The following is a 57,671-nucleotide window of genomic DNA, read 5'->3' on the forward strand; positions in this document are numbered from 1 at the left end:
CCCGCGCCCCGCCCATCGCCACGTAAACACGCACCTCTGATTGCACACGGTTGAGAAGACAGCTCCAGGCTGCCGGCCGTGGTGTTTACGACTGTTCGATGGAAATTGTCATGTCCAGGTTTACTGCTGTCCCCTGCGCGGAATCTGCCCGCGCGCACTTTGCCCTGAATGAATCGCGGATTCGTTGCAGGCACGCTATTGCCGTCCTTTGCGGCCTGCTGCTGACACCGCTGGCGCTGGCTGATGATCACGCGAGCCATGAAAGTGAATTGAGCCCGACGGTGATCACTGCCATCGCCCCAAGCTCGCCACTGACGATCGTCACCAACCCCAAGGATCCGCGCCAACCGGTGCCGGCCAGTGACGGCGGCGATTACCTGAAGACCATTCCCGGCTTCGCTCTGGTGCGCAATGGCGGCACCAACGGCGATCCGGTGCTGCGCGGCATGTTTGGTTCGCGGCTGAATATCCTCACCAACGGCAGCATGATGCTCGGCGCTTGCCCCGGCCGGATGGACGCGCCGACTTCGTATATTTCACCGGAAACCTACGACAAACTCACGGTGATCAAAGGCCCGCAAACCGTCCTGTGGGGTCCGGGCGCATCGGCCGGTACGGTGCTGTTCGACCGTGAGCCGGAGAACTTCGGCGAACTCGGCACTCGCGTCAACGCCAGCATCCTGGCTGGCTCGCATGGGCGTTTCGACAAGGTTGTCGACGCGGCTGCCGGCGGTCCGTTGGGCTACGTGCGCGTCATCGGCAACACCGCGCATTCCGACGATTACCGCGATGGCAACAACGACATCGTCGCCTCGCGTTACGACAAGTGGAACGGCGATGTCGCACTGGGCTGGACGCCGGATGCCGACACCTTGATCGAACTCACCGCCGGCAAGGGCGACGGCGAGGCGCGGTATGCCGGGCGCGGCATGGACGGTTCGCAATTCCTGCGCGAAAGCCTTGGCCTGCGCCTGGAAAAATCCAACATCAGCGAGGTGCTGGAAAAACTCGAGGCGCAGGTCTACTACAACTACGCCGACCATGTGATGGATAATTACACCCTGCGCACCCCGTCCGGCACCGGGATGATGGCAGGGCCCATGGCGTCCAACGTCGACCGCCGTACCCTCGGTGCACGGATCAAAGCAACCTGGCGCTGGGCTGATGTTCAGCTGATCACCGGCCTCGACGCACAGACCAACGAGCACCGTCAGCGCAGTGCAATGGGCGTCGATACCTACAAGCAGCTGCCGTACAGCAAGGACGCCGATTTCCACAACTACGGCGTGTTCAGCGAAATGACCTGGTACGCCGCCGAGCGTGATCGCTTGATCACTGGCGCCCGTGTCGACCGTGCTTCGGCCAAGGATTATCGGCAGACCACCGGCTCGGGGATGATGTCCCGCCCCAACCCGACCGCCGACGACACCCGCGCCGACACCCTGCCCAGCGGCTTCATCCGTTACGAGCATGACCTCGCCGACAGCCCGACCACGCTCTATGCAGGCCTCGGCCACGCGCAACGCTTCCCGGATTACTGGGAGTTGTTTTCACCCAAGTCCGGCCCGGCAGGATCGGTCAATGCGTTCGACTCGATCAAACCGGAAAAGACCACGCAGTTCGACTTCGGCGTGAACTACAGGAGCGCCGACCTCGAAGCCTGGGCCTCGGGTTACATCGGTGTGGTACGCGATTACATCCTGTTCGACTACACGCCGGGAATGATGGGCATGAGCACCTCGCGCGCCGAAAACATCGACGCGCGGATCATGGGTGGCGAACTCGGTGCTGCCTACAACCTCACCGACAACTGGAAAGCCGATGCGACCCTGGCCTATGCCTGGGGCAAGAACAGCAGCGACGGCTCGGCCCTGCCGCAGATGCCGCCGCTGGATGCGCGCTTCGGCCTGACCTACAGCGAGGCCAAGTGGAGCGCCGGCGCACTCTGGCGAGTGGTCGCCGCGCAGCACCGCATCGACGCGAACAAGGGCAACGTGGTCGGCAAGGATTACGCCCAGAGCTCGGGCTTCGGCGTGTTCTCGCTCAACGGCGCGTACCGCATCAACCAGCACTGGAAGGTCAGCAGCGGCGTCGACAACCTGTTCGGCAAAGCCTACGCCGAGCACCTGAACCTGGCTGGCAACGCCGGGTTCGGTTACCCGGCCAATGACCCACAGGCAATTAATGAACCAGGGCGCACGCTCTGGACCAAAGTGGATATGAGTTTCTGACACCAACACCTACCCATGTGGGAGCGAGCCTGCTCGCGAAGAGGCCGGCGCATTCAACAGTGATGTCGTCTGGCATGACGCCTTCGCGAGCAGGCTCGCTCCCACAGGTAAACAGACAACGAAAAGAACCAAGCCAAGCGGAGCACTCGTGATGCAAAAGCCTCAACCCAATTTCTACAACCTGGCCTGGCGCTGGCATTTCTATGCCGGGCTGTTCGTCGCGCCGTTCATGGTGATGCTGGCCCTGACCGGGATCATTTATCTGTTCAAACCGCAGCTCGATTTGCTGATGTACAGCAGCCTGCTCGAAGTACCGGTCGGGCACCACACGGTGCCGGCCGATGACCTGCTGCAACGGGTGAAAGCTGCCTATCCGCAAGGCCAGGTCACTCAGTACCTGCCGCCGGTGAATGCCGAACGCAGCGCGCAATTCGTGGTGAAAAACGCTGGTCACGAACTCAACGTATTCGTCGATCCGTACCACGGTGACATCCTCGGCGAGCAGGATGCCAAGCAGAATCTGCAAGCCATCGCCCGTGCGATCCACGGCGAATTGATGATCGGCACGGTCGGCGATCGGCTGATCGAAATGGCCGCTGGCTGGGGCGTGGTGCTGGTGGTCTCGGGGCTGTTCCTGTGGTGGCCGCGCGGTCAGGCGGCGGGCATTCTATGGCCGCGTTTGAACAGCCGCGGTCGAGTGTTGTGGCGCGATCTGCATGCCGTCACCGGTTTCTGGGGCGCGACATTGCTGTTGGTGATGTTGCTCAGCGGCATGACCTGGACCGGTTTCTGGGGCAAGCAATACGCGCAGGTGTGGAACGTGTTTCCAGCCGCAATGTGGGACAACGTGCCGACCTCCGACATCGAGGCACGCAGCCTCAACAGCGCGACCCGCCAGACCGTGCCGTGGGCGATGGAAAACACACCGATGCCGATGTCCGGCGACCACGCCGAACACATGAATCACGGCAATGCCCATGCCGGCCCCGCTGCACCCGAAGTCAGCCTGCAGGATGTGCAGAACATCGCCAGTGAGCGCAAGGTGGAGCCCGGCTACAGCATCACCCTGCCGACTACCGCCACCGGCGTGTTCACCATTGCCGTATTCGCCGATGACCCGCGCAACGACGCCACCCTGCATATCGATCAGTACACCGGCAAGGTTCTCGCCGATGTGCGTTTCGAGCACTACGGCACCGTTGCTCGCGCCACGGAAATCGGCGTGATGCTCCACGAAGGCAAGATGTTCGGCACCTTCAACCAGATCGTCGTGCTGCTGATCTGCCTGATGATTCTGCTCAGCGCCGTAAGCGGCGTGGTGATCTGGTGGAAGCGTCGGCCTGAAGGCAAGTTCGGTGTGCCGCCGCTGCGCCATGACCTGCCGACATGGAAAACCGGCGTGGCGATCATGCTGGTGCTGGCGGTGGTTTTTCCGCTGGTGGGGGCTTCGCTGCTGTTCGTGTGGTTGCTTGATCGGTTCGTCTTGCCACGAGTCGCCCGGCGCACCGTCGATCTACCGCGCTGATAGTGTGGCGCGGGCTCAGTGGCCCGCGCTCGACTCGGCATTCGAATTACAACTCATCTCTGATCCGCACGGCACCTTCGGCCGCCGGCTGTTGCCGACGGGTTCGCCAACCACTGCCCAGGTGCCCGGTATGGCGCCAATACGCGCCTGCCACCAACACCTGAAATTCGCCCAATTGCAGGAGTCGGGAGACAAATTGCCCAGGCGTGAGGCGGCTGACCCATTGCCCGTTTTCATAAACGACCGAACGGGTCAGCAGCAGATCCCGTTCGGCGTCTGAGTACACTGGCGTGTATTTGAGCAACTCATGGCCGGGCGTGGAGTAGTAATACCCACGAATATCGAAACCTTGGTTTTTCAACTCGTGGGTGTGTGCATACACCAGCGCGGGTTCGGCGAAATTACTGCGGATCTGTTCGTTGTCAGCGACCAGCAAGGTATTGCCCGACAGGCTGAATTGATGACTGGCCACGACGGCATAACCGTCAGGGAAGCGCGGTGCCGGTCGGCGCCAGTCGGTCGCAGGGTCCTCGGCAGTACGGAAAAGACGCAGACGAAGATTCTCCTCGTTGGCGAACCACGCAACAGGCTCCAGCGGGACAAAGCGCTGGCCGGAGTCTTCCCCGAGAACCGCGCCCTCATAGCCGGTCCGAGCGAGTATTTCATTGTCGGTCCGTTGCTGGGCATAGCGGGCAGCATCGTCGGGATGCTGGAAGATCGGTCCCAGCGCCGGAACCGGATGATTTTGCCAATGGCGCTCACGAGATATCTCGGCAAGGCCCGGTTGCCAGCCCTCCTCGACCCGACCACGGCGAGACCAGCAGGCGCTGGTTTCAATGACATGCAGGTCACCGGCTCGCGCCATCCGATTTACGTATTCGACAAGGCTGAAAGTGCCCTTGCTGTTGTTGCGTTCATCATTCGCCGCCTGCTCCATTGACACAAAAGCGTTGGGGCGCAAGTCCACTTGCCCGAACCGGTCGAAGAATGTGCCGGGCTCGAACGCGTGCAGTTGCAGCCTCAGCAGCGCTCCGTCGGCGCAGGAGAAGTAGATCGGCTTGTAACCCTGTGGAGTACTGGCCCGTCGACACGCCTGCTGGACTTCGCTGGGCATGATCAGCACGTGCCGGATATCCGTGGATCGTGCGCCAAGCGGCGGCAGGACGGCGCGCAGATAAATCGAATCCAGCAGAAAGCCTGATGGCAGTCGCCCGTGCTCGAAAATCCGGTCCAGCGCCAGCGCCGACCGTTGTGCAGTCAGCGGCAGACTGGCAAGAAACACCCCGCCGGCCGAGCGCAGGATGACACCGAAAGTCTGCATATCGCGGCTCACCGCCAGCTCATGGACATATCGAGCGGCCGCATCTGCCTGAAGAAATAACGGGCCGCACACCGCCGCAGTAGCGGCTTTGCTGTAATCCGTCACGTTCTGCAAATCGGCGGAGAACGGCACCCAGCGCGATACTTGCCGGGGCAGGCCCCACAGGTCACTGCCGGTGACGACCTGCAAATAACCTGTTCTGGCGAGCGAGTCGATCCAGTCGATCGGTTTCAATTCACCGCTGTAAAGGCGCTGCTTGATGGTCTCGCCATCCAGTGATGCGGGCAGGCTATTGCTTGCCGTCAGGGCAATCGACAGATCGGCGCGCAGACGCTCCCACAACCCAGGCTGATAGCGAATCGTCGCACCGTCCGGCGCAAACAGGTATTCATCCCAGACCACAGGCTTGCGCGTGAATGCCGAGTACAAGGTATCGACCGACAGCATGTTCAAGTAGATCTGTTTGTCGATGGCCGAAAACGCTACCGACAGCTCCCTCGGGACTCTGGAGCGGTAACGCGCAACGATCCGGCAATTTTCTGGAAACAGTCCGGCAGCGCGAGTCTCGTCGGCGATGATCTCGCTACTGTCGAAATTTTCGCGTGTCACTTCAATCGGCAAGGTAGCGACGTAGAGGCCGTCGGAGCGTTTCAGAATGACACCGCCATAGAGCTTGTCGGTGCTCTGCGGCAACAGCGATCGGGCATGCACCGCCGCATCGTCGGCACTGTGAAAAACCGGCCCCAGGGCGCGTCGCTGCAGATTTGCGTAAGGCTGCCAGGTTTTCTTGACCAAACCCGGCCGGTCCCAGCACAGACTCGTACGCAGCACGTCAAGTTGACCACTGTCGACCACGGTGTGCACGAAGTCGGATGGCAACAGCCTTTGCGCAGCGAGATCGTCCTTGAGCGTTTGCAGCGTCGTCTGCGAGCTGTCGTCGTAGAACAACTTGCTGGAGCTGTTGAACACATACCTGAGCAGAGCACCATCACCAGTGGCGATATACAAAGTTCTGTGCCGGCCAGTGGCGACGACCGGGCGCCGCTCGGAGAGATACATGGCAACGGTCAGCGTCTCTGGCGTGACGAAGTAATGCGCGAGCCAGTCCTGGGGATGGCGCAAGGTTTCCCCGATTCTCTGGTGCATGTAATACACGGCATGCAGGTCGAAGCCATCCGGGTACTGATACCAGGGAGCCGTCTTGCTGGAACTGAACACCGACTCCTGACGAAACAGATTGGTGCCGCTATCGCTGACGGGTATCAGCTCGCTGGCGATGTATTCCTCCCGCCCCACGTGCTTGAGAATGAAGCCGAACCAGGTTTTCTTCTCGTCGTGCAAATGCACGTCAGTACTGGATTGACTAAGTGCTGCCTCGTCCGCCGAGGAAAACACCGCACCAAAGAAAATCCTCGCAGGACGCTTCCACGGCATTGTTGTAGCGCCAGGCGCAGGCACTTGCGTTGGCGGATATGGCTGCAAAGAAAGATCTGGCAATGACGGTTTCGGTAACGTCGGCAGCGGCGGCTCAGACTCGCCTGGTTCAGCCACTGACGCTATTGGCAGGCTCCAGTCAGCGCCGATTTGCCCGCGATAGCCCCACAGTGCGTGATCGATCAGGTTGAACAAGACGCCGGCCTGCGCCTGTTCACGCACAAAGGCCTGTGGCCGTTCAGTGCCGTTGCGCAGCGCACTGACAAGCTCGCCCGGGTGCTTGCCAGTGCCGAGGCGTCTGGCCAGCTCCCTGGCGACGATGGTGGTGTAGGGCTGGAACCTGATCAGGCTGTCGCCGGCACCAGAGCAATACAGAGCGATCCCGTCGACCAGGGTCTGCCGCAGCTCGTCAACGTTGAGCATCTGCACATCCAGCAGAGCCTCGGCACGGGTCCAGCGCAGATACCGGATATGCACCGGGTCAAGTTGCGAAAGCGCAACGTGAGCGACATAACGCGCATGCATGGTGTGGTCGTCTGGAAACACCGGCCGACCGTGATTGTCCAGAGGATAAAGCCGCCCCTGGCTGAGCGTATCGATATCCCCGGGCAAGGGTTCGGTCACCACGAAACGCTTGTCGCTACGCTGAAAAACATACCCCGCGTACTGCTGATCACGGCGAATGCCCACGAGCTCATGGGCATGGCGAACCGCATCATCGGCCGCCAGAAAAGCCCGGCTCAATCGCGGCCAGGGGAAATTGGCGAAGGGCTGCCATTGCAGATCCACCGGACCCAGATGCGCCCACAACGCACTGCCGCGCACGACCTCCAGGGTCCCGGCCAGTACCAGCATCGAAACAAATGCGCGGGTATCCAGTGTGCCGGCCAACAGCCTTGCCTGCACACCATTGTCACTGACCGTGCCGTCCGACTGCGTAACGCTCAGTGCCGCTTCGATCGAATCGCCGCTGAAGCGGTACTTCAACATCGCATGATCCTGCGCCCGCATGTACAGCGACAACGCACGCCCCGCTTGCGCCAGATGTTGGCTGCGGGCATTCGCTTCGATAGCCCAGGCGATCTCCCGGGGCGTGAAGAAGTTCTCGTAGAGCCACGGCTGGCCAGGTGGAAACTGTGCCGGGTCGGGTCGTGAGGCAAAGTAAAAGCCCTCCAGCAAATAACCCCTGGGCAGCTGCAATTGCCCTTGGGCATCAACCGGAAATATTCGCTCAGGATCCCAAGCGGCGAGCCCGGCCGGCCGCGCATGGGTGGCGACATACTCCTCGCCAGTCAACTTCTTCAACAGCAGACCCGCTGCGTGCGCGCCTCTGGATTTCAACGCGGCCAGCACGGCGCGTTCGGCATTGACGCAGACACGGGTCATCAGCGGCAGTTCGGTGACCACACCCTTTGAAAACGACGCGCCGGCCTTCCAGTCCGCAGGTACGCGCCCCACCGAGTAGCCCCAGTCGGCATTCGAAACAATGACTTTGAGTTCACCCACGGTCGCCAGTTTGTTGATCACCGCCATCACGTCATAGGCCCCCGCCGGATGGCCGGACGGCCCGCCGGACTGTTGCCAGAGAAAGTAGTCGCGCTCCTCGGGCGAGCCGCTCGAGACGTATTTGAGCAAGCTGCCATCCGGGCCTGAAAGGTAAGCGCTGCGGAAAAAATCCCGCGCCGACACATCGCCAATGAAATCGCCGCCTGAATAGAAACTCATGAACAGCCGGAGCAGTGTTTCATCCTGACGCCGATTGCCATTGCGGAACTCGGCATGGATCGGCGGATGGCTGTGAACGCTGGCGACGCACCGGTAGCCCAGCGGATGAAGCATGCCGCCAAGGACATCGGTCTGCACAATTGTGCCGAAGTCAAAACCCGTGGCCTGCCCGGCGATGGGTGAAGTGGCGAGCAATTTCCCGTCCGGACGCAGCAGGATCACGCTGCCGTACTCTTTGTCCGGGTTCAGTGGAATCCGCGTGTGCACCCAATAGGCGGCGTCCTCTTCAGTCAGAAAGGCCGGGCTCAGTGGCGGCAGCTTGAACGTTGCTGAAGAACTTGCGGAACGACCGGATCGGCCTGAGACATGACTCATAAAAACCTGCGCTGAGAATCGGGATGAGCGCGTGAGTGTGGGCCGTCGGTTTTCACCTGCTGTGGTACATGTTTATCGTTTCTGTATCCGCATCTGCGCGACAGCTGCGCCCCAATCTGGCGCAACTGGACGCACCACCGCCCGACTACCGTCCCCTCCTGGTGCACGCCCACAGCGCGCAAGCGCTCTGGCACGACATTTTCTTGCCTGAACGCGACCGGGCACAGCCTTTGCAAAACACACCTTCAGTCGTCCGCATCTGCCAACCAGAAAAAATCGAATGTTCATGGAGATCGCACAATGAAGCGTCGCAGTTTGATCAAGGCTTTCACACTCACGGCATCCATTGCCGCGATGGGCATGACCTGGACTGTCCAGGCCGCCGAGACCATCAAGGTCGGTATTCTGCATTCGTTGTCCGGGACCATGGCGATCTCCGAAACGTCGCTCAAGGACATGGCGCTGATGACCATCGACGAGATCAACGCCAAGGGCGGCGTGAACGGCAAGATGCTCGAGCCGGTGGTGGTCGATCCCGCTTCCAACTGGCCGTTGTTCGCCGAAAAGGGCCGACAGCTGCTGACCCAGGACAAGGTCGCGGTGGTGTTCGGCTGCTGGACCTCGGTATCGCGTAAATCGGTATTGCCGGTGTTCGAAGAGCTCAATGGCCTGCTGTTCTACCCGGTGCAATACGAAGGCGAAGAGATGTCGCCGAACGTCTTCTACACCGGCGCCGCGCCGAACCAGCAAGCGATCCCCGCCGTTGAATACCTGATGAGCGAAGAAGGCGGCAGCGCCAAGCGCTACTTCCTGCTCGGCACCGACTACGTCTACCCGCGCACCACCAACAAGATCCTGCGCGCGTTCCTGCACTCCAAAGGCGTGGCCGACAAGGACATCGAAGAGGTCTACACGCCGTTCGGTCACAGCGATTACCAGACCATCGTTGCCAACATCAAAAAATTCTCCGCCGGCGGCAAGACTGCCGTCATCTCGACCGTCAATGGCGACTCCAACGTGCCGTTCTACAAAGAGCTGGCCAACCAGGGCTTGAAAGCCACCGATGTACCAGTGGTGGCGTTCTCGGTTGGTGAGGAAGAACTGCGCGGCATCGACACCAAACCGCTGGTGGGCAACCTCGCGGCGTGGAACTACTTCGAGTCGGTGGAGAATCCAGCGAACAAGAAATTCGTCGCGGACTGGAAAGCCTATGCGAAGAAACACAATCTGCCAGGCGCGGACAAAGCGGTGACCAACGACCCGATGGAAGCCACCTACGTCGGCATCCACATGTGGGCGCAAGCGGTCGAGAAAGCCAAATCCACTGACGTCGACAAAGTGCGCGAAGCACTGGCCGGGCAGACCTTTGCTGCGCCGTCCGGTTACACGTTGACCATGGACAAGACCAATCACCACCTGCACAAGCCCGTGATGATCGGCGAAATCCAGAGCGACGGGCAGTTCAACGTCGTGTGGCAGACCGAAGGCCCGATCCGCGCGCAACCATGGAGCCCGTTCATTCAGGGCAACGACAAGAAGCCGGATTATGCGGTGAAGAGCAACTGAGGCGAATTCAGTTTTTGAGGCGAGCATGAGACTTCCCCCTCACCCCAGCCCTCTCCCTCAGGGAGAGGGGGAAAGGGAGCCGATCTTCATGCTCTTCAAACCCTGAGTTCGACTCAAGTTCGCAAGTCGCAGCACATCGTCCAGACACCTCGGTCAGTCCCCTCTCCCTCCGGGAGAGGGTTAGGGTGAGGGGGCGGTTGAACAGGACACCACTAATGCCCACTGCCATACACCGCGTACTTCTCGCCATCGCACTGTTGCTGCCACTCCTGGCCCACGCTGGCGATGCCGAAGACTTCGTCGCGGCCAATCCGATGCAACAGGCCAAACTGCTGGAAGCCTGGGCCGCGCAGCCCGATCCGGCGCGTATCGAATTGCTCAACGCCCTGCAGCAAGGCGAGCTGACGATCGACGGCCAAGCGAAAACCCTGCGCCTGAACAATCGCCTGCGGGGTCTGATCGACACCGCGATGGCCAGCCATCAATTACTCGCCGCTGACAGCAAGATCCGTCTCGGCGCCGCGCAGCAATTGCAGAAAAGCGCGAAGCCCGCGCAGCTGAAATTTCTCGACCGGCAACTCGCCGGGGAAAAAGACCCAAGCGTGCACGCGGCCCTGAGCCTCGCGCTGGCCAATCTGCAACTGGTCGACAGCGACCCGGCGGTGCGCCTTGCAGCGGTGCGGTTGCTCGGTGAAACCGGCGACCCGCTGGCACGCACGCGCCTTGAAGGTCTGCTCGAACCGGGCGTGGAAAGCGATGCCGGCGTGCGCACCGCCGCTGAAACCAGCCTCGCTCAGGTCAAGCGCAAATTGCTGATCGGCGAAGTGCTCGGCCAGGCCTTCAGCGGCATGTCGCTGGGCTCGATTCTGCTGCTCGCCGCCCTCGGTCTGGCGATCACCTTCGGCCTGCTCGGGGTGATCAACATGGCTCACGGCGAGATGCTCATGCTCGGCGCCTACTCGACCTATGTCGTGCAGTTGATGTTCCAGCGTTACGCGCCGCAGGCCATCGAGTTCTATCCGCTGATCGCGCTGCCGGTGGCGTTTTTCGTCACCGCCGCCATTGGCATGGCGCTGGAGCGCACGGTCATCCGCCACCTTTACGGTCGACCACTGGAAACCCTGCTCGCGACCTGGGGCATCAGCCTGATGCTGATCCAGCTTGTGCGTTTGTTGTTCGGTGCGCAGAACGTTGAAGTGGCCAACCCGGCGTGGCTGTCCGGTGGCATTCAAGTGCTGCCGAACCTGGTGCTGCCGTACAACCGCATCGTCATCATCGCTTTCGCATTGTTCGTGGTGGTGCTGACCTGGCTGCTGCTGAACAAGACCCGCCTCGGCCTCAACGTGCGCGCCGTTACCCAGAACCGCAACATGGCCGCCTGCTGCGGCGTGCCAACCGGGCGCGTGGACATGCTCGCCTTCGGCCTCGGCTCGGGCATCGCCGGATTGGGCGGCGTGGCGCTGAGCCAGATCGGCAACGTCGGTCCCGACCTTGGCCAGAGCTACATCATCGACTCGTTCCTGGTGGTGGTGCTCGGCGGCGTCGGCCAACTGGCCGGTAGCGTGCTAGCCGCATTTGGCCTGGGCATCGCCAACAAGATTCTCGAACCGCAGATCGGTGCGGTGCTCGGCAAGATCCTGATCCTCGCGCTGATCATTCTGTTCATTCAGAAACGTCCGCAAGGCCTCTTCGCACTGAAAGGACGGGTGATCGACTGATGAACCAGCCTCTGTTAGTCACGGCCACACAAAAGGCCGGGCCGAAAGTCACGCTCGCGGTCGGCGGGGTGATCCTCGCGCTGCTGATCGTTCTGCCGCTGCTCTCGTTGTTGTCGCCAGACAATGCCCTGCACGTCTCGGCCTACACGCTGACCCTGGTCGGCAAAATCCTCTGCTACGCCATCGTTGCTCTGGCGCTGGATCTGGTCTGGGGTTACGCCGGCCTGCTGTCGCTGGGCCACGGTCTGTTCTTCGCCCTCGGCGGGTACGCGATGGGCATGTACCTGATGCGGCAGGCGGCCGGCGATGGCTTGCCAGCGTTCATGACTTTCCTGTCGTGGAGCGAATTGCCGTGGTACTGGACCGGCACCAGCAGCTTTATCTGGGCCATGTGTCTGGTGGTGCTGGCGCCGGGTCTGCTGGCGCTGGTGTTCGGCTTTTTCGCCTTCCGTTCGCGGATCAAGGGCGTGTATTTCTCGATCATGACCCAGGCCCTGACCTTCGCCGGCATGCTCCTGTTTTTCCGCAACGAGACCGGGTTTGGCGGCAACAACGGTTTCACCAATTTCCGCACCATTCTCGGTTTCGGCATCACCGAACCGGGCACCCGCGCGGTGCTGTTTCTGGCCACGGTGTTGTTGCTGGTGGCGAGCCTGTTCATCGGCTGGCGCCTGGCACAAAGCAAGTTCGGCCGAGTGCTGACGGCGTTGCGCGATGCGGAAAACCGTTTGATGTTCTGCGGCTACGACCCGCGCGGTTTCAAGCTGTTCGTCTGGGTGCTGAGTGCGGTGCTGTGCGGCCTCGCCGGAGCGCTGTACGTGCCACAAGTGGGCATCATCAACCCCAGCGAAATGTCGCCGACCAATTCGATCGAAGCGGCGGTTTGGGTCGCCCTTGGCGGGCGCGGCACGCTGATCGGGCCGCTGCTCGGCGCCGGCGTGGTCAACGGCATGAAGAGCTGGTTCACCGTGGCCTTCCCGGAATACTGGCTGTTCTTCCTCGGTGCGCTGTTCATCGTCGTGACGTTGTACCTGCCCAAGGGCGTGATCGGTCTGCTGAAGAAACGAGGTGAACAATGAGAGTCACAGCGAGTGCTGAATTCATGCTGGAGCCGGCGTTTTTCCCCGTGGAACCGAACAAGGACGAAGGCACCAGCCGCGACTCGATCGGCCTCGGCCAGCGCGTCGGCCCCGGCCTCGATACGCGCCACGGCACGATCCTGACCCTGGAAGACATCAGCGTCAGCTTCGATGGCTTCCGTGCCTTGAACAATCTCAACCTGTACATCGGCGTCGGCGAACTGCGCTGCATCATCGGCCCCAACGGCGCGGGCAAGACCACGCTGATGGACGTGATCACCGGCAAGACCCGGCCCAGCCACGGCAAGGCCTGGTTCGGCGAAACCCTGGATCTGACGCAGATGAGCGAAGTGCAGATTGCCCAGTCCGGCATCGGCCGCAAGTTTCAGAAACCAACGGTATTCGAAGCCTTGAGCGTGTTTGAAAACCTGGAGCTGGCGCAGAAGACCGACAAGTCGGTGTGGGCCAGTTTGCGTGCGCGCTTGAGTGGCGAGCAGAAGGATCGCATTAGCGAAGTGCTCGAGACGATTCGCCTGACCACTTCGGTCAATCGCCAGGCCGGGTTGTTGTCCCACGGCCAGAAGCAGTTTCTCGAGATCGGCATGTTGCTGATGCAGGACCCGCAATTGCTCCTGCTCGACGAACCGGTGGCGGGCATGACCGACGCCGAAACCGAGTTCACCGCTGAGCTGTTCAAGTCGCTGGCCGGCAAGCATTCGCTGATGGTGGTCGAGCACGACATGGGCTTTGTCGGCTCGATTGCCGACCACGTCACGGTGCTGCATCAGGGCAGCGTGCTGGCCGAGGGCTCGCTTGAGCAAGTGCAGGAAAACGAGCGGGTGATCGAGGTCTACCTCGGCCGCTGAAGACCTAGATCGTTCCCACGCTCTGCGTGGGAATGCCGCCATGGACGCTCTGCGTCCGCCGTTATGTGACGCGGAGCGTCACGGGATGCGTTCCCACGCAGAGCGTGGGAACGATCACCGGGGGAGAATTTGGACATGCTGCAAGTCGACAAGCTGCATCAGTACTACGGCGGTAGCCACATCCTGCGCGGCCTGAGCTTTGACGTGAAGGTCGGCGAAGTGACCTGCCTGCTCGGCCGTAACGGCGTGGGCAAGACCACCCTGCTCAAATGCCTGATGGGCCTGCTGCCGGCCAAGGAAGGTGCGGTGAACTGGGAAGGCAAACCGATCACCACGTTCAAACCGCATCAGCGTGTGCATGCCGGTATCGCCTACGTGCCGCAGGGCCGTGAGATCTTCGGGCGCCTGACGGTAGAAGAAAATCTGCTGATGGGCCTGTCACGCTTTTCAGGCTCAGAAGCCAAAGAAGTTCCAGGTTTCATCTACGAATTGTTCCCGGTGCTGCTACAAATGAAGCAGCGCCGTGGCGGCGATCTGTCCGGCGGTCAGCAACAGCAACTGGCAATCGGCCGGGCGCTGGCCAGCCGCCCGCGCCTGCTGATTCTTGATGAGCCCACCGAAGGCATTCAACCGTCGGTGATCAAGGAAATCGGCGCGGTGATCAAGCAGCTCGCGGCGCGCGGTGACATGGCGATTCTGCTGGTCGAGCAGTTCTACGATTTCGCCGCCGAGCTGGCCGATCAATACCTGGTGATGTCGCGGGGCGAGATCGTCCAGCAGGGTCGCGGTGAAAATATGGAGGCCGAGGGTGTACGCGGGCTGGTCACGATCTAACGCGCCGGTCTAATCTGTAGCTTCCTAACGATAATCACAAAACCATGAATTCGATTGTTGCACCTGCCCTGTTTACCCCGAGCTGGCATGCCGAGCTGGAACTGGCCTACGCGCGTTTCGGCGATTGCACGCGCCCGGTCATGCGCCGCCACCTCGGCCCGCTGCGGGTGCAAAAGCATCTGTACGCCGAAGGCCCCGAGGTCTGCCAGCACATCATCGTCCACCCACCGGGCGGAATTGCCGGTGGTGATCGGCTCGATATCAGCGCGCGCGTCGAGCACAACGCCTGGGCACAGATCACCAGCCCCGGCGCCGCCAAGTGGTATCGCGCGGGCGGGCCGGCGTATCAGCAGCTCGACTTGCAAGTCGCTGCCGGCGCGACCCTGGAATGGCTGCCGCAGGAAACCATCGTCTACAGCGCCGCGCAGGCCGAGTTGAGCACAACGATCGAGCTTGAAGGCGATGCGCGGCTGTTCTACTGGGACGTGGTGGCGCTGGGTCGGCCGGCCAGTGGCGAGCGTTTTGACCTCGGGCATTTTCAGGCGCACCTGGATATCCGCCGCGATGGTCAGTTGCTCTGGCACGAACGGCAGCGCATTGTCGGTGCGGACGGTTTACTCGACTCGCCGATCGGCCTGGATGGTAATCCGGTGTTTGCGACGTTGTTGGTCACCGGTGAAATCGATGCTGAATTGCTGGAGCGTTGCCGCTCGCTGGGGCATGAGGTACGCGGGGATTTGACTCAGTTGCCGGGACTGCTGGTGGCTCGTTGCCTGGCCAGTGAGGCGTTGCTCGCCCGCGCCTGGCTCATCGATTTGTGGCGATTGCTCAGACCTGTGCTGCTGGGGCGCGAAGCTATCGCGCCAAGAATATGGAGCACCTGAAACCCCGACCCTCACCCCCCGCCCTCTCCCGGAGGGAGAGGGAGCCTGACCGAGTCGTCTGATATGAATTTATCTGCCTGAACGAATATTGCTGACTGAATTGGCCATTGAAAACAACCAAGATCAGTCCCCTCTCCCTCGGGAGAGGGCTAGGGTGAGGGGCTGCTCCAACTGGCACCCCACACTTCTCGAGAGCCACCCGAATCTGCCCTGATGGAACCCGAACCATGGACCTGACCCCACGCGAAAAAGACAAGCTGCTGATCTTCACCGCCGGCCTCGTCGCCGAGCGGCGGCTGGCCCGTGGCGTGAAACTCAATTACCCGGAAGCCATGGCCTACATCTCCGCCGCGCTGCTTGAGGGCGCCCGCGACGGCCAGACCGTGGCCGAGCTGATGCATTACGGCACCACCCTGCTCAGCCGCGAACAAGTGATGGAAGGCATCCCGGAAATGATCCCGGAAATCCAGGTCGAGGCGACGTTCCCCGACGGCACCAAACTGGTCACCGTTCACCAGCCGATCGTCTGAGGCCGCGCCATGACTTACAGCATTCGCGATGCGAGCCGGGCCGACCTGCCGGCGATCCGCGACATCTACAACGACGCCGTGCTCAACACCACGGCGATCTGGAACGAACAAGCGGTCGACCTCGGCAATCGCCAGGCATGGTTCGACGCGCGGCAGTTGCAGGCGTATCCGATTCTGGTGATCGTCGACCATGAAAACGCAGTGCTGGGTTACGCCTCGTTCGGCGACTGGCGGCCGTTCGACGGTTTCCGCCACACCGTCGAGCACTCGGTGTACGTGCGCAGCGATCAACGCGGCAACGGCCTCGGCCCACAACTGATGACCGCGCTGATCGAACGCGCCCGCACTTGCGGCAAACACGTCATGGTCGCCGCCATCGAAAGCGGCAACGCTGCCTCCATCCGCTTGCACGAGCGTGCCGGTTTCAGCATCACCGGGCAGATGCCGCAAGTGGGCACCAAGTTCGGCCGCTGGCTCGATCTGACCTTCATGCAGTTGACCCTTAATCCCGGCGCACAGCCGCCGGGTGCCCACAAGGAGTGATGTCGATGAACGCCGCCCAGTTGCGCCGCGTCAACGCTGAGAGCTTTGCCCACTATCGCCAGGGCCTGGTCGATCTGCTGCTCGACGCCGTCGGTTACGGCGCCAGCGTCGGCTTCATGGCCGACCTCGATGCCGCGCAGGCGCGCGCGTATTTCGATGAGGTGCAGGACAACATCAACAAGGGCAGCACGCTGCTCTGGGTGGTGGTGAAGGACGAGCAGGTGCTGGCCAGCGTGCAACTGGGCCTGTGCCAGAAGGCCAATGGTCTGAACCGCGCCGAAGTGCAGAAACTGCTGGTGCGCGAACACGCGCGGCGCCGTGGCCTCGGCCAGCAACTGATGCAGGCGCTGGAACTCGAAGCGCCCAAGCACAAGCGCGGCATGCTCTATCTCGACACCGAGGCCGGCTCGCCGGCAGAAGATTTCTACAAGGCGCTGGGCTATGTGCGCGCCGGCGAAATACCCGATTACGCCTGCGACCCCAACGGCACCTATCGCCCGACCGCTCTCTATTACAAAGTCCTGCAAGGAGCCCAGCGATGATTCCTGGCCAATACCAGATCCAGCCCGGCGACATCGAACTCAATGTCGGCCGCCGCACCGTGAGCCTGAAAGTCGCCAACAGCGGCGACCGGCCGATCCAGGTCGGTTCGCACTTTCACTTTTTCGAAACCAACGACGCGCTGACCTTCGACCGTGCCGCCAGTCGCGGCATGCGCCTGAACATCCCCGCCGGCACCGCCGTGCGCTTCGAGCCGGGGCAAAGCCGTGAAGTCGAGCTGGTCGATTACGCCGGGCATCGCCGGGTGTTCGGCTTTGCCGGCCGCATCATGGGTGATCTCTAAACAACACGGTGCCCGCTCTGGCCCCTTCGCGAGCAGGCTCGCTCCCACATGAGAACGCGATCAAATGTGGGAGCGAGCCTGCTCGCGAAAGCGAGTAATGCGAGCGATTTCAGACCCAATTGAATCTCAAGGCATGCCCATGAAAATCTCCAGACAAGCCTACGCCGACATGTTCGGCCCCACCGTCGGCGACAAGGTGCGCCTGGCCGATACCGAGCTGTGGATCGAAGTCGAAAAGGACTTCACCACCTACGGCGAGGAAGTGAAGTTCGGTGGCGGCAAAGTCATCCGCGACGGCCAGGGCCAGAGTCAGTTGCTCGCCGCCGAAGTGGTCGACACGCTGATCACCAACGCGCTGATCATCGACCACTGGGGCATCGTCAAGGCCGACGTCGGCCTCAAGGACGGGCGCATCGCCGCGATCGGCAAGGCCGGCAACCCCGATGTGCAGCCCAACGTGACCATCGCCATCGGCGCCGGCACCGAAGTGATTGCCGGCGAAGGCATGATCCTCACCGCTGGCGGCATCGACACGCATATCCACTTCATCTGCCCGCAGCAGATCGAAGAAGCGTTGATGAGCGGCGTCACCACCATGATCGGCGGCGGCACCGGGCCGGCCACCGGCACCAACGCCACCACCTGCACCTCCGGCCCGTGGCATCTGGCGCGCATGCTCCAGGCCGCCGATGCCTTCCCGATGAACATCGGCCTCACCGGCAAAGGCAACGCCAGCCTGCCGGAGCCGTTGATCGAACAGGTCAAGGCCGGCGCCATCGGCCTCAAACTGCACGAGGACTGGGGCACCACCCCGGCGAGCATCGACAACTGCCTCAACGTCGCCGACCAGTACGACGTGCAGGTGGCGATCCACACCGACACCCTCAACGAATCGGGTTTCGTCGAAACCACCCTTGGCGCATTCAAGGGCCGCACCATCCACACCTATCACACCGAAGGTGCCGGTGGCGGCCACGCGCCGGACATCATCAAGGCCTGCGGTTTCCCCAACGTGCTACCGAGCTCGACCAACCCGACCCGGCCGTTCACCCGCAACACCATCGACGAACACCTCGACATGCTCATGGTCTGCCACCACCTCGACCCGAGCATCGCCGAAGACGTCGCCTTCGCCGAAAGCCGTATCCGCCGCGAAACCATTGCCGCTGAAGACATCCTCCACGACCTCGGCGCGTTCTCGATGATCAGCTCCGACAGTCAGGCCATGGGCCGCGTCGGTGAAGTCATCACACGCACCTGGCAGACCGCAGACAAGATGAAAAAACAGCGCGGCCCACTGCCCCAGGACGGCGAGGGCAACGACAACTTCCGCGCCAAGCGTTACATCGCCAAGTACACCATCAACCCGGCGATTACCCACGGCATCAGCCATGAAGTCGGCTCGATCGAAGTCGGCAAGTGGGCCGATCTGGTGCTCTGGCGTCCAGCGTTCTTTGGTGTGAAGCCGACGCTGATTCTCAAGGGCGGCGCGATTGCCGCAAGCCTGATGGGCGACGCCAACGCCTCGATTCCCACGCCGCAACCGGTACATTACCGCCCGATGTTCGCCAGCTACGGTGGCTCGCTGCACGCCACCAGCCTGACCTTTATCAGCCAGGCGGCGCAGGAGGCCGGATTGCCGGAGGCTCTGGGGTTGAAAAAGCAGATCGCTGTGGTGAAGGGCTGCCGCGACGTGCAGAAAACCGACCTCATCCACAACGACTATCTGCCGAACATCGATGTCGATCCGCAGACCTATCAGGTCAAGGCCGATGGCGTGTTGCTCTGGTGCGAACCGGCGGAAACGCTGCCGATGGCGCAGCGCTATTTTCTGTTTTGATCAGGGGGCGCGCTGAATACGGACTCGCTGGTTCGTATTCAGCAGCTATCGCTCAGGCGACCACGGAAACAACTTCGCGATGTCCGCATCGCTGTAGTTGTAATTGATGCGTAACTCGGTTCCTGCCGGAATATCTTCGGTAGCGAAGATGGCGTTGAGAATGAAGTCGCGGGTGACCAGTTCCTTGCCTATCAACTGTTGCGCCTCAACATCGAATGGCACGAATTCGACGTTATAACCATCCGTGGCCTGGCGAACCGGCTTGCCCGTTGCGTTGTACCAGAAATGCGTATTGATCCTGGAGATGATCGTGTCACCGACCATCGCCAGCTGGACGGGGATCAGATATCCAGGTCCTGGCTGGTAACGCACGCCGACCTTCATGGTGTATGACTGCTGGGGGAGCGGCACAAGACGTCCTGGCATGATGGCGCCAGCATAGACGCCGACCACCTCGCCTCGGCTGATGCGCCGGTTGGCAACCACCATGGACTGGCCGACCAGGGCCCGCTCACCGGGCGCACGCATGTCGGCCTCGGTGAACAGTCGCCATTGCAGCTTTTCTTCATACAGCCGCGCGACATGCTCGTAGGCGCCAAACTTGATGTACGGTTTGATCTGCTCGGAGGTGTATCGGCCGCCGTCTTCGAAACGCACGAGGGTCTGGAGCTTCTTTATGCGGATAGGCGTGCCGGCGATGTCCCGGAATGGATATTTGCCGTTATTGGCCCGGTCGTAGACCCCGTGCCGATTGCTGAGAAACGAAAAACGCGTTTCGCTGCGCATTGCACTCAACTCGTCAGCAGTGAAAGGTTTGAAGGGCATCGACTCGGACGCCAGATAGAAATGTTCATCTGCCGCATCGACATCGTCGGGCAGCTCTTCAAGGGCTGACTCATAGTCTTCATCACTCTGCCGCGCCGCCCTGCGGCTTTTAGCCGGTACAACGGCGGCGTCCGGCGATGCGCTGAAATCCTCCAGCGAGTACCAGTGCTTGTTCAACGGATCGTAGGCAAGCACTGGACCGGACGGCTGCAGCTCGCTGGACAGCCGGGCCCGATGCAGACCGGTCTCGGCATCGACGCCGATCAGCACCGTACCGCCGCCCTGCAAGTCCACGTATTGGCGCCCCTTGAATAGGCGAAACCCGTCAACGTCCGCTTGCGGTAGAGGGGCTGTCGAGGCGATCAGGTAACGCTCCAGCGCGGAGGCTGCGACCGTTGGGACGGAACCCGAGGTAGACGGCGTCGGATGGACTTGCACGCTGTGCGGCATAGCTGCAATTTCTATTTGCTGCGTGCTACTGCCGGGTTCGCTGGTATCGGGCGGGGTCTTGCGAATGAACGGACCGGGGGTCAGGTGCGGCGACTCGATACCGTGCGTGGCGGAATCCCGGGATGTGCGTCCAGGGGTGGTGATATCGACTGCGCCCGGCTTGGGCGGCTTGGGTCTGACTGGCATTGACAGGCTTCCTTGCAAAGATTGCGCAGCGCTGGCCAGTCTGGCTGGCTGGCGCTACGACCGTCGGCATCCATTGCCAACATGTGCCCGGGAAACTATCAGACCATCCAGCCGGTTCATACCGGGTGAAACACTCGCAAACACTAACCCGGCACAAGCGGGCCGACTCGCGATGAGGCCGAAACAGACCTCATCGCCTCAAACAACTTATTCGACCACCAGCCGCCCCAACCGTTGACGCAACATGCGGTTCTCGGCGCGCAACTGCTTCACCTCATCCAGCAGATCCAGCGCCAGCGCCACGCCTTCCCACTCCAGTTCCAGATCACGGCGCAGCTTCGCCGCGCGCTTGGCCAAGGCCAATTCGTAGTCGGTGAAGCGCCATTCCCGGGGCTGCGCGCCCTGAGGTTCGAGGATGCCGTGCTCGACGATTTCGATCACGTAGACGTCCGACAAATCGGCCGCCTCACAGAATTCTGCCAGGTCCAGTTGAACGATCAGGGGGCTGCTCATGATGGGCTACTCCGTCGTCGGGTTCAGAAGTTCTCTCGCGGATTGAACGCGGCTTTCTTCGCCAGTTCCTGCCACAGCGCCTTGACCTCCTCGTCGGAGGCTTTCGGCATCACGGCCTTGAGCTGCACGAACAGATAACCGCGTTCGCCGGCCTTGTTCAGCAGGCCATGGCCCTTGGCGCGCATGCGCTGGCCGTTCTGGCTGCCGGCCGGGACCTTGAGGTTGATCTTGCCGGTCAGGGTCGGCACGGCCACTTCAGTGCCCAATGCCAATTCCCACGGAGCCAGGGGCAAGGTGATGATCAGGTTTTCGCCTTCGACATCGAATTTCGGGTGCGGCGCAAACCGGATGGTCAGGTACAGGTCGCCATTCGCCCCGCCACCGATACCCGGTGCGCCCTGGCCCTTCAGGCGAATCCGCTCGCCGTCGGTAACGCCGGCCGGAATCTTCACGTTCAGGCTCTTGCTGGTGTTGCTGACATGCTGGCCGTGCGCATTGTATTGCGGCACCTGAAAGGTGACTTTCTTCGATTCGTTCGACAGGGTTTCTTCGAGGAAGACCGGCAGTTCCATTTCCACGTCTTGCCCTCGGCGTCCGCGTGATTGGCGGCTCTCGGCGCCACCGAAACCGGGGCCGCGATTGCCGAAGATCGAACTGAAGAAGTCCGAGAAGTCGCCCGTGTCGCCACCGCCACCGCCGAAGCCGCCACGGCTCTGCCAGCCCGGCGGGCCCTGAAACGGCTGACCGTGCTGGCCATAACGGCGCAGTTCGTCGTATTCGGCGCGTTTGTCGGCGCTTTTCAGCGCTTCATAGGCTTCCGAGGCGTCCTTGAACTTGGCCTCGGCGTCTTTTTCCTTGCTGACATCGGGGTGGTATTTGCGCGCCAGCTTGCGATAGGCCGCCTTGATGGCCTTGTCGTCGGCTGTCGGCTCCACGCCGAGTATCTTGTAATAGTCTTTGAAGTCCATGGAAGGATCACCATCCGTTATCGATTTCGCGCCGAGACCAGCATGCGCCGATTGGCACGTGCCGGGTTGACCGATCTCAAGTTTGTGACCGGGTGGCGCCGCAGAAGTTTATCGGCAGTGGACGACGGTTCTTGCGACCGCCGGTGTGTCTGCCGGCCCATGCCAGCAAGTTTGGGGCGAAGCGGCGCTTTTCAAGCTGGCTGCCGGCGAAATAGCGGATGACCGGCCTTCGAATCTGCCGCGCACTGGCATACACTGCGCGGCCGTTTTTTTGACCGGAAACCGAAAGACATGAAAGACGCCTCTCCAGCCCGTGCCTGCGGCATCGACTTCGGCACGTCCAACTCCACCGTCGGCTGGCTGCGCCCCGGCATGGACACCATGATCGCGCTGGAAGACGACAAGATCACCCTGCCGTCGGTGGTCTTCTTCAACATCGAGGAACGTCGCCCGGTCTACGGTCGCCTGGCCCTGCACGAGTATCTGGAAGGTTACGAAGGCCGGCTGATGCGCTCGTTGAAAAGCCTGCTCGGCTCCAAGCTGATCAAGCACGACACCAGCGTCCTCGGCACGGCGATGCCGTTCAAGGACCTGCTCGGGCTGTTCATCGGCCAGCTCAAGAGCCGCGCCGAAACCGCCGCTGGTCGGGAATTCGAGCAAGTGGTGCTGGGTCGTCCGGTGTTCTTCGTCGATGACGATCCGCTGGCTGACCAGGAAGCCGAAGACACCCTGGTCGAAGTGGCGCGCAAAATCGGTTTCAAAGATGTGTCGTTCCAGTACGAACCGATCGCGGCAGCGTTCGACTACGAGTCGACCATCGAGAAAGAAGAGCTGGTGCTGATCGTCGACATCGGCGGTGGTACCTCCGACTTCTCGCTGGTGCGCCTGTCGCCCGAGCGTCGTGGTCTCGACAACCGTCACGATGACATCCTCGCCACCGGCGGCGTGCACATCGGCGGGACCGACTTCGACAAACAGCTGAGCCTGCAAGGCCTGATGCCGCTGTTTGGCTACGGCAGCCGCATGAAGAGCGGCGCCTACATGCCGACCAGCCACCACATGAACCTGGCGACCTGGCACACGATCAATTCGGTGTACTCGCAGAAATCCACGCTGGCGCTGGGCAGCATGCGCTACGACATCGAAGACACCGGCGGTATCGATCGCCTGTTCAAGCTGATCGAACAGCGCGCCGGGCACTGGCTGGCGATGGAAGTGGAAGAAACCAAGATCCAGCTGACCCACGCCGACAGCCGCCATGTGCCGCTGGACCGCATCGAAGCCGGGCTGAGCGTCGAGCTGAGCCGCGCGTTGTTCGAATCGGCGATCGAGGCCTTGCTGGAGCGTGTGCGTGGCAGCGTTACGCAGTTGTTGAATGACGCTGGCGTGGCGGTCGATCAGGTCGACACGGTGTTCTTCACTGGGGGCTCCAGCGGCATCCCGGCCCTGCGCAACAGCGTCTCGGCAATGCTGCCGAACGCCCGGCATGTCGAAGGCAACATCTTTGGCAGCATTGGTAGCGGTTTGGCGATTGAAGCGATGAAGCGTTACGGTTCGATGGCCTGATCACAATCTCTGTGGCGAAGAGCCTTTGTGGCGAGGGGATTTATCCTGTGGCGAGGGGATTTATCCCCGTTGGGCCGCGAAGCGGCCCCGCTCCTGAGCTTGAAAGCAGGGGCCTGCTGCGCAGGCCAACGGGGATAAATCCCCTCGCCACAGATGCATTCAATTCAGTTGCCAGGCCTTAGACCATCCCGCCCAGCTTCAACTCACTCTTCAGATACGCGTAATAAATCGGCCCCGCCACCACCCCCGGCAAACCGAACGCGGCTTCGAACACCAGCATCGCCAGAAGCAACTCCCACGACTTGGCACTGATCTGCCCACCAACGATGCGCGCGTTGAGAAAGTATTCGAGCTTGTGGATAACGATCAGGTAGCCCAGCGCGGCGATCGCCACCCAGATCGACAGCGACAGGCCGACGATGGTGATCAGCGTATTCGACATCAGGTTGCCGATCACCGGCAGCAGGCCGAGCAGGAAGGTCAGCACGATCAGGGTTTTGGTCAGCGGCAGCTTGATGCCGAACATCGGCAGGATCACAGCGAGGAAGATCCCGGTGAACACGGTGTTGAGCAGGGAAATCTTGATCTGCGCGAAGACAATATTGCGAAACGCCTGCACCAGCAGATGCAAACGGTCGAACAAAGCGGCGGCCAACGGCTTGCGCTTGGTCACGTCGGGGATGCGCTGCAGGGCGATGATCGCGCCGAGCACCATGCCGATCAGCAGGGTGACGAACATGTGCGCAGCGTCCTTGCCGACCAGTTGCAGGTCGGCCAGATGCTTGCTCGCCCACTCGCCGATCGCCACGCGAAATTCCGCCGCGCTGGCCGGCAGGTAAGCGTCGATGAACGGCGGCAACTGTCCGCGCGCGCGATCGACCACGCCCATGAATTTATCGAGCGAGGCGCCGGGGTTTTCCGCTTCATGCAGGAGGAAACTGATGGCGCCGGCGAAGATCAGCGCCAGCGCACTTACTACCAGCGTGCCGAGCAGCGCCACCGCCAACCAGCGCGCACGCCGCCCTTCGATCAGCCGTTGCAGTTGCGGGGTGAGCATGTTCACCAGCTCGAACACCAGCAACCCGGCCAGCAGGCTCGGCAACAGGCGCAGCGGCAGCACCAGCAGCAAACCGCCAAAAATGATGATGCAACTGACCCAGAACACAACATGACGCTGAGAAAACGTTGGCATACAGCCTCAAAACGAACGGCGTGAAAGGATGGGCAGTCTGCCAGCGATCCGGGGTTAGCACTAGGGATATGCGGGGTTTCGGATTTTCGTGCAAGGCTTGCGAATTTCCCCCTCACCCTAGCCCTCTCCCAGAGGGAGAGGGGACCGATTGGGGGTTGCTCGAAAAATTTTCCGACCTGAACGTGCAGTGCCGAATCCGCAATCGACCCGGTATTTCAGACCCCAGTTCCTGTCGGCATCTATGCGGTCGGTCCCCTCTCCCTCCGGGAGAGGGTTAGGGTGAGGGAAAATCTCAAGCCGACCGAGTCAATCGGACACCATGGCGCCCCCTTATTTTTTCTTCAGACACTCACTCATGAACGCCTTGCGCGCATCACCGGTCAGCGCTTTGGTTTTCGCATCGGCATTGCAGGTGGTCATTTTCTGCTGCTGCGGGGTCAGCTCCTTGCCATCGTTGGCCGCTGGCGCCGCTTTCAGGCAGGTGCTCATGAACGCCTTGCGCTCGTCGCCCTTCAAGCTCTTGGCGGTCGCATCGGCATTGCAGGTGGTCATCTTGTTCTGTTGCGCCGTGGCGGCGAAACCCTGGGAACACACAAGCAGCCCGATCATCAACAACGGCACACGCAACATCTTCATGGAGTTTTCTCCTTGTTGCCGCACCGATGGATGCGGCCTCTGTCGCAGTGTAGTCAAAGCTTGTTACACCTTCCTGCTCTCGAGGTGGCTGCGCCGATACTGCTCCGGCGTGCAACCGGCCTGGCGGGCGAACATGGCGATGAACGCCGAGCCGCTGCTGTAGCCGAGGTCGAAAGCGATTTCCTGCACCGAACGCGAGGTTTCCAGCGCCTCGATCGCCGCCAGATAACGCAAGCGCTGACGCCACTCGCCAAAGCTCATGCCCAGCTCGCGGACAAACTGCCGCGCCAGAGTGCGCTCGCTGACATGCACTTGCGCGGCCCAATACGCCAACGGTTGGTTGTCGCCCGGCGCAGCCTGCAAGGCGTCGAGAATCGTCAGTAAGCCCGGGCTGCTCGCATATGGCAGGTAACATTCCTGCACCGGTGCCTGTTGCAGTTGATCGACCAATACCTGGGCCAGACGCTGATCGGCCTCATGCTCCGGAATCTTCACATCGCGGGCGGCGAAGTCCTTGAGAATCGCCTTGAGAATGTCACTGATCGCCAAGGTGCAGGCGCGCGCCGGCAACCGTGTGCAAACACTTGGATCAAGACACACCGCGCGATAGTTGACCGGCTGATGACTATAGAAACTGTGCTCGACCTCGGGCGGCACCCACACCGCGTACTGCGGCGGCGACATGAAGCGGCTGCCGTCGACATCCATGTGCAACACGCCATGGGCCGCGTATTCCAGCGTGCCCCAAGGATGGCGATGCGGCGCGGCATATTCGTGGGCATTGAAATCGGCGTAGCGGAAATACACCGCTGACGGCAATTCGCTGAAATCGAGCAGATCGATGTGTTTGCTGTTCATGCTGTCCGGATGCAGAGGCAGGTTGTCCGGTTCGCAGTATAGGCCTGCATCCAGACAGGCGATAATCGCGCTTCATCAACGTTCTGGTTTTTGTCCCATGCAATACGCGTTTCCCCTGCTGGCGATTTTCATCTGGGCCGGCAACACCGTGATCAACAAACTGGCGGTCGGGGCGATCTTTCCCGCCGAGATCGGTTTCTATCGCTGGCTGCTCGCCGGCGTGCTGTTCACGCCATTCATGCTGAAGAAAGTCATCGCCCACTGGCCGCAGATTCGGCCGAACCTGGGGCGGATTTTCATCCTCGGCGTACTCGGCATGGCGGTGTATCAGAGCCTCGCCTATTTCGCCGCAACACTGACCACCGCGACCAACATGGGCATCATCCTGTCGTTGATGCCATTGATGTCGCTGGCCATGGCGATCATCAGCCTCGGCCAGCGCCTGACGGCTGGTGCGCTGGTCGGTGCGGTGCTGTCGTTCGCTGGCGTGCTGGTGGTGGTGTCATCCGGCAGCCTCGGAGCGCTGCTGCAACACGGGGTCAATCTGGGCGATGCGATGATGCTGATCGCAACGCTGGCCTATGCGGTTTACAGCACGCTGCTGAAAAAGTGGCAACTGCGCCTGCCGCCATTGGTGCTGCTGTACTTGCAGGTGCTGGTGGCGATTGTGGTGTTGTTTCCGCTGTTCGCGATGTCGCCGAAGACCGGGCTGAACCTGCAGAACGTACCGCTGGTGCTGTATGCATGCCTGCTGGCCTCGATGGTCGCGCCGCTGGCGTGGATGCAGGCAGTGCAGCGGCTGGGACCGAGCCGAACGACGTTGTTCTTCAATCTGCTGCCATTGATTACCGCGTTGATTGCAGCAGTGGTGTTGAAGGAACAGTTGGCGATGTATCACCTGGTGGGCGGGTTGCTGACCTTGAGCGGGGTGGTTTTGTCTGAGCGCTGGACCACGGTGTTGGGCCGGCGGGTCGGCGTTGCCTGATAAGGCCCCTCCCACGTTGAAATGCAGACACCTGTGGGAGCGAGCCTGCTCGCGAAGAACGATGACGCGGTCTGTTTGGCTATAACCCTGCAGCCTCCAGCCGCGCCGCATGCTCGACAAACAGCCTTACCGGATCTGCGCCTTTGCCCACCAGTCCCAGCGACTGATTGACGATGTCGAAATGATCCAGCGGATAGTCATCACCGATCACCGTGCCCAGATGCGAGCTGTAACGGCCGACCATGCCATCGCACTGCCCCGGCTCGCGAACGAAGGTCCTGGCAAACAAGCGACAACTGCGGTTGGTGCCGTCAAGAAGATTGCCGCCACGATCGGTCTTGCCCGGTTGCAGCGTCCCTGACCAGGAGTAATAGCGCACACCGTTGACCTCTTCCGGCCCCTGCCCTCCCCAGACCTCCGGTAGCCCTTGTGGATAACGCTGATTGAATATTGCAACGCCCGCCGTCGTCAGCGATTGGTGAGAAGCGTGGATATCCACCGGCAGTTTCGGCCCGTGATAACCCGTGTCGAGCAGTGCCATGATCCAGCCGATCAGGCGCAGCAACGCTTCGAGCAAGCGCCCCTTGGCGCTGTTGGCGGGATAGTGCTTTTCCAGATAATCCGCCAGTTCGGAGCCGTGATTAGGCCCGGCGACCGAAGTCACCGAGGCCACCAGATCCGGGCGCTTCGCCGCCGCATACCGTGCGGTCAACGCGCCTTGGCTGTGACCGAACAGATTGACCTTCGGCGCCCCTGTCTCGCGGAGAATTTCCTCGATCCGCGTAAGCAACTGCTCGCCGCGCACTTCCGTGGAATTGAGTGGCGAAACCTGCACCGCGACCACCGTCGCACCACCACGGCGCAAGGCCTTGATGATGCCGAACCAATACGGATAAAGCACCAGCCGGACAAAGCCGAGCATGCCCGGCACCAGCACCAGTGGATAACGTGTCGACATGGGGTACATCCTTGTGTGCGGTGGGTGGAGGCCAGACGTGCAAGACGCTCGCCAAGCATCCACCTCGACGATGACAACTCAACGATAAGCCTATTCCAGCTCTGACCCTGCCGACATCGCAGTCCTCAGCAGTTCCTGAACCGAGTCCGGCGTAAATCGCATAAAACTTTTCGCTTCGCTCAAGACTCACACCCTGAGTAGCGACCGCGTCTTCAGAACGTGGCGCCTATCGGATTAGCCTCCAGGAGAATGAAATGAGTGACGTGCATTTGTCTGATGTTCAAACCCTGCGCGAACGCGCGCGGCAACACGTGGAAAACGGCGCGGTCACCGAGGGCTACAACGCCAACCGTGAGGAAATACTGCGTTTGCTCAATGAGTCGCTGGCCACCGAACTGGTGTGCACCTTGCGCTACAAGCGCCACTACTTCATGGCCAACGGCCTGAAAGCCAACGTCGCCGCCGACGAATTCCTCGAGCACGCCAACCAGGAAGCCGAGCACGCCGATCGCCTCGCCGAACGCATCGTGCAACTGGGCGGCGAGCCTGAGTTCAACCCTGACCTGCTGAGCAAGATGTCCCACGCGCAATACGTGGCCGGCAATACGCTCAAGGAAATGGTTTACGAAGATCTGGTGGCCGAGCGGATCGCCATCGACAGCTACCGCGAAATCATCCAGTACATCGGTGACAAAGACCCGACCACCCGCCGCATCTTCGAAGACATCCTCGCCCAGGAAGAAGAACACGCCGACGACATGGCGGATATCCTTAACGATCTGTAATCCCGTCACACCGCTTTCGCGAGCAGGCTCGCTCCCACACTGGAACGTATTTCAATTGAAGGAATGCGTTCGAATGTGGGAGCGAGCCTGCTCGCGAAGGCGCCCTCAGAGACGCCGCATTACTTGCTGGGTTTAACGGTCACCGGCGCCTTGCCCTGCTTCATCTGCTCCAGTAACGGCGCGCACTGATTCGGCTCGCCACCGCTAGGCGCCACCAGCGCCAGCAATCCCGCCGCCGGTGCGGCTATCACGCCCAGCGCAACCATCCCCGCCCCGCGCAGCATCAACGGTACGGCTTTGACACCGGCATCCGGTTTGATGAACTTGCCGCGCACATACAGCGGCGAGCGCAGGGAGATCAGACGCCAGCCTTTGGACTCAGGGGTCACGGTCAGATCGAGTTGCTCGGTGGCCATGTTCGCTGTGCCATCGATGTAGATGATTGCGTTCTCGGTATCGAAGACAAACAACCGTGTCGTGGCCAGGCCGGTCTTGATGTCGAAGTCCGCCGCCGCGCAATTGATCTTCACTTCCTTGTCACCAAAGATCTTGCCGACCACGTAGTTACCGACGTTGAGCCCGGCCAGCTCCATCAACTCACGGCTGATTGCACCGTCGTTGATCAGCATCTTCAGATTGCCGTTGGCACCACCGAGCAGCTTGGCCACGGAGTTGCCCCGGCCACTGATGTCGGCGTCGCCATTGAGCTCACCGAAACTGGTTTTCATCGGCTCGAAGGTCGGGAACAGCTCTTTGAGTTTGAATTTGCGTGCGGTCAACCGCGCCCGGCCTTCCAACGGCTCGGTGCGGCCATTGAGGCGGATCAGCGCATCCAGGGTGCCGCCGGCGACGCCAAAGCGCAGCGGTTCCAGGCTGAGTTCGCCGTCGTTGAGTTTCAGATGGGTATAGAGGTCGTTGAACGGCAGCTTCTCGCTATGGACGATGCGCTTGCCGGTGAACTCGACATCGGCGTCCATGGCGCGCCAGCGATCGGTTTTGAATTCTTCGACCGGCAGGACTTTATCTGCCGGCTGCTTGCTCGCGCCGCCACGGGCCTTTTGCTCGGTGTTGGAATCAGCCCCGATCAACGGTGCAAGGTCGGCGAACAGCAGTTGATTGGAGAGCAACGCACCCGTGAGTTTCGGCCGTGGCTGACTGGCCACGTAGGTCAGGTCGCCGTGGATGTCGCTGTCGCCGATCTTGCCGTTGAATTTTTCATAAGTGAATTTCGACCCGGCATCGTCATGCAGCTTGGCGATCAGGTGGCCGTCGGTGGAATACGGTGGGGTGTCCGGCAGGGTCACGCCGGTCAGCGGGTAAAGATTGCCGAGGCTGTCGCCAGCGAGCTTCAAGCGCAGGTCCAGGGCGCCGAGATTCAGCGGGTCAGTCAGGGTGCCGGCCAGTTCGATACGGGTGTCGCCGATCTTCGCCTGGGCCTGCAACGGGAACGGCTTGCTGGCGTCCTGCAAGGCCAGCAGCCCGCCGATCTTGCCCTGACCGGTGAGGTTCTGCGCGTGGTATTGGCCTTTGACCTTGAGTGCAAAGGCATAGTCCTGCGGTGCGCCGCCCTTGTCCTGAGCGGTTTTCGCCGCTTTTTCGCCGACAATCTCGCTGAAGGGAATCGGCTTGCCGAGCGGGTCGATCAGCACATCGAGGTTGGTCTTCAGGGTCTGGTCGTCGAGGGTCACGTGGCCCTTGTCGAAACCGATCGCGCCGATATCGACCACCCAGCTCGAAGGCTCGGCGTTCGGGTCCTTGGGATCGAATTTGAACGTCCAGTTGGCGCGGCCATCGGCCAGACGTTGCAGCTCGGCATTCGGCTCGGTCAGGTCGATGCGCGGAATCACCACGCGTTGAGCCAGCAGGGCCAGCGGCGAAATGCGCAGCTCGACGCGTTTCAGGGTGACCATCTGCGGCTGCTTCGACCAGTCCGGGTTGCCCAGGCTCAGATCCTCGGCGACCACGTTCGGCCAAGGCACCCAAGAGCGCCAGCCGCCTTCTTCCGGCTCGCGCTGCCAGATCACTGCGAGGTTGCCATTGATGGCAAACGCCCGGTGCAGTTCTTCCGAAACTTTGGCGTTGATCGTGGGTTTGATCCGGTTCCAGTCGAAAAACACGATGATCAGAATCAAGGCTGCCAGCAGCAGCGCGAGGATGGCGAAGGTCCAGCTGAAGATTTTTCCAGTGCGCGTCATGCACAAAGCTCCTGATCACGACCGCACGCCGACATCCCGACGCACAGCTGAAACGGCAGACCGAAGCGGCCCCTATGCAGTCTGTGACTGGCGAAAGGCCCGCAGGTTTAATTGAAAGGCAGTTTAAGCCATAAAAAGCCCGGCAAAACTGACCGATCGGTCGAGCAGTGTTACCGGGACCCGCACTTTTACGAGGCGCGAGTGAGTCGAAAATACCCACCACGGTGCAAAACCGTCGACCGCAAAGGCCCGATCTAGAGCCTTCGCGCGGAACAATCAATTCTGTTGATTATTACCATTGCGTTTATGAACTTTTATATCGACTTATCGAGAGTAGCATTGCCCTCGTACCCACTTTATCGCCCTCCCAAGGAGCCACTATCATGAAACGCCAATTACTGCTCAGCCTTACCCTGTCGATGCTAGCCAGCACTGCTTTCGCCCTGCCCGCTGCCGATCAGGCCACTCCGCAAGTCAAAGACAGCCACTCGGTGTTCAGCCAGACTCTCGCTGAAGACGGCTACGACAAAACCCCACAAGGCCAGACTCTGGCTGAAGACGGCTATGACAAAACCCCACAAGGTCAGACTCTGGCTGAAAACGGTCGCAACCGCCTCCAAGAAAAAGGTCTGGTTGAAGATGGCTATGACAAGACGCCACAAGGCCAGGCTGTAGCCGAAAACGGCCGCAATCGTCTCGAAGAAAAAGGTCTGGTGGAAGACGGCTACGACAAGACTCCACAAGGTCAAGCCCTCGCCGAAGGTGGTGGTGACCGTGTGATCGAACGCAACAGCGCCGTGAGCTGAGCCTATGACGGCCCAGCGAAAAAGCCCAATCAGCGGATTGGGCTTTTGACTTTTCAGCTTCTGTGAATCCCTCGCTGCATGACTCCCCGTTCGACGCCGACAAAGCCTATTTGCTAGAGTGCGGCGCTTGTCCTGCCGAAGAACACACCCTGCGATGCTGCCCCGCGCCGAACAGAAACAACAGACCCGCAACGCCCTGATGGAGGCTGCCCGCCACCTGATGGAAAGCGGCCGAGGATTCGGCAGCCTGAGCCTGCGCGAAGTGAGCAAGACCGCCGGCATCGTGCCCACCGGTTTCTACCGGCACTTTGCCGATATGGACGAGTTGGGGCTGGTGCTGGTCAGTGAAGTCGGCCAGACCTTCCGCGAGACCATCCGCCTGGTGCGCCACAATGAATTCGTCATGGGCGGCATCATCGACGCTTCGGTGCGCATCTTCCTTGATGTGGTCAACGCCAACCGCTCGCAATTCCTGTTTCTCGCCCGCGAACAATACGGCGGCTCGCTGCCGGTACGTCAGGCAATCGGACGCCTGCGGGAGAACATCAGCGCCGACCTCGCGGCGGACCTGGCGCTGATGCCCAAGCTGCAACATCTGGATCTGGCCGGCCTCAGCGTGATGGCCGACCTGATCGTCAAATCGGTGTTCGCCACCCTCCCAGACATCATCGACCCACCCGCCGAGGCCTTGCCGGAGCACCTGACCCCGCAGGCGAAGATCACCCAGCAACTGCGCTTCATCTTCATCGGCCTCAAGCACTGGCAAGGGCTGGGCAGTACCGAGTAATCCCTTGTCTATCTGACACAGCGCAAAGCCCCCGTGGGAGCGAGCCTGCTCGCGAAAGCGCTGGGTCAGCTGAATACATCTGTCTGACACGGCGCATTCGCGAGCAGGCTCGCTCCCACATTGAACATCCGTCATGGCCTCGCTTTGGTGCATGACAAATCCTTCATGCACCAAAACCTTCCAGAATCGCCGCGCCTGTTGAAAGATCAGGCACGCGCCGACAGCTATTTCCTACAGATCGCCCGATTGGCGCGGCGCTTGCTCTAGCCCAATCAACGTTCATTGCTGGAAGCTTTCCGATGCTGGTGATTCATCGCAGAATCGACCCTCAACCCGTCTGGGCCGCCGAGCTGCACCTGACCTTCGAAGCGCGCAGCAAAAGCCGTTTGCGCTGTTTCAGTGCCGAAGGCGAAGACGTCGGGTTGTTTTTGGAGCGCGGCCAGCCACCGCTGTATGACGGCGAATGTCTGCAGGCCGAAGACGGCCGTGTCGTGCGCGTCTGCGCCCGTCCCGAACAACTGCTCCACGTCACGTGCGCCAATGCGTTCGAACTGACGCGCGCGGCCTATCACCTCGGCAACCGCCATGTCGCCCTGCAAGTCGGCGATGGCTGGCTGCGCCTGCTCGACGATTACGTGCTCAAAGCGATGCTCGAACAGCTCGGCGCCCGGGTCGAGGCTATCGAAGCGCCGTTCCAGCCGGAACACGGCGCTTACGGCGGCGGCCATCATCATTCCCGCCACGGTGACGAAGACTTCAACTACGCGCCAAAACTTCACCAGTTCGGCGTGCGCCTGTGAATCCGGCCTGGGCGCTGCTGCGTCTGGCCAGTCCGCAATTGCCGATTGGCGGCTACAGCTATTCCCAGGGTCTGGAAATGGCGGTGGATAACGGCCGGGTCCACAACCCTGACGCCGCCCGCCGCTGGATCAGCGATCAACTGCTGCTCAATCTCGCCCGCTTCGAAGCGCCGCTGCTGTTGGCGCATTGCCAAGCCGCAGCAGATGAAAACTGGGCCGAGCTACGACAACTCTGCGAGAGCCACCGCGCCAGTCGCGAAACCCGCGAGTTGCATCTGGAGAGCCGGCAGATGGGTTACTCCTTGCAGCAGTTGTTGAACGGCTTGCCGGAACTCGACGAGCCTGCCCGCGACTTTCTTGACCAGACCACAGAACCGCACCTGGCCTTGTGCTGGGCGCTGGCAGCACGCGCCTGGAGCATCAGCCCGCAGGACGCTCTTGCCGCGTGGCTGTGGAGCTGGCTGGAAAACCAGCTCGCCGTGTTGATGAAAACCCTGCCGTTGGGCCAGCAAGCCGCCCAGCGCCTGACCAGCGAACTGCTGCCGCTGCTGCAACAGGCGCAGCACGATGCAACCCGCATAAATCCCGAACATATCGGCAGCGCCGCGTTTGGCCTGTCCCTGGCGTGCATGGCCCACGAGCGCCAGTACAGCCGTCTCTTCCGCTCTTAGGGCTGTTTATTTTGGAGAATGAAATGGATACACAACCTCTGCGCGTCGGCATCGGCGGCCCGGTCGGTTCCGGCAAGACCGCGCTGACCCTGGCCCTGTGCCTGGCCCTGCGCGAGCGTTACAACCTCGCCGTGGTCACCAACGACATCTACACCCGCGAAGACGCCGATTTCCTGGTGCGCAACGAAGCCCTCGCGCCGGAGCGGATCATCGGCGTGGAAACCGGCGGCTGCCCGCACACGGCGATCCGTGAAGACGCCTCGATCAACCTCGAAGCGGTCGATCAACTGAACCGTCGTTTTCCCGGGCTGGATCTGATTCTGGTGGAGTCCGGCGGCGACAACCTCTCGGCGACCTTCAGCCCGGAGCTGTCCGACCTGACCATCTACGTGATCGACGTCTCCGCCGGCGACAAGCTGCCGCGCAAGGGCGGCCCGGGGATCTGCAAGTCCGACCTGCTGGTGATCAACAAGATCGACCTCGCGCCACTGGTGGGCGCCTCGCTGGAAATGATGGACAGCGACACGAAACGCATGCGCAACGGCAAGCCGTTCGTGTTCAGCAACCAGAAAACCGGTCAGGGCCTCGAAGAAATCATCGCCTTCATCGAACGTCAGGGCCTGCTGACCGCCGCCTGATCCACTTATCCACAAGGAAGCTTATCCATGACACTCAAACGCATTCTTGGCGCTCTGGCGTTGCTGCTGACACCGGCACTGGCGTTCGCTCACCCGGGCCATGGCGACAGTGGCCTCGTCGCGGGCATCAGCCACCCGATCGGCGGGCTCGACCACTTGCTGGCAATGCTCGCCGTCGGTTTGTGGGCGGCGCAGCAACAAGGCGCGGCGCGCTGGGCGCTGCCGTGCACTTTTGTCGGCACCATGTTGCTCGGAGGTTTGCTCGGTTTTGAAGGGCTGGAGTTGCCGGCGCTGGAGAGCGGGATAGCCGCCTCGGTATTGGCGCTGGGCCTGGCCGTGGCACTGGCGGTACGTCCGCCACTGGTGATGGCGGTGGCCGCGACGGCGCTGTTTGCGCTGTTCCATGGCGTGGCGCATGGGCTGGAGTTGCCGGACATGAGCAGTCCGTGGGCGTATGCGGCCGGGTTTGTCGCGGCGACAGCGGTTTTGCATGCGCTCGGTTATGGCGTGGTGCGAGTTCTTCCGCAGGCAGCGGCGCCGCTGGTGCGGTTGGCGGGTGCGGCTTCGGCGGCGACTGGCGTCTGGTTGTTGGCAGGCTGATTTTTAGCGCCTGCACTGGCCTCTTCGCGAGCAGGCTCGCTCCCACAGGTTTTGTGTACGCTGCAAATCCACTGTGGGAGTGAGCCTGCTCGCGAAGACGGCCTGACAGACACCGCCTCTCTCAAGCGGTGCTCTCTGCTACCATGTCGCGCAATCGCCCAAGCCCGTGACGCCCGCCCATGCCCCACGCTTCCCGCTCCACCGCCCTGCCCGAATTGACCGCCCTGTTTGGCCAAGTGCAGCAGCACTTCCTCGACGTGATCGTGCCGCTGTGGCAAGGCCCGGGCTGGAATGCCGACATGGCGTTGCCCTATGAGGCGCTGGACGCTACACACCAGCCGTTGCCAGCGCAACGCTATCGGGCGATGGCCTGCGCACGGCAGCTGTATCTGTTCTCCAGCCTGATCGGGGTTGTGGATAACGCCGAAGTCCGCGCCGCCGCGCTGTTCCGTTCCCTGCAACGGCACTTCCATGATGCCGAGCACGGCGGCTGGTTTTACAGCATCGACGCACAGGGCAAGCCGCTGGACCAGCGCAAGGATCTCTACACCCACGCCTTCATCCTCTTTGCCTGCGCGCATTATTGGGACAAGTCCCGGGATTCGCTGGCCGAATCGACACTCAACGCCGCGCTGGAAATCATCGGCCGCCGATTCGCCACCGGCGACGGTTTGTACGAAGCCTGCCTTGAGCGTGATTGGCTCACCCTGCAAACCGGCCCACTGCAAAATCCACTGATGCACTTGGCCGAAGCCTTCCTCGCCACTCTGACGGTGCGCGAAGACCCGCAGACGCAGAAGGCCCTGCTTGAGTTATGCACAGCCATGCACAAGCAATTCGTCGATCCGCAATATGGCGTATTGATGGAGAAGCCACTGGGGGCTGTGGATAACTGGTACGAACCGGGGCACCAGTTCGAATGGTATTTCCTGCTCGAATCGTCGGCGTTGTTGCGCGATTCGAAACTGCATCGGGCGCTGGATCGGGCATTTGCCTTTACCGAGCAGTACGGCGTGCTGGAGTCCTGCGGCGCGGTGCGGGCGATGCTCGATCTGGATGGCAATGGACGGCCGAGGGATTCGACCCAGCGCATCTGGGCTCAGGCCGAATACCTGCGCGCGCTGACCTTGCGGGCGGACAGCGAAGCGGTAGTACTGCGCCAGTTGCAGGCGTTGCAGCAGCGGTTTCTGCATGCCGGCGGCTGGCATGAGTGTCGGGATGAAAATGGGGAGGTCAGCCGCAAGGACATGCCTTCGACTACGCCTTATCATTTGGCGACTTGCTATCACGGTTTGGCTGAATATCTGCGTTGACCTGTGCAAAGCAGGATTTTGGGGCTAGAGGGTTACTGTGTTCTCAGCAGACATCCGGGTCAGATCAGGCAATCCACTTCTTGTCCCCGGTGAAGCTGATCGTCAGCCACCTCGCCGCATCCGGTTCACCCAACTGCGCCGATATCTGCTCACGTAGCGCGTCCAGCTGCGCGACATTGCGCAGCGGATACTCCGCCGGCAACACCACATGAATTTCGATGAACCGCGCCCGACCGTGCTTTTGCACGTAGGACACGTAATCCTCGAAACCATGCTCGACCTTCGCCACCTCCATGACCTGCCTGACCTGCTCATCCAGAGTGTCCGGGGCAATACCCAGCACATCACGCAACGCCGGGGCGAGGATCTTCAACGCCGGGGGCAGCATGGTCAGCGCCAGCACGATCAGGATCAGCGGGTCGACATACACCGCCCACTCGCCATAGCCCTGGGACTTGAGCAGCAGCGCGGCGAGGAAACTGATCAACAACCCCACCGAGAGCATCGCGTCGACCAGCCAACTGATGTTGTCGAACTGGATGAGGCTGGATTTGAGCGTGCGATTACGCCGGCGCACGTAAAAGAAGTAGGCGAACTCGACGACGGTAAACACCGCCGCATAGACGATCACCAGACCCAACTCAATATCACGACCACCATTGATGATGCCGAACACGCCGTTGAGAAAGGCGTAGATGGCGATCAGCAGCAGGAAGCTGCCCTCGATCAGCAACACCATCGGTTCCAGATGCCAGAAGCCGAACTGGAAACGCTGATTGCTTTGCTTGGCGATCAGCCGGGCGGTGATCAGCATCAGGATTTTGATGAATGTCGCGATCAGCGAAAAAAAGCCATCGAACAGGATGGATTGCGAACCTGAAACAAAACCGGTGACGATCCCGGCAATCGACACCGCCAGCATCAGCAGCGTCGATTGTTTGAGCAGTGCCTGCTCACCTCGGTTACTCACTTGAACGCCTCATGAAACCTTGCACACCGCCGAATGCAGTGGGCTGGTTGAGTGCGGAGTTTAGCTTATCGTCCTGTTTTGCCTGTGCCGGCCTTTTCGCGAGCAGGTTCGCTCCCACAGTTTGAAATGCATTCTCCTGTGGGAGCGAGCCTGCTCGCGAATGGCTCAGCGCCGTATCAAGCCTTGTTACGCTCGATGGCAAACCCGGCCCAGGTCTGGCTCACCGGCATCAGCTCCAGGCTGTTGATGTTGATGTGCGCCGGGGTATTCATCACCCAGAAAATCGTCTCGGCGATGTCCTGCGGCTGGATCGGCTCGGCGCCAGCGTAAGTGGCGTTGTAGCGTTCCTGATCACCGGCAAAACGCACCAGCGAGAACTCGCTTTCGCACAGGCCGGGTTCGATGTTGCTGACCCGCACGCCAGTACCCTGCAGGTCACAACGCAGGTTCAGCGAGAACTGTTTGACGAAGGCTTTGGTCGCGCCGTACACGTGGCTGCCCGGGTACGGATAGTTGCCGGCGATGGAACCGAGGTTGACGATACCGGCACCACGGCCGTGGGCGATCAGCCGAGGCAGCAGCAGGCGGGTGGCGTACATCAGGCCTTTGACGTTGGTGTCGACCATGGTGTCCCAGTCATCCAGATCGCATTTCGGCGCCGGGTCGACGCCGAGCGCCAGGCCGGCGTTGTTGATCAAGCCACGGAGTTTGGCAAACGACGGCGGCAGGTTGGCGATTGCCTCCTCCATCGCCTTGCGATCGCGCACATCGAGGACCAGACCATGCACTTCGGTCTGCTTCGACAGTTCAGCGCACAGGGCATTGAGGCGTTCTTCACGACGGCCGGTCAGGACCAGCTTCCAGCCAGCCTCGGCAAAACGCCGGGCACAGGCTTCACCAAAACCGGACGTCGCGCCGGTGATAAACAGGGTGTCGGACATCGTGTTCTCCTTGCTTCGGCCGCCACGGCAGCCCTTGGAATAGAAAATCAGCAGGCAGCATGCCCGCCCTCGCGGATACGGGCAACACTTGCCAGCTGTACAAAAATCAACCAGACCTGCCAAGGCCATAGCCAGCGTGGCCTGTAGCCATGTGCACGCATGTTATCCACAGTCTGCTCCACAGTTTCCGGGGGCAAGTGCAAACGCGCAAAGCCGCGCCACACAAGGCTTTGCGGGCGAAATGGAAAGTTTTTTGCTTGACCGTGAGGCGGGGGATGTGCGGGACAGGGCATTTTGCACGACGGACGGTGCAACCGGGTGATTGCGCGAGGCCAGCAATTACGGCGCTCCGCGAGGTCTTTCCAGAGTTTAGTCACAGACTTATCCACAGGCTTTTACACACAACAGTACCCGACCTGGATTCGCTATAAAAAGGTTGACAATGGCGCCTCGCGCCTGCTTGAAACTTACTGATCAAAAAACAATCACAAGCCTGGAGGCCACGTATTACAAGGCCTGCAACCATATACACCCATGTTATTCACAGCCAGTTCCACAGTAACCGGGGACAAGTCAAAACTGTGGAAAAACAGCCATTTGCAGCGTCTATATGTCGCGCTTTGGCAGCTTGGGGAATTTGTTTTCCACAATTTCGGGAATTAGCCAATTTACCTGTGGTGGATTCAAAAAAAAAAGCCCCGGGACTCTCGTCGCCGGGGCTGTGTACAACCGCGAGAAGAATCAGTGCCCGCCAAGATAGGCGTTACGCACCTCCTCATTCACCAACAGTTCTTTACCGGTGCCGGTCAGGCGAATCTCGCCGTTGACCATCACATACGCCCGGTCCGACAGCTTCAACGCATGATTAGCGTTCTGCTCGACGAGGAAAATCGTCATCCCGGTTTTCGCCAGCTCGCGCAGCGTGGCGAAAATCTGCTTCACCACGATCGGTGCCAGGCCCAGGCTCGGTTCATCGAGCAGCAACAGCTTCGGCCGGCTCATCAGCGCACGCGCGATGGCGAGCATCTGCTGTTCACCGCCAGACATGGTCATCGCCCGCTGATTGCGTCGCTCTTCAAGCCGTGGAAACAGCTCGAACATGCGCTGCATGTCCTCTTTGGCGTACTTGTCGCCAATCGGGATGGTGCCCATCAGCAGGTTCTCCTCGACGGTCATGTCGGGGAACACCCGCCGCCCTTCCGGTGACTGCGCGATGCCGTTGGAGGCGATGTAGTGCGAGGACTTGTGGGTAATGTCGACGCCCTGATACAGAATCTGCCCGCCCGCCGCCCGTGGCTGGCCGAAGATCGACATCAGCAAGGTCGACTTGCCGGCACCGTTGGAGCCGATCAGGCTGACGGTCTCGCCTTCGTTGATCTGCAGGGAAACGCCTTTGAGCGCCTGGATGGGGCCGTAGAACACGTCCAGATTGCGCAGTTCGAGGATCGGTTGACTCATACCAGCTCCTCTTCGTCGGCGCCCAGATAGGCCGCGATCACTTTCGGATCGTTGCGGATCGCTTCCGGCCCGCCTTCGGCGATGACGATGCCGTGGTCGAGAACCACGATGTGATCGGAAATGCTCATGACCATGCCCATGTCGTGTTCGATCAGCACCACGGTCAGATCGTGCTCGTCGCGCAGCAGCCGGATCATCGCGCTGAGCGCTTCGGTTTCCTGAGGATTGAGGCCGGCGGCCGGTTCGTCGAGGCAGATGATCTGCGGCCGCGTGCACATGGCCCGAGCGATCTCCAGACGGCGTTGTTGGCCGTACGAGAGTTCACCGGCGAGACGGTTGGCGCAGTCGACCAGATCGACCACTTCGAGCCAGTAGAACGCGACATCCAGCGCATCGCTCTCGGCCTTGCGATAGCCCTTGGTGTTGAGAATACCGGCGAGCATGTTGCGGTTGACCCACATGTGCTGCGCCACGAGCAGGTTTTCCAGCACCGACATTTCCTTGAACAGGCGAATGTTCTGGAACGTACGGGCGAGACCTGCACGGTTCACCAGGTGAGTACCGCCGAACATCTTGTAGTAAATGCGGCTGAGGAAGGATTTCGGCGAGACGAAATCGGTCGGTTTGAACGACTCGCCCAGCAACTGGATGACGTTGGTCTGCTGGCCGCGCACATTGAGTTCGATCTTGCCGCCCGTGGCCTTGTAGAAACCGGTCAGGCAGTTGAACACCGTGGTCTTGCCGGCGCCATTGGGGCCGATCAGGGCGAAGATCGAATTGCGTTTGACCTTCAGGCTGACATCGCTCAAAGCCTTGATGCCACCGAAATGCATCATCAGTTTTTCAACAGAGAGTACGACTTCACTCATGGCGCAGTCCTCTCGTAGTGAATGGCACCTTTGCGTGGTTTGACCCCGGTGCGGCTGATGCGGATCAGCCCGCGTGGTCGCCAGATCATCATCAACACCATCAGGATGCCGAACAGCAGCACGCGGTATTCAGCGAAGCCGCGCAGCAGTTCCGGAGCGACGGTGAGCACGAATGCGGCGATGACTACGCCAATGGTCGAGCCCATGCCGCCGAGCACGACGATGGCGAGGATCAGCGCCGATTCAAAGAAGGTGAACGAGGTCGGGTTGACGAAGCCTTGATAAGTGGCGAAGAACACCCCGGCCAGACCCGCCGTCGACGCACCGATGGTGAACGCCGAGAGCTTGACCAGCACGTGGTTGAGGCCCATCGAGCGGCAGGCGATTTCATCTTCACGCAGGGCTTCCCAGGCGCGACCGACCGGCATCTTCACCAGCCGATGCTTGACGTACAACACCGCCAGCACCACCAGGAACAGCACTGCGTAGATGAAGTAATACTTCACGTCGGGGTTGTAGGTCAGACCGAAGAACTCATGGAACGGTACTCCGCCATCCTTCGCCCGCTTGCCGAACTCCAGGCCGAAGAACGTCGGCAATGGCGCCGGCATGCCGTTCGGGCCGCCGGTCAGGGACAGCCAGTTGTTCAGCACCAGACGAATGATTTCGCCGAAGCCCAGGGTCACGATCGCCAGATAGTCACCGTGCAGACGCAACACCGGAAAACCGAGAATGCATCCCGCCAGGCCTGCGGTAATCGCCGCCAGGGGCAGCACCGTCCAGAAACCCAGACCCAGATATTGATAACCCAAAGCCAGACCATAGGCGCCGATGGCGTAGAACGCCACGTAACCAAGATCGAGCAGCCCGGCCAGACCGACCACAATGTTCAGCCCCAGCCCCAGCAGCACGTAGATCAAACCGAGGATGACCACCCCGAGCAGGTAGGAGTTGGAAACAAACGGCACGATGATAGCCAGCACAATGATCAGCGGGATGATCCAGCGCAGCCGCGATTTGTAATCTGCCGGCAGCACGTGCACGCCGGAACCGCTGCTCTCGAACCCGTCGAGGATCTTCAGGCCCTTGGGCGTTTGCAGGAACAGGCTGAGGGCAAAGCGACCGGCCATGACGATGGCAATGATCCACGCCACGCGGGTCGCTTCGAGGTTGAAGCTGTAGCCGTCGAGGACCACGCCGACAATCGGCCCGAACACGATCAGCGCAATCAGGCCGGCAAGTATCGCCTCGACCAGACTTTTTTTGATATCGATGGATTTTTCAGTGGTTGCAGACATCGCTTACACCTTCGACACAAGAGGACGGCCCAACAGGCCCTGCGGCCGGAAGACCAGTACGAGGACGAGCAGCGAGAAACTGAACACGTCTTTGTAGTCGGAGTTGACCAGACCGGAGAACAGCGACTCGGAGATGCCGAGGATGATCCCGCCGAGCATCGCGCCGGGCAGTGAACCGATGCCGCCCAGAACCGCTGCGGTGAACGCCTTGATGCCGATGATGAAGCCGGCATAGAAGTCGAACGTGCCGTAGTTCATGGTGATCAGCACACCGGCCAGTGCGGCCATGGCTGCACCGATGATGAACACGTAGGAAATCACCCGGTCGGTGTTGATCCCCAGGATCGAGGCCATCTTGCGGTCTTGCTGGGTCGCGCGGCACATGCGGCCGAGCTTGGTGTATTTGATGACGTAGGTCAGCAGCCCCATGCCGACAAACGCGGCGATCAGGATGAAGACTTTGGTGTAGGTCAGTTGTACGAAGCCGGTGCCGACTTCAACACGCCAGGCACCGGTCAGCAGCGTAGGTACGCCCTGTTGTTTGGCGCCCTGAGCGATCTGTGCGTAGTTCTGCAGAATCAGCGAAATACCGATGGCGCTGATCAGCGGCGCCAGGCGGGTCGAGTTACGCAGGGGTTTGTAGGCAACACGCTCGATGACCCAGCCATACACCGCCGTGACGACGATGGTGAAGATCAGCGTGCCGAGCATCAGCAGCGGGAAGGATTCGATACCGAAGTAAGCCAGCAGAGCCAGACTGATTGCCGCCAGGTAAGCGGAAATCATGTAAACCTCGCCGTGGGCGAAGTTGATCATGCCGATGATGCCGTAGACCATTGTGTAGCCGATGGCGATCAGGCCATAGACCGACCCGAGGGTCAGGCCATTGACCAGTTGCTGCAGGAAAATACCATCCATAACGCAATCTCACGCAGTGAGAACCTGCGCGCCCATGACGCGCGGTTCTTCTAGGAAAAATACAGATGTACGTCGGAGCAATGTCGGAGCGTGATCAGCCCTGACCACACGGAACCCTTTTGTGGGAGCGAGCCTGCTCGCGAAAGCGGTTGAACATTCAACGCAGAGGTTGTTTGTCAGTGCGTCTTCGCGAGCAGGCTCGCTCCCACAGGGGATCGGTAGTGATCAGATGATCGCTTCAGCCCTTACTTCTGCTTTTCCAGCTGGTGGTATTTGCCGTCCTTGTCCCACTGGTAAACCACGTAGTCGGAGACTTTCAGGTCGCCCTTGGCGTCCCAGGTCTTCTCGCCCATCACGGTTTTCACCGGATTCTTCTTCAGCCAGGCCGCAGCCTCTTCACCCTTGTTGGACTTGGCGCCGTTGAACGCTGCCGCCAGGGTCTGAACCGAGGCGTAGGCGTACAGGGTGTAGCCTTCAGGCTCGGTGCCGGCCTTGCGGAACGCGTCCACTACGGTCTTGCTTTCAGGCAACAGGCGCGGGTCGGCGCCGAAGGTCATCAGCACGCCATCGGTGAATTGCGGGCCGCCAGCGGTGGTCACCAGCTCGTCGGTCACGATGCCGTCGTCGGACATGAACTTGACGTCTTTCAGGCCTTGCTCACGCAACTGGCGAACCAGTGGACCGGCTTCCGGATGCAGGCCGCCGAAGTAGACGACATCGGCGCCGGCGCCACGGATCTTGGTGACGATGGTGCTGAAGTCTTTCTCGCCACGGGTCAGGCCTTCGTACAGCACAGGCTTGACGCCGCGTTTTTCCAGCTGAGCCTTGGTAGCGTCCGCCAGGCCTTGGCCGTAGGTGTCCTTGTCGTGCAGCACGACGACTTTCTTGCCCTTGAGCATGTCGACGATGTAGTCGCCGGCAACGATGCCTTGCTGGTCATCACGTCCGCACATACGGAACATGGCGCTGAGGCCACGCTCGGTAACTTGCGGGTTGGTCGAGCCCGGGGTGATCGCGATGATCCCGGCTTCGTCGTAGATTTCCGAGGCTGGAATGGTCGACGAGGAGCAGAAGTGCCCGACCACGCCGGCGACTTTCTGGTTGGTGAGGTCCTTGGCGACCGTCACCGCCTGCTTCGGTTCGCAGGCGTCGTCGCCTTTGACCAGGACGATTTTTTCCCCATTGACGCCGCCCGCCGCGTTGACCGCATCGGCCGCCGCCTGTGCACCCTTCATGTACTGCTCGCCGAATGCCGCGTTGGCACCGGTCATCGGACCCGCTACACCGATCTTGATATCAGCTTGAGCAAACGCAGAAACACCCAGCGCAGTAGCGACTGCGAGGGCCAGAAAGCCTTTCTTGTAAAACGTCTGGGACATGAGGTGGTGCTCCAAGGTTTTTTTTAGTTGGCACTGCGACTTCACTTCACTCAAAGCTCAGAGCAAGGCCCGTGCCATCGGTTTTTTATTCTTCAAAAAGTCGCTGCGTTGTTGTTATTTCGACTGTTTCGGTCCCATTTTCATTGGGCGTGCAACCGTCTAAACCGCGGAAGGTGAAACCATTTGTTTTTTCAGGCGCAACCCGCACGCGCCATCATTGCAACCGCAGCGGCAAACGACGTGCAACCAGCCTGTAACAGCACGCGTCACCGAACTGCACACTGCTGGTGCGGGACTGCTACAACCCGCACCATTACAGGCTAGTCGCTGGATGCAAAAGCGCCGCTTGCGGCAACAAATTTCAACACTCAAATGACGATGCGCAGGCACTGGCCCGCGTGATACAGGGAAAACCCGGCCTCGTACAGGCAACTGCGCAAGCCCACACCGGCCAGGGGCTGCATCGGTGCGAAGGGAATCGGCAGTGCCTGCGGATCACCGTTGCACAGGTAATCGGCGAAGGCTTTGCCGACCACCGTACCGGTGGTGACGCCGCGACCGTTATAACCGGTGACGGCTACCAGTCCGGGCGCGGGCTCGAACAGCCGCATCAGGTGATCAGGGGTAAACGCAATGCGCCCGGTCCAGGTGCATTCCCACTCGACCGGCTTCAGATTGGGGAAGTAATGCTGCTGCACCCGATCAGCCCAGGCCTTGAGAAACCAGGTCGGTTTCTGGTTGCCATTGCCCAGGCTGCCGAGCAACAGGCGCCCGTCCTTGTCACGGCGGATGCTGCTCAGCACCTGACGGGTGTCCCACGAGCCCTGCCCGCCGGGAAGAATTTCCTGCGCGGCGTCTTCGCTGAGCGGCACCGAGGCGACCTGATAGTAATAACCGGGAAAGAAATTGCGCTTGAGTTCGGTCCAGTCGCCTTCGGTGTAGGCGTTGGAGGCGATGACCACTTGTTCGGCGAGCACCGAGCCCTGGGCGGTCTGTACCGACCAGTTCTGCCCGATGCGCTCGAGGCGAGCCACTGGCGAATGATCGAACATTTGCCCGCCGAGCCCGCGCACGGCATTGGCCAGCCCGGTGACATAGGCCATCGGATTGAGCGTGCCGGCGCGGCGATCAAGCAACGCGGCGGCGATTTTCTGCGTGCCGGTGGCTTGCTCGCAGGCCTTGCCGGTCAGCAGTTCGACCGGCGCGCCACGACGTTTCCATTGCTGCTCGCGACTGCGCAGATCCGCCTCGCCCTTGGCGTTATGCGCCATGTGCAAAGTGCCTTCGCGGCGCAATTGGCAATCGATGGCGTATTTATCCACAAGGCTGAACACCAGCGCCGGCGCCGCACCGAGCATGCGGTTGAGCTGACTGCCGACCGCCTCGCCGAACCCGGCTTCGATCTCGTCCGGAGGAATCCACATGCCGGCGTTGACCAGCCCGACATTGCGCCCGGAGCCACCGTGCCCTGCGCGATGCGCTTCCAGCACGCAGACGCTTTTGCCTTTTTCCAACAGATGCAGCGCCGTTGACAACCCGGTGAACCCGGCGCCGATCACACAGACATCGACCTTGACCTCGCCCCTGAGCGCGGCGTTATCCGGGCGTTGTGGCGTGAGCGTTTCCCACAGACATTCTTCGCGTAACGGCATTGCCAGACTCCAACAGAAACCCAACAAACACACAAACCTGAGTGAGCCCCCTGTGGCGAGGGGATTTAGCGAAACGTCGCACCGCCCCGCTGGGTCGCGGAGCGGCCCCAAAATTTCAAAAGCGACGACTGCTTCGCAGCCGAACGGGGATAAATCCCCTCGCCACAGTGCTCACTCCTACAGACGATCTCCACCTTTCAGTCGAATGTAATGCCCTGCGCCAAAGGCAATTCCAGCGAGTAGTTGACGGTGTTGGTCTGCCGGCGCATGTACGCGCGCCAGGCATCGGAGCCGGATTCACGGCCGCCGCCGGTCTCTTTCTCGCCACCAAATGCACCGCCGATTTCCGCACCGCTCGGGCCGATGTTGACGTTGGCGATGCCGCAGTCGCTGCCGACCGCCGACATGAACCGCTCGGCCTCACGCACGTCGGTGGTGAAGATGCACGATGACAGGCCTTGCGGCACGGCGTTGTTCAGGCGCAGCGCTTCCTCGAAATCGCTGTAGCCAACCACATAGAGAATCGGCGCGAAGGTTTCGCTGCAGACCACGTCGCTCTGCTCGGGCATTTCCACGATGGCCGGCGACACGTAGTAGGCGTTGGGGAATTGCTCTTCCAGTTGACGCTTGCCACCGAACACCCGGCCGCCTTCGCTTAGTGCCTGTTCCAGCGCATCCTGCATGTTTTCGAAGCTGTGCTTGTCGATCAGCGGGCCGACCAGATTGCCTTCCAGCGGATGGCCGATGCGTACTTTCGAATAGGCAGCCTTGAGGCGGGTGACGATTTCTTCCTTGACCGATTCATGGGCGATCAGACGACGCAAAGTCGTGCAGCGTTGCCCGGCGGTGCCGACGGCGCTGAACAGAATCGCGCGCACTGCCATGTCCAGATCGGCGCTCGGGCCGAGGATCATAGCGTTGTTGCCGCCCAGTTCGAGAATGCTGCGGGCGAAACGCGCGGCGACTTTCGGCGCCACTTCGCGGCCCATGCGTGTGCTGCCGGTGGCGCTGATCAGCGCAATACGCGGATCATCGACCAGCGCTTCGCCGGCATCGCGTCCGCCGATCACCACTTGGCACAGGCTCGCCGGGGCATCGCTGAAATTCTTCACTACGCGATCAAACAGCGCCTGACAGGCCAGCGCGGTCAGCGGGGTTTTCTCTGATGGCTTCCACACCACCGGGTTGCCGCAGACCAGCGCCAGGGTGGTGTTCCAGGCCCACACTGCGACCGGGAAGTTGAACGCGCTGATGACGCCGACCACGCCAAGCGGATGCCAGGTTTCACGCATATGGTGGCCCGGGCGCTCGGAGGCGATGGTCAGACCGTACAGCTGGCGCGACAGGCCGACGGCGAAGTCGCAGATGTCGATCATCTCCTGCACTTCACCCAGACCTTCCTGAGTGATCTTGCCGGCCTCCCACGACACCAGCTCGCCGAGGTCGGCCTTGTACTCGCGCAACACTTCGCCGAACTGGCGCACCAGCTCACCGCGACGCGGCGCCGGCACCTTGCGCCAGTGCTCGAATGCATGATCTGCGCGACTGATGTGTTGCTCGACTTCGGCAGCGCCTTCCCAGTTCACCGAGGCAATTTCGCTGCCGTCGATGGGCGAATGCACCGGCACTTTGCCGTTCTGGTACAGGGCCGGGTTGACTCCCAGACGATCAAGCAATGCGGCTACCATCGGTCTCTCCTCAAGCAAAAACAGAATGTGTGCGGCCATCCTTCGCATGGCCGGGCAGGCCTTTAGTTGTAGCCTCACTGCGGCGATGCAACAAACGACCTTTACGCCAGATATCATTCCGTTTATTCATGCTGCCTAGCGAAAGACAAGAAAAAGGACTGGCCATGCTGAACAAACGCCACTTGCCCTCGATCACCGCGCTGCAATGCTTCGAGGCCGTGACCCGGCACCTGAGTTTTACCCGCGCCGCCGAAGAGCTGAACCTGACCCAGAGTGCGGTGAGCAAACAGGTCGCGCAGCTTGAAGAACTGTTGCAGCACTTGCTGTTCCGCCGCGTGCGTCGGCGTTTGCAGATGACGCCGGCCGGGGATTTGTATCTGGTCGAGGTCAGAAAAATCCTCAGCCAAGTGGAGATGTCGACGCATTACCTGCGTTCCTACGGCGGCGAAACCGAAGTCCTGCGCGTTTCCACCCCTTCGACCTTCGGCGCCCGTTGGCTGGTGCCGCGCCTGAAAGGCTGGCGCCTGCGCCATCCGTCGATTCATCTGGATCTGTGCAACGAACAGGAGGCCGACGATCTGTTGCAAGGGCGCAGCGATCTGGCTTTCTATTTCGGCCAGGCTTCGCGTCCGGGCACCGAATGCCTGAAATTGTTCGGCGAACAACTGGTGCCGGTCTGCGCCCCGGCCAGCCTGCCGGACACACCATTCACTGACCCGACGCAACTCACCGACCTGGTGCTGCTGCAAAATGCCTCGCGACCGCAGGCCTGGCACGACTGGTTCGACAGTCAGGGCTACCACACCGAACACAGCTACCACGGGCCGCGTTTCGAAACCTTTTACATGTGCATCCGCGCCGCCCAGGTCGGTTGTGGCGTGGCGCTGCTGCCGCGGTTTCTGGTGGAAGAGGAATTGGCCGAAGGCAAACTGGTCATACCCTGGCAGCATGCGATGCCCAGCAGCGATGCCTATTACCTGGCCTACCCGGAGCACGCGGCGGAAGTGCCGAAGGTGCGGGATTTTGTGAAATGGATGCTTGAACAAATCGATAGCCCGGTGTGAGGTCAACCGGGATCCCTGTGGGAGCGAGCCTCCTCGCGAAAGCGTCGGGTCAGCCACATCATCTTTAACTGACACACCGCATTCGCGAGCAGGCTCGCTCCCACAGTGGATCTGCGGCGCTCTGAAAAAATGCTGGCAATCCCCACCGCCGATATGCGCCACTAGCGCCATCGATATAGACCGCGCCAGGCGCGGCGCAACTGGAGACCCGTTTATGAGCGAGAGTGTGTTTGCCGATCGCATCGTGCAGAACCTGCTCGACACCGACTTCTACAAGCTGACGATGATGCAGGCGGTGCTGCACAACTACCCCAACGTCGAAGTCGAATGGGAGTTCCGTTGCCGCAACGCCGAGGATCTGCGTCCGTATCTGGCCGAGATTCGTCATCAGATCGAGCGTCTGGCCGAGCTGAGCCTGAGTGCCGATCAGTTGAGTTTTCTCGAGCGCATCAGCTTTTTGAAACCGGATTTTCTGCGCTTTCTCGGCCTGTTCCGCTTCAATCTGCGCTATCTGCACACAGGCATCGAGAACGGAGAACTGTTCATCCGCCTGCGCGGGCCATGGCTGCATGTGATCCTCTACGAGGTGCCGCTGCTGGCGATCGTCAGCGAAGTGCGCAATCGCTATCGCTACCGGGAGACCTCGCTGGAGCAGGCACGCGAACAGCTGTATCGCAAGTTCGACTGGCTGACCGCCAATGCTTCGGCCGATGAGCTGTCGCAATTGCAGGTCGCCGATTTCGGCACCCGCCGACGCTTTTCCTTTGGCGTGCAGGCCGAAGTGGTCAACGTGCTCAAGCATGATTTCCCGGGGCGTTTCGTCGGTACCAGCAACGTGCATCTGTCCCGCGAGCTCGACATGAAACCGCTGGGCACCATGGCCCACGAGTGGATCATGGCCCATCAGCAACTCGGCCCGCGCCTGATCGACAGCCAGATCGCCGCGCTCGATTGCTGGGTTCGCGAGTACCGTGGCCTGCTCGGCATCGCCCTCACCGACTGCATCACTACCGATGCGTTTCTTGGCGATTTCGATCTGTTCTTCGCCAAGCTCTTCGATGGCCTGCGCCACGATTCCGGGGACCCGGTGGCGTGGGGCGAAAAGTGCATCGCGCACTACCACAAGCTCGGCATCGACCCGATGAGCAAGACCCTGGTGTTCTCCGACAGTCTGACCCTGCCGAAATCGTTGGAGATTTTCCGCGCGCTGCACGGTCGCATCAATGTGAGCTTCGGCATCGGTACCAACCTCACCTGCGATATCCCGGGTGTCGAACCGATGAGCATCGTGCTTAAAATGACCGCCTGCAACGGCCAGCCGGTGGCGAAGATCTCCGACGAGCCTGGCAAGACCCACTGCAAAGATCCGAATTTCGTCGCCTATTTGCGACATGTGTTTCAGGTTCCTGCCGAATCCAGTCTATCTAGCAAGGAGTGAATTCATGCAAGCCGTACAGCGTGAGATTGCTGAGCAGCTCAAGGTGCAACCACCGTTCGCCGACGATCAGGCCCTGCAGGCCGAAGTCGCCCGGCGCCTGACGTTCATTCAGGATTGTCTGGTCAATTCCGGGCTCAAGACCCTGGTGCTGGGCATCAGCGGCGGCGTCGATTCACTGACCGCCGGCCTCCTGGCCCAGCGCGCGGTGCGTGAACTGCGCGAAAAAACCGGCGACGACCGCTACAAATTCATCGCCGTGCGCCTGCCCTACGAAACCCAGTTTGACGAGCACGACGCCAAGGCCTCGCTCGACTGCATCGCCCCTGACGAAATCCACACCGTGAACATCGGCCCGGCGGTCAAGGCGCTGGCGGCTCAGGTGTCGGCGTTCGAAGGCAAACCGGCGGCGTCAGTGGATTTCGTGCTGGGCAATACCAAGGCACGGATGCGCATGGTGGCGCAGTACACGATTGCCGGGGTGGCGGGCGGTCTGGTGATTGGCACCGACCACGCGGCGGAAGCAGTGATGGGTTTCTTCACCAAATTCGGCGATGGCGCCTGCGACCTCGCCCCGCTCAGCGGTCTGGTGAAAAATCAGGTGCGTGCGATTGCCCGCAGCTTTGGCGCGCCGGAAACGCTGGTCGAGAAAGTGCCGACGGCAGACCTGGAAGATCTTTCGCCGGGCAAACCGGACGAAGCAGCGCATGGCGTGACCTATGCCGAGATCGATGCGTTTCTGCACGGGGAAACGGTGCGGGACGAGGCGGCGAAGATCATTGTCGATACGTACAACAAGACTCATCACAAGCGGGTCATGCCGTTTGCGCCTTGATTTTTCAAAGGCATGAAAAAGCCCGCGGAGGAGTGATCCTCAGCGGGCTTTTTCTTTGGCCATCAGTGAAGCGGATGGCCTCTTCGCGAGCAGGCTCGCTCCCACATTGGCCCTGATTACTTGACGACGATGGTGCCTTTCATCATCGAGATGTGGCCAGGGAACGAGCAGAAGAAGCCGTAGCCACCGTCAGCCACCTTGGCAACGTCAAAGGTCACCGAATCGGTTTCCTTGGCGCCGATGATCTTGGTGTGGGCGATGATTCGTGCGTCGCCATCTTTCAGGTAGTTCTTGTCGATACCGGCTGCCAGGCCGTCGGTAGCGATTGGCTGCATGTCAGCTTCTTTGCTGATCACCAGGTTATGACCCATGACGTTCTTCGGCAGGCTGCCGGAGTGGGTCAGTTCGACGGTGAAGGTCTTGCAGCTCTTGTCGATCACGATTTCCTTGGTGTTAAAGGACATCTGATCGGTGGAATCAACGGTGGTTTTGCACTCGGCAGCCATCAATTGGCTGCTGGCCAGCGCCAGCAGGGATACCGCAACAACTTTGGAAAACATGGTGAATCTCCAAGGCAGGGTTAACAAAAACACTAGTGGTGGAAAGACTGCCTGAAATCATCGCAAGTTCATATGACTTGAGTCAAAAATTGTATACAACTTTCAGGCTATGACACTCATCGACACAATCTAACGGCCATTTCGTTGGCCCAGACCTATGATCGGCCCACCTACTGAAACGGAGTGCCAGTCATGTTCTTTAACGGCCTGTTGTGCAGCTTGCTCGCCGCCTACGCCTGTGGCGCCAGCGGTACTTTTGAATCACCCGAACGCGAAGTCTAGACCTTGGAGCGCAGCGTGCCAGCCGTTACCCTGTGCGACTGATCGACTCAGGAGTAACGCATGTCGCTGAAATCCGTTTGTGTGTTTTGCGGTGCCAACGCCGGTACCGTGCCGGCCTACACCGAAGCTGCCGTGACCCTCGGCCGGGCATTGGCCGAGCGTAATCTGACGCTGGTCTACGGCGGTGGTGCCGTCGGTTTGATGGGCATTGTCGCTGATGCCGCGCTGGCGGCTGGCGGCGAAGTGATCGGCATCATTCCGCAAAGCCTGATGGACAAGGAGATCGGCCACAAGAGCCTGACGCGCCTGGAAGTGGTCGACGGCATGCATGCGCGCAAGGCGCGGATGGCTGAGCTGAGCGATGCGTTCATCGCCCTGCCCGGCGGCCTCGGCACGCTGGAAGAGCTGTTCGAAGTCTGGACCTGGGGCCAGCTCGGCTATCACGGCAAGCCTTTGGGGCTGCTGGAAGTGAACGGTTTCTACACCAAACTCACGGCTTTTCTCGATCATATCGTCGGCGAAGGCTTCGTTCGCGCGCCACACCGTGACATGCTGCAAGTGAGCGAATCGCCAGATTCGCTGCTCGACGCCCTCGATCAGTGGCAGCCGACCGTCACGCCCAAGTGGGTCGACCAAAAACCCGGTTAACCCCCGGACACCGATACAGGGCAGAATACGCGCCGCTCAACCTCACCTTCGACCCCAGAGGATCGCCCATGGCCAAACCCAATTACTCCTTCGCCAAACGTCAACGAGACCTGGCAAAGGAACAGAAGAAAGAGGAAAAGCTTCAGCGCAAGAAGCAAACCGCTGAAGAAGCGGCACTGAACCCTGACGGTGAAGTGGCGACCGATGATGATGTTGATGCATCCGATGCACCGAAAGATCAGACGCCCGACGCCTGAGCCCCACCGGGTTTGATGATCGAATCAGACCCTGCGGATTTGTGACGGGGCTGGCAGTTCTGCTGCCGGCCCTCACAGCCTTGCTTTCTCTGACCCACCAAAATCCCTGTGGGAGCGAGCCTGCTCGCGAAAGCGGTGTATCTGTTACAAATCTATTAGCTGACCTGACGCTATCGCGAGCAGGCTCGCTCCCACATCTGAAAACTCATCAATTCTGAGGCATCACCGTAACCCGCACTTCCGGGTCGTGATTACCGCCACCGAGAATCACCCCCCGCAACGGCGACACATCGGAGAAATCCCTTCCCCACGCCAGCGTGATGTGTTCCAGCGCCGGCTGCACATTATTGGTCGGATCGAAATCCACCCAGCCCGATACCGGACAGAACACCGATACCCACGCATGCGAGGCGTCGGCGCCGATCAGGCGTGGCTGCCCCGGCGGCGGCTGGGTGAGCAGGTAGCCGCTGACATAACGCGCCGCCAGACCGCGCGAGCGCACACAGGCCAGCATCAGATGAGCGAAGTCCTGACACACGCCGCGTCGACGCTCCAGCACTTCCACCAGCGGCGTCGCCACCTGGGTGGCTTCGGCATCGAAGGTGAATTCGCTGAAGATCTTCTGCATCAGCGCCTGCACCCCGAGCAGCAACGGTCGCCCTGACGGAAAACAGCTTTGCGAGAACTCGACGAAGCTGCGCTTCAAATGCACATAAGGAGACTGGAACCGGTAGCGACAGGCTTCGAGCAAGTCGGCGGACAACGGCTGACTGCTGTAAGTCAGCGCATCGCGGGTCTGCTCCCACGCGGGCGAATGGTTGAAATCCAGCGCCGGCCGCGCCAGCACCTCGACCGTCAGCCGGGCGTTGACCTGCAATTGGTCATGGGGCCGTTCAAATGCCAGACGCGTCAACGGATTGCCGAATACGTCCAGTTCATCACGGCGCATGGTCGGCTCGGGACTAATCAACAGTTGCTGCTCGGTGCAGCGCTGCCAGCTGCATTCGCGCGGCCACAGGTGCGCCAGTTGCTGCGCGAGGGAGACCGGGCTGTCGTAGTGATAACAGGTGTCGTGGAAGATCTGATATTGAGCGCTCATCACACGGACACCGTTCGCTGGCTGACATCATCGACATGGGCGAAATGGCGCAGCGCCAGACGATCCGATACCTGGCCGCTGGCTTCGGCGATTTCCTGCAACAGATCGGCCAGACCCTCCAGCGCGGCACGTACGCTGGATTTGCCGAACAGCGGATTCTCCAGGCAACCGAGATCAAACCGCGACAGGCGCTCGACCAGTTGCGGCAGCGCGGTTTCCCGAGGCGCGGCGAAATCGTCGTTCAGGCGTTTCAGCGTGCGTGTCACCAGTTTCAGCTGAAACAGCACCGCGTGGGGGTTCTGCTCATCCAGCAGCAGCAAATCCAGCACCGGAATCAGTTGCGCCACCGCCAGATAGCGCGAGCGATAGGTAATGCTGCTGTTACCCAACTCCAGCAACCACTCCAGCCCCGCCTGATCGAACGCACCCGCACCGCGCAGAAACGCCGCCAGACTGCTGCTGAGAAATTGCAGGCGTTCGATGCGCCGGCCAATCATCAGAAAACGCCAGCCTTCGTCACGGGTCATGTCATCCAGGGCAAACCCCGACAGCGCTGCCAGCGACATCACCAGACGGTTGAGGAAATCCAGCAGTTCGCCGAAGTCCGGTTCATCGACTTCCAGCTCCAGCGCCTCGCGTTGCAATTCCACCAGCGCCTGCCAGTTTTCCCGGGACAGCTTGCCGCGCACTTGCGAGGCGGCCCATTGCAGGCGTTGCAAGTTGGAGCGCAGGCTGAACGACCAGTCCTCGCCCAGCAACGCAGCGAGCAGGCGCTCCGGCAGTTCGCCCTCATCCGGCAACAGCGCCAGCCGCTCGCCAAGATCGACCGCTGCTTGCAGCGCCTGCGGATCATCGCCATCGACGTAACGCGTGAGCATGATGCGCAGCAGCCGCGCGCTGTCGTCGCAGCGCTCGCAATAACGGCCGAACCAGAACAGATTCTCCACTACCCGCGATGGCAGGTAAGGATCGCGCCGCACCAGATCGTGCACGCCGACATTGCGCTGCGCCTTCCACTGCTCGCCACTTGGCGCACGGTCGCTGAGCACCCAGGTGTCCTTGCTCGCCCCACCGCGCTGCATCGACACCACTTCGGCATCAGCCTCGGCCGCCACTCGGGTCAGCCCCCCCGGCAACACGCGGTAGCCATCGTGGCTGGCCACCGCATACATGCGCATGCCGATCGCGCGGGGTTGCAGATGACCGTCCTCGGCTTGCCAGACCGGCGCCTGCGACAGTTGCGCAAGCTCTTGCGCGACGTAGGCATAAGGCCGTGCCTGCATACGCTGCGCCAGGTCGAGGCGCTGACTTTCATTCAAGTCACGGCCGAAAACAGGCGCGAAACTCTGCGACGGGAACGCCGGTTTGATCAGCAGCTCCGGAAGTTTTTCCAGCGCCTGCGCCAGCACTGGCGCTTCACCGCACCACCAGGTGGCGATCGACGGCAGGATCAGTTCCTCGCCGAACAGGAATTGATTGATCTTCGGCAGAAACCCCAGCAGGCCCGGCGATTCCAGCACGCCGCTGCCTAGCGCATTGGCGACCAGTACCCGCCCCTGGCGCACCGCCTCAAGCAGACCGGGGACCCCGAGCGCCGAGTCGGTCCGCAGTTCCAGCGGGTCGCAGAAATCATCGTCGAGGCGGCGCATGATCGCGTGCACCCGGCGCAGGCCACTGAGGGTTTTCAGGTAAACGGTGGCATTGCGCACCGTCAGATCGCCACCCTCGACCAGCGGATAACCGAGCTGGCGCGCCAGATACAGATGTTCGAAATAACTTTCATTGAACCGCCCCGGTGTCAGCAGCACCACCAGCGGTGCGTCATCGCCCTCCGGTGCCTGACGGGCCAGGGTTTCCTGCAAGGTGCGGAAGAAACCGGCCAGATGCTGGACCTTAAGATCCCGGTACAAATCAGGAAAGGCGCGGGAGACGATGGTGCGGTTTTCCAGCGCATAGCCGGCACCGGATGGCGCTTGGGTGCGATCGGCAGTGACCCACCAGCGACCATCCGGTGTGCGCGCCAGATCCACGGCATACAAATGCAGAAAGGCTGACTCGGGCGGGGCAATGCCCTGACAGGGCCAGAGAAAATTGTTGTGCCCGAACACCAGCTCGGCGGGCAGCAGGCCTTCGCTGATCAACCGCTGCGGACCGTACAGATCCGCCAGCACTGCATTGAGCAAGCGCGCACGCTGAGCGATGCCGGCGGACAATTGCTGCCATTCATCAGCCGCGATCACATGGGGCAGCAGATCCAGTTCCCACGGCCGATCAGCGCCTTTGGGATCGGCATAGACGTTATAGGTGACGCCGTTTTCCTGAATCTGCCGCGCCAGCAAGGCCTGACGCTGCACCAGTTGCGCCGGGCTGCTGCGCTGCAACTGATCGAACAGGCGCCGCCAATGCGCACGCACTGCGCCGCTGCCGTCGAGCAGTTCGTGATAGGTGCCCGCAGTCAGCGGGTAGCGGTCTAACAGGTCAGGCATGGAAAGCTCGGCAGACAGCAGGGGACGGTCAGACTAACGCAGGCACATGACACGCGGATATACGAAAAATCCGCGTGTTGCGTAGGCTCTAGAAACGGCGCAGGTCGATGGTCATCGGTAGCTCGTCATTGATTTCTACTTTGGGTACGGGAAGTTTCCCGGGCGTGTGTCCGAGGCGGAAAAACCGCGCCATGCGCCGGCTCTCCGCTTCATTGGCATTGACCGGCAAGGTCTCGTAATTGCGCCCACCGGGATGGGCGACGTGGTACTGGCAACCACCCAGCGAACGCCCCATCCAGGTATCGAGCAGGTCGAACACCAACGGCGCGTGCACCGGTATGGTCGGATGCAGGCAGTTGGCTGGTTGCCACGCCCGAAAGCGCACCCCGGCGACAAACTCACCCACCCGCCCGGTCGGGTGCAACGGCACCGCGACGCCATTGCAAGTCAGCAGATAGCGCTGTGGCGGCAAGCCGTTGAGCTTGACCTGCAAGCGCTCCAGCGATGAATCGACGTAGCGCACCGTGCCGCCCGCCGAGCCCTCCTCGCCCAGCACGTGCCAGGCTTCGAGCGCCTGACGCAGCTCCAGCTCGATGCCATTGACGGCGTAGTCGCCCACCTTGGGAAAACGAAACTCCAGATGCGCCGCGAACCACTCCGCACGCAACGGATAGCCGGCGTTGTTGAGTTCGACGATGACGTCGGCGAAATCCTCTTCGATAAAGTGCGGCAGCAAAAAGCGATCGTGCAGCTCGGTGCCCCAGCGTGCCAGTTTCGCCGGCGCA

50 protein-coding genes (1 of these 50 running past the window's edge) are annotated in these 57,671 nt (G+C 61.0%); 28 read left to right on the plus strand and 22 right to left on the minus strand.

From position 1 onward, the window contains the following. Window positions 1-110 precede the first annotated feature (110 nt). A complete protein-coding gene (locus tag D8U61_RS18135) occupies window positions 111-2,231 on the plus strand; it encodes a TonB-dependent copper receptor (RefSeq protein ID WP_130927416.1) in 2,121 nt (706 codons plus the stop codon). Between the two features lie 151 nt (window positions 2,232-2,382). Next, the gene (locus tag D8U61_RS18140; RefSeq protein ID WP_125926248.1) at window positions 2,383-3,756 is read left to right on the plus strand and encodes a PepSY domain-containing protein; all 1,374 of its coding nucleotides are present in this window, start codon (window positions 2,383-2,385) and stop codon (window positions 3,754-3,756) included. Window positions 3,757-3,802: 46 nt separating this feature from the next. On the opposite strand, the gene D8U61_RS18145 is transcribed toward D8U61_RS18140, so the two are convergent. After that, window positions 3,803-8,611, minus strand: coding sequence for a DUF4329 domain-containing protein (locus D8U61_RS18145; RefSeq protein WP_130927417.1), 4,809 nt, complete (start codon window positions 8,609-8,611; stop codon window positions 3,803-3,805). 300 nt (window positions 8,612-8,911) lie between these two features. Here D8U61_RS18145 and urtA point away from each other — a divergent pair, with 300 nt between their 5' ends. The 11 genes from urtA (at window position 8,912) to ureC (ending at window position 19,315) form a co-directional block, all read left to right on the plus strand. Then, window positions 8,912-10,177 carry an urea ABC transporter substrate-binding protein gene (gene urtA / locus D8U61_RS18150; protein ID WP_056787644.1) on the plus strand — a complete coding sequence of 422 codons (1,266 nt, stop codon included), beginning with the start codon at window positions 8,912-8,914 and terminating at the stop codon, window positions 10,175-10,177. Window positions 10,178-10,392: 215 nt separating this feature from the next. After that, window positions 10,393-11,895, plus strand: a complete 1,503-nt coding sequence (gene urtB, locus D8U61_RS18155) for an urea ABC transporter permease subunit UrtB (RefSeq protein WP_130927418.1) — start codon at window positions 10,393-10,395, stop codon at window positions 11,893-11,895. Then, on the plus strand, window positions 11,895-12,974 hold the full coding sequence (gene urtC, locus D8U61_RS18160; RefSeq protein WP_122751722.1) for an urea ABC transporter permease subunit UrtC: 1,080 nt from the start codon (window positions 11,895-11,897) through the stop codon (window positions 12,972-12,974). Before urtB ends, urtC begins: the two co-directional genes overlap by 1 nt. Before the next feature lie 23 nt (window positions 12,975-12,997). Beyond that, complete coding sequence (urtD, locus tag D8U61_RS18165; RefSeq protein WP_172834043.1) at window positions 12,998-13,840, plus strand: urea ABC transporter ATP-binding protein UrtD; 843 nt, start codon at window positions 12,998-13,000, stop codon at window positions 13,838-13,840. A gap of 135 nt (window positions 13,841-13,975) precedes the next feature. Then, window positions 13,976-14,674 (plus strand): urea ABC transporter ATP-binding subunit UrtE, encoded by a 699-nt coding sequence (gene urtE, locus D8U61_RS18170; protein ID WP_130927419.1) that lies wholly within the window; start codon window positions 13,976-13,978, stop codon window positions 14,672-14,674. 44 nt (window positions 14,675-14,718) lie between these two features. Then, window positions 14,719-15,558, plus strand: a complete 840-nt coding sequence (locus tag D8U61_RS18175) for an urease accessory protein UreD (RefSeq protein ID WP_130927420.1) — start codon at window positions 14,719-14,721, stop codon at window positions 15,556-15,558. 227 nt (window positions 15,559-15,785) lie between these two features. Then, entirely contained in the window at window positions 15,786-16,088 is a 303-nt protein-coding gene (gene ureA, locus D8U61_RS18180) for an urease subunit gamma (protein ID WP_003221215.1), read from the plus strand. Window positions 16,089-16,097: 9 nt separating this feature from the next. Next, entirely contained in the window at window positions 16,098-16,631 is a 534-nt protein-coding gene (locus D8U61_RS18185; protein WP_122707774.1) for a GNAT family N-acetyltransferase, read from the plus strand. Between the two features lie 5 nt (window positions 16,632-16,636). Continuing rightward, window positions 16,637-17,173, plus strand: a complete 537-nt coding sequence (locus D8U61_RS18190) for a GNAT family N-acetyltransferase (RefSeq protein WP_024011401.1) — start codon at window positions 16,637-16,639, stop codon at window positions 17,171-17,173. Continuing rightward, entirely contained in the window at window positions 17,170-17,475 is a 306-nt protein-coding gene (locus tag D8U61_RS18195; protein ID WP_024011400.1) for an urease subunit beta, read from the plus strand. The genes D8U61_RS18190 and D8U61_RS18195 overlap by 4 nt, the downstream gene beginning before the upstream one ends. Before the next feature lie 139 nt (window positions 17,476-17,614). Continuing rightward, window positions 17,615-19,315, plus strand: coding sequence for an urease subunit alpha (gene ureC / locus D8U61_RS18200; RefSeq protein ID WP_024011399.1), 1,701 nt, complete (start codon window positions 17,615-17,617; stop codon window positions 19,313-19,315). Window positions 19,316-19,360: 45 nt separating this feature from the next. Here the strand turns inward: ureC and D8U61_RS18205 are convergent, their stop codons facing one another. The 3 genes from D8U61_RS18205 to D8U61_RS18215 form a co-directional block, all read right to left on the minus strand. Further along, window positions 19,361-20,776: a hypothetical protein gene (locus D8U61_RS18205; protein ID WP_241663635.1), complete on the minus strand. Its 1,416-nt coding sequence runs from the start codon at window positions 20,774-20,776 to the stop codon at window positions 19,361-19,363. A gap of 207 nt (window positions 20,777-20,983) precedes the next feature. Further along, the gene (locus D8U61_RS18210; protein WP_016771896.1) at window positions 20,984-21,289 is read right to left on the minus strand and encodes a chaperone modulator CbpM; all 306 of its coding nucleotides are present in this window, start codon (window positions 21,287-21,289) and stop codon (window positions 20,984-20,986) included. Between the two features lie 23 nt (window positions 21,290-21,312). After that, window positions 21,313-22,257: a DnaJ C-terminal domain-containing protein gene (locus D8U61_RS18215; RefSeq protein ID WP_110603615.1), complete on the minus strand. Its 945-nt coding sequence runs from the start codon at window positions 22,255-22,257 to the stop codon at window positions 21,313-21,315. A 291-nt stretch (window positions 22,258-22,548) separates the two neighbouring features. On the opposite strand from D8U61_RS18215, the gene D8U61_RS18220 reads away from it, so the two are divergent. Beyond that, window positions 22,549-23,823 carry an Hsp70 family protein gene (locus tag D8U61_RS18220; protein WP_016771898.1) on the plus strand — a complete coding sequence of 425 codons (1,275 nt, stop codon included), beginning with the start codon at window positions 22,549-22,551 and terminating at the stop codon, window positions 23,821-23,823. 178 nt (window positions 23,824-24,001) lie between these two features. Here the strand turns inward: D8U61_RS18220 and D8U61_RS18225 are convergent, their stop codons facing one another. The 3 genes from D8U61_RS18225 to D8U61_RS18240 all read right to left on the minus strand — a co-directional run bounded on the left by D8U61_RS18225 (window position 24,002) and on the right by D8U61_RS18240 (window position 26,509). Further along, window positions 24,002-25,015 carry a membrane protein gene (locus tag D8U61_RS18225; protein WP_016771899.1) on the minus strand — a complete coding sequence of 338 codons (1,014 nt, stop codon included), beginning with the start codon at window positions 25,013-25,015 and terminating at the stop codon, window positions 24,002-24,004. A gap of 330 nt (window positions 25,016-25,345) precedes the next feature. Further along, window positions 25,346-25,651, minus strand: coding sequence for a PsiF family protein (locus D8U61_RS18235; RefSeq protein ID WP_016771900.1), 306 nt, complete (start codon window positions 25,649-25,651; stop codon window positions 25,346-25,348). Between the two features lie 63 nt (window positions 25,652-25,714). Next, entirely contained in the window at window positions 25,715-26,509 is a 795-nt protein-coding gene (locus D8U61_RS18240; protein WP_130927421.1) for a helix-turn-helix transcriptional regulator, read from the minus strand. A gap of 97 nt (window positions 26,510-26,606) precedes the next feature. Between D8U61_RS18240 and D8U61_RS18245 the strand changes: the two genes are divergently transcribed. Further along, the gene (locus tag D8U61_RS18245) at window positions 26,607-27,494 is read left to right on the plus strand and encodes a DMT family transporter (protein ID WP_130927422.1); all 888 of its coding nucleotides are present in this window, start codon (window positions 26,607-26,609) and stop codon (window positions 27,492-27,494) included. A gap of 79 nt (window positions 27,495-27,573) precedes the next feature. Here D8U61_RS18245 and D8U61_RS18250 read toward each other — a convergent pair whose 3' ends face one another. Further along, the gene (locus D8U61_RS18250; protein WP_125926254.1) at window positions 27,574-28,452 is read right to left on the minus strand and encodes a triacylglycerol lipase; all 879 of its coding nucleotides are present in this window, start codon (window positions 28,450-28,452) and stop codon (window positions 27,574-27,576) included. Window positions 28,453-28,706: 254 nt separating this feature from the next. On the opposite strand from D8U61_RS18250, the gene D8U61_RS18255 reads away from it, so the two are divergent. Further along, on the plus strand, window positions 28,707-29,237 hold the full coding sequence (locus tag D8U61_RS18255) for a ferritin-like domain-containing protein (RefSeq protein WP_016771904.1): 531 nt from the start codon (window positions 28,707-28,709) through the stop codon (window positions 29,235-29,237). A 119-nt stretch (window positions 29,238-29,356) separates the two neighbouring features. Here D8U61_RS18255 and D8U61_RS18260 read toward each other — a convergent pair whose 3' ends face one another. Further along, complete coding sequence (locus tag D8U61_RS18260) at window positions 29,357-31,432, minus strand: AsmA family protein (protein ID WP_125926255.1); 2,076 nt, start codon at window positions 31,430-31,432, stop codon at window positions 29,357-29,359. A 383-nt stretch (window positions 31,433-31,815) separates the two neighbouring features. On the opposite strand from D8U61_RS18260, the gene D8U61_RS18265 reads away from it, so the two are divergent. The 7 genes from D8U61_RS18265 to D8U61_RS18295 all read left to right on the plus strand — a co-directional run bounded on the left by D8U61_RS18265 (window position 31,816) and on the right by D8U61_RS18295 (window position 37,047). After that, window positions 31,816-32,238 carry a hypothetical protein gene (locus tag D8U61_RS18265; protein ID WP_016771905.1) on the plus strand — a complete coding sequence of 141 codons (423 nt, stop codon included), beginning with the start codon at window positions 31,816-31,818 and terminating at the stop codon, window positions 32,236-32,238. Window positions 32,239-32,392: 154 nt separating this feature from the next. After that, complete coding sequence (locus D8U61_RS18270) at window positions 32,393-33,025, plus strand: TetR family transcriptional regulator (protein ID WP_125926256.1); 633 nt, start codon at window positions 32,393-32,395, stop codon at window positions 33,023-33,025. 299 nt (window positions 33,026-33,324) lie between these two features. Next, window positions 33,325-33,825 (plus strand): urease accessory protein UreE, encoded by a 501-nt coding sequence (ureE, locus tag D8U61_RS18275; RefSeq protein WP_016771908.1) that lies wholly within the window; start codon window positions 33,325-33,327, stop codon window positions 33,823-33,825. Continuing rightward, window positions 33,822-34,496, plus strand: a complete 675-nt coding sequence (locus D8U61_RS18280) for an urease accessory protein UreF (RefSeq protein ID WP_125926257.1) — start codon at window positions 33,822-33,824, stop codon at window positions 34,494-34,496. Before ureE ends, D8U61_RS18280 begins: the two co-directional genes overlap by 4 nt. Before the next feature lie 23 nt (window positions 34,497-34,519). Beyond that, window positions 34,520-35,134 carry an urease accessory protein UreG gene (gene ureG / locus D8U61_RS18285; protein ID WP_016771910.1) on the plus strand — a complete coding sequence of 205 codons (615 nt, stop codon included), beginning with the start codon at window positions 34,520-34,522 and terminating at the stop codon, window positions 35,132-35,134. Between the two features lie 27 nt (window positions 35,135-35,161). Further along, entirely contained in the window at window positions 35,162-35,734 is a 573-nt protein-coding gene (locus D8U61_RS18290; protein WP_016771911.1) for a HupE/UreJ family protein, read from the plus strand. A 179-nt stretch (window positions 35,735-35,913) separates the two neighbouring features. Beyond that, complete coding sequence (locus D8U61_RS18295; RefSeq protein ID WP_125926258.1) at window positions 35,914-37,047, plus strand: AGE family epimerase/isomerase; 1,134 nt, start codon at window positions 35,914-35,916, stop codon at window positions 37,045-37,047. A gap of 64 nt (window positions 37,048-37,111) precedes the next feature. Here the strand turns inward: D8U61_RS18295 and D8U61_RS18300 are convergent, their stop codons facing one another. From D8U61_RS18300 to D8U61_RS18340, 9 genes are all read right to left on the minus strand, one after another. Then, window positions 37,112-38,017, minus strand: a complete 906-nt coding sequence (locus D8U61_RS18300) for a cation diffusion facilitator family transporter (RefSeq protein WP_130927423.1) — start codon at window positions 38,015-38,017, stop codon at window positions 37,112-37,114. Between the two features lie 176 nt (window positions 38,018-38,193). Beyond that, on the minus strand, window positions 38,194-38,958 hold the full coding sequence (locus tag D8U61_RS18305) for an SDR family oxidoreductase (RefSeq protein ID WP_122748055.1): 765 nt from the start codon (window positions 38,956-38,958) through the stop codon (window positions 38,194-38,196). Window positions 38,959-39,699: 741 nt separating this feature from the next. Continuing rightward, window positions 39,700-40,416, minus strand: coding sequence for an ABC transporter ATP-binding protein (locus D8U61_RS18310; RefSeq protein WP_076565449.1), 717 nt, complete (start codon window positions 40,414-40,416; stop codon window positions 39,700-39,702). Continuing rightward, the gene (locus D8U61_RS18315; protein WP_130927424.1) at window positions 40,413-41,285 is read right to left on the minus strand and encodes an ATP-binding cassette domain-containing protein; all 873 of its coding nucleotides are present in this window, start codon (window positions 41,283-41,285) and stop codon (window positions 40,413-40,415) included. The genes D8U61_RS18310 and D8U61_RS18315 overlap by 4 nt, the downstream gene beginning before the upstream one ends. After that, window positions 41,282-42,583 (minus strand): high-affinity branched-chain amino acid ABC transporter permease LivM, encoded by a 1,302-nt coding sequence (livM, locus tag D8U61_RS18320; RefSeq protein WP_016771917.1) that lies wholly within the window; start codon window positions 42,581-42,583, stop codon window positions 41,282-41,284. Before livM ends, D8U61_RS18315 begins: the two co-directional genes overlap by 4 nt. A 3-nt stretch (window positions 42,584-42,586) precedes the next feature. Continuing rightward, entirely contained in the window at window positions 42,587-43,501 is a 915-nt protein-coding gene (locus tag D8U61_RS18325) for a branched-chain amino acid ABC transporter permease (protein ID WP_016771918.1), read from the minus strand. Window positions 43,502-43,746: 245 nt separating this feature from the next. Continuing rightward, entirely contained in the window at window positions 43,747-44,880 is a 1,134-nt protein-coding gene (locus D8U61_RS18330; protein ID WP_130910618.1) for an ABC transporter substrate-binding protein, read from the minus strand. Window positions 44,881-45,248: 368 nt separating this feature from the next. Then, complete coding sequence (locus D8U61_RS18335; RefSeq protein WP_130927425.1) at window positions 45,249-46,532, minus strand: FAD-binding oxidoreductase; 1,284 nt, start codon at window positions 46,530-46,532, stop codon at window positions 45,249-45,251. A gap of 197 nt (window positions 46,533-46,729) precedes the next feature. After that, complete coding sequence (locus tag D8U61_RS18340) at window positions 46,730-48,220, minus strand: aldehyde dehydrogenase family protein (protein WP_130927426.1); 1,491 nt, start codon at window positions 48,218-48,220, stop codon at window positions 46,730-46,732. Between the two features lie 164 nt (window positions 48,221-48,384). Here D8U61_RS18340 and D8U61_RS18345 point away from each other — a divergent pair, with 164 nt between their 5' ends. From D8U61_RS18345 to nadE, 3 genes are all read left to right on the plus strand, one after another. Continuing rightward, on the plus strand, window positions 48,385-49,284 hold the full coding sequence (locus tag D8U61_RS18345; RefSeq protein ID WP_016771921.1) for a LysR family transcriptional regulator: 900 nt from the start codon (window positions 48,385-48,387) through the stop codon (window positions 49,282-49,284). Between the two features lie 214 nt (window positions 49,285-49,498). Continuing rightward, window positions 49,499-50,722, plus strand: a complete 1,224-nt coding sequence (pncB, locus tag D8U61_RS18350) for a nicotinate phosphoribosyltransferase (protein ID WP_024011382.1) — start codon at window positions 49,499-49,501, stop codon at window positions 50,720-50,722. 4 nt (window positions 50,723-50,726) lie between these two features. Further along, entirely contained in the window at window positions 50,727-51,554 is an 828-nt protein-coding gene (gene nadE, locus D8U61_RS18355) for an ammonia-dependent NAD(+) synthetase (RefSeq protein WP_016771924.1), read from the plus strand. 116 nt (window positions 51,555-51,670) lie between these two features. Here nadE and azu read toward each other — a convergent pair whose 3' ends face one another. Then, the gene (gene azu, locus D8U61_RS18360; protein WP_016771925.1) at window positions 51,671-52,114 is read right to left on the minus strand and encodes an azurin; all 444 of its coding nucleotides are present in this window, start codon (window positions 52,112-52,114) and stop codon (window positions 51,671-51,673) included. Between the two features lie 342 nt (window positions 52,115-52,456). On the opposite strand from azu, the gene D8U61_RS18365 reads away from it, so the two are divergent. Next, window positions 52,457-53,044 carry a TIGR00730 family Rossman fold protein gene (locus tag D8U61_RS18365; protein WP_130927427.1) on the plus strand — a complete coding sequence of 196 codons (588 nt, stop codon included), beginning with the start codon at window positions 52,457-52,459 and terminating at the stop codon, window positions 53,042-53,044. A gap of 68 nt (window positions 53,045-53,112) precedes the next feature. After that, window positions 53,113-53,301: a hypothetical protein gene (locus D8U61_RS18370; protein WP_016771927.1), complete on the plus strand. Its 189-nt coding sequence runs from the start codon at window positions 53,113-53,115 to the stop codon at window positions 53,299-53,301. A gap of 208 nt (window positions 53,302-53,509) precedes the next feature. Here the strand turns inward: D8U61_RS18370 and D8U61_RS18375 are convergent, their stop codons facing one another. The 3 genes from D8U61_RS18375 to D8U61_RS18385 all read right to left on the minus strand — a co-directional run. Beyond that, window positions 53,510-54,400 (minus strand): transglutaminase family protein, encoded by an 891-nt coding sequence (locus D8U61_RS18375; RefSeq protein WP_130927428.1) that lies wholly within the window; start codon window positions 54,398-54,400, stop codon window positions 53,510-53,512. Beyond that, the gene (locus tag D8U61_RS18380) at window positions 54,400-56,886 is read right to left on the minus strand and encodes a circularly permuted type 2 ATP-grasp protein (protein WP_130927429.1); all 2,487 of its coding nucleotides are present in this window, start codon (window positions 56,884-56,886) and stop codon (window positions 54,400-54,402) included. Before D8U61_RS18380 ends, D8U61_RS18375 begins: the two co-directional genes overlap by 1 nt. Window positions 56,887-56,974: 88 nt before the next feature. Next, on the minus strand, window positions 56,975-57,671 hold the final stretch of the coding sequence (locus tag D8U61_RS18385) for a transglutaminase family protein (protein WP_130927430.1). 2,579 nt of this gene lie beyond the right edge of the window; 697 of the gene's 3,276 nt are visible here — the last part of the coding sequence; its start codon lies beyond the right edge, outside the window; its stop codon occupies window positions 56,975-56,977.

Origin of the sequence: Pseudomonas sp. Sample_14, from assembly GCF_004307515.1 — a bacterium.
GTDB classification, from domain to species: Bacteria; Pseudomonadota; Gammaproteobacteria; order Pseudomonadales; family Pseudomonadaceae; genus Aquipseudomonas; species Aquipseudomonas atacamensis.

Excerpts from the sequence above, each read along its gene's own strand:
- D8U61_RS18135 (WP_130927416.1), top strand. The coding sequence starts at position 111 with ATGTCCAGGTTTACTGCTGTCCCCTGCGCGGAATCTGCCCGCGCGCAC.
- D8U61_RS18140 (WP_125926248.1), top strand. The coding sequence starts at position 2,383 with ATGCAAAAGCCTCAACCCAATTTCTACAACCTGGCCTGGCGCTGGCAT.
- D8U61_RS18145 (WP_130927417.1), bottom strand. The coding sequence starts at position 8,611 with ATGAGTCATGTCTCAGGCCGATCCGGTCGTTCCGCAAGTTCTTCAGCA.
- urtA (WP_056787644.1), top strand. The coding sequence starts at position 8,912 with ATGAAGCGTCGCAGTTTGATCAAGGCTTTCACACTCACGGCATCCATT.
- urtB (WP_130927418.1), top strand. The coding sequence starts at position 10,393 with ATGCCCACTGCCATACACCGCGTACTTCTCGCCATCGCACTGTTGCTG.
- urtC (WP_122751722.1), top strand. The coding sequence starts at position 11,895 with ATGAACCAGCCTCTGTTAGTCACGGCCACACAAAAGGCCGGGCCGAAA.
- urtD (WP_172834043.1), top strand. The coding sequence starts at position 12,998 with ATGCTGGAGCCGGCGTTTTTCCCCGTGGAACCGAACAAGGACGAAGGC.
- urtE (WP_130927419.1), top strand. The coding sequence starts at position 13,976 with ATGCTGCAAGTCGACAAGCTGCATCAGTACTACGGCGGTAGCCACATC.
- D8U61_RS18175 (WP_130927420.1), top strand. The coding sequence starts at position 14,719 with ATGAATTCGATTGTTGCACCTGCCCTGTTTACCCCGAGCTGGCATGCC.
- ureA (WP_003221215.1), top strand. The coding sequence starts at position 15,786 with ATGGACCTGACCCCACGCGAAAAAGACAAGCTGCTGATCTTCACCGCC.
- D8U61_RS18185 (WP_122707774.1), top strand. The coding sequence starts at position 16,098 with ATGACTTACAGCATTCGCGATGCGAGCCGGGCCGACCTGCCGGCGATC.
- D8U61_RS18190 (WP_024011401.1), top strand. The coding sequence starts at position 16,637 with ATGAACGCCGCCCAGTTGCGCCGCGTCAACGCTGAGAGCTTTGCCCAC.
- D8U61_RS18195 (WP_024011400.1), top strand. The coding sequence starts at position 17,170 with ATGATTCCTGGCCAATACCAGATCCAGCCCGGCGACATCGAACTCAAT.
- ureC (WP_024011399.1), top strand. The coding sequence starts at position 17,615 with ATGAAAATCTCCAGACAAGCCTACGCCGACATGTTCGGCCCCACCGTC.
- D8U61_RS18205 (WP_241663635.1), bottom strand. The coding sequence starts at position 20,776 with ATGCCAGTCAGACCCAAGCCGCCCAAGCCGGGCGCAGTCGATATCACC.
- D8U61_RS18210 (WP_016771896.1), bottom strand. The coding sequence starts at position 21,289 with ATGAGCAGCCCCCTGATCGTTCAACTGGACCTGGCAGAATTCTGTGAG.
- D8U61_RS18215 (WP_110603615.1), bottom strand. The coding sequence starts at position 22,257 with ATGGACTTCAAAGACTATTACAAGATACTCGGCGTGGAGCCGACAGCC.
- D8U61_RS18220 (WP_016771898.1), top strand. The coding sequence starts at position 22,549 with ATGAAAGACGCCTCTCCAGCCCGTGCCTGCGGCATCGACTTCGGCACG.
- D8U61_RS18225 (WP_016771899.1), bottom strand. The coding sequence starts at position 25,015 with ATGCCAACGTTTTCTCAGCGTCATGTTGTGTTCTGGGTCAGTTGCATC.
- D8U61_RS18235 (WP_016771900.1), bottom strand. The coding sequence starts at position 25,651 with ATGAAGATGTTGCGTGTGCCGTTGTTGATGATCGGGCTGCTTGTGTGT.
- D8U61_RS18240 (WP_130927421.1), bottom strand. The coding sequence starts at position 26,509 with ATGAACAGCAAACACATCGATCTGCTCGATTTCAGCGAATTGCCGTCA.
- D8U61_RS18245 (WP_130927422.1), top strand. The coding sequence starts at position 26,607 with ATGCAATACGCGTTTCCCCTGCTGGCGATTTTCATCTGGGCCGGCAAC.
- D8U61_RS18250 (WP_125926254.1), bottom strand. The coding sequence starts at position 28,452 with ATGTCGACACGTTATCCACTGGTGCTGGTGCCGGGCATGCTCGGCTTT.
- D8U61_RS18255 (WP_016771904.1), top strand. The coding sequence starts at position 28,707 with ATGAGTGACGTGCATTTGTCTGATGTTCAAACCCTGCGCGAACGCGCG.
- D8U61_RS18260 (WP_125926255.1), bottom strand. The coding sequence starts at position 31,432 with ATGACGCGCACTGGAAAAATCTTCAGCTGGACCTTCGCCATCCTCGCG.
- D8U61_RS18265 (WP_016771905.1), top strand. The coding sequence starts at position 31,816 with ATGAAACGCCAATTACTGCTCAGCCTTACCCTGTCGATGCTAGCCAGC.
- D8U61_RS18270 (WP_125926256.1), top strand. The coding sequence starts at position 32,393 with ATGCTGCCCCGCGCCGAACAGAAACAACAGACCCGCAACGCCCTGATG.
- ureE (WP_016771908.1), top strand. The coding sequence starts at position 33,325 with ATGCTGGTGATTCATCGCAGAATCGACCCTCAACCCGTCTGGGCCGCC.
- ureG (WP_016771910.1), top strand. The coding sequence starts at position 34,520 with ATGGATACACAACCTCTGCGCGTCGGCATCGGCGGCCCGGTCGGTTCC.
- D8U61_RS18290 (WP_016771911.1), top strand. The coding sequence starts at position 35,162 with ATGACACTCAAACGCATTCTTGGCGCTCTGGCGTTGCTGCTGACACCG.
- D8U61_RS18295 (WP_125926258.1), top strand. The coding sequence starts at position 35,914 with ATGCCCCACGCTTCCCGCTCCACCGCCCTGCCCGAATTGACCGCCCTG.
- D8U61_RS18305 (WP_122748055.1), bottom strand. The coding sequence starts at position 38,958 with ATGTCCGACACCCTGTTTATCACCGGCGCGACGTCCGGTTTTGGTGAA.
- D8U61_RS18310 (WP_076565449.1), bottom strand. The coding sequence starts at position 40,416 with ATGAGTCAACCGATCCTCGAACTGCGCAATCTGGACGTGTTCTACGGC.
- D8U61_RS18315 (WP_130927424.1), bottom strand. The coding sequence starts at position 41,285 with ATGAGTGAAGTCGTACTCTCTGTTGAAAAACTGATGATGCATTTCGGT.
- livM (WP_016771917.1), bottom strand. The coding sequence starts at position 42,583 with ATGTCTGCAACCACTGAAAAATCCATCGATATCAAAAAAAGTCTGGTC.
- D8U61_RS18325 (WP_016771918.1), bottom strand. The coding sequence starts at position 43,501 with ATGGATGGTATTTTCCTGCAGCAACTGGTCAATGGCCTGACCCTCGGG.
- D8U61_RS18330 (WP_130910618.1), bottom strand. The coding sequence starts at position 44,880 with ATGTCCCAGACGTTTTACAAGAAAGGCTTTCTGGCCCTCGCAGTCGCT.
- D8U61_RS18335 (WP_130927425.1), bottom strand. The coding sequence starts at position 46,532 with ATGCCGTTACGCGAAGAATGTCTGTGGGAAACGCTCACGCCACAACGC.
- D8U61_RS18340 (WP_130927426.1), bottom strand. The coding sequence starts at position 48,220 with ATGGTAGCCGCATTGCTTGATCGTCTGGGAGTCAACCCGGCCCTGTAC.
- D8U61_RS18345 (WP_016771921.1), top strand. The coding sequence starts at position 48,385 with ATGCTGAACAAACGCCACTTGCCCTCGATCACCGCGCTGCAATGCTTC.
- pncB (WP_024011382.1), top strand. The coding sequence starts at position 49,499 with ATGAGCGAGAGTGTGTTTGCCGATCGCATCGTGCAGAACCTGCTCGAC.
- nadE (WP_016771924.1), top strand. The coding sequence starts at position 50,727 with ATGCAAGCCGTACAGCGTGAGATTGCTGAGCAGCTCAAGGTGCAACCA.
- azu (WP_016771925.1), bottom strand. The coding sequence starts at position 52,114 with ATGTTTTCCAAAGTTGTTGCGGTATCCCTGCTGGCGCTGGCCAGCAGC.
- D8U61_RS18365 (WP_130927427.1), top strand. The coding sequence starts at position 52,457 with ATGTCGCTGAAATCCGTTTGTGTGTTTTGCGGTGCCAACGCCGGTACC.
- D8U61_RS18370 (WP_016771927.1), top strand. The coding sequence starts at position 53,113 with ATGGCCAAACCCAATTACTCCTTCGCCAAACGTCAACGAGACCTGGCA.
- D8U61_RS18375 (WP_130927428.1), bottom strand. The coding sequence starts at position 54,400 with ATGAGCGCTCAATATCAGATCTTCCACGACACCTGTTATCACTACGAC.
- D8U61_RS18380 (WP_130927429.1), bottom strand. The coding sequence starts at position 56,886 with ATGCCTGACCTGTTAGACCGCTACCCGCTGACTGCGGGCACCTATCAC.